This window comes from Cellulosimicrobium composti (assembly GCF_010287905.1).
Lineage (GTDB): Bacteria > Actinomycetota > Actinomycetes > Actinomycetales > Cellulomonadaceae > Cellulosimicrobium > Cellulosimicrobium composti.
On the sequence record NZ_JAAFAN010000035.1, the window covers coordinates 1 to 45398 of the forward strand.

Sequence of the window (45398 nt, forward strand, 5' to 3'; positions counted from 1 at the left end):
GGGGGCGCGCGCCCCGGGCGGGCCGCGGCCCTCCCCCCGGGCCCCCCCCCTCTCGGGCCGGGCCCCCCCCCCGGCCCCCGCCAACCCGGGGGTGGGGCCCTCCATCGAGCGGATGACGGCACCGACCCCGTGTTCGGCGGCGAGGAAGGTCGTGCTCGGCTCAGCAGCAGCGTGAGCCGGGGTTGGCGTCCTGCTCGGCGTGGCGGCGGCGCCAGAACTCGCGCTCGGTGATCACGTCGCAGCCGGGGTGCACCGCGCGCTGGTGCGCGGCGTACGTCGCGTACGCGTCGTCGCCCATGACCTGGCGCACGTACCAGCGGACCGCGGCGGCGCCGTCGCGCATCCGCCGTGCCATGCCCGACGCGCGGGCCGCGAGCCCCGCGGACGACGCGCGGGCCGCGGGCCCCGTCGACGTCGCGGGTCCCGCGGGCCCCGCCACGGCGGTCGCGCGGACCGTCGCGGCGGGAGCCTGCGGGGTGTCCTGCCGCACCGTCACCGGTGCCCCGTCGCGGCAGGACGCTTCTCGGGCGACAGCGCCGCCCACTCCTTCTGGATCTCCTTCTCGGCCGCCGTCGCGACCACGTCGGACGGCGCGAACCGGCGCGACGGGACCGGCGCGTCCTCGTGGTTCTCGCCGCCGCCGGCGCGCAGCGCCTTCGCCGTCACGAGGACCGAGGCGACGATGACGACGATCGCCAGCACGACGAACACGATCGACAGCGTGCCCTGGACGAACGTGTTGCGGACCACGGCCTCCATGGCCTCGACCGAGCCGGCCGTGCCGAACGACGTCTCGCCGGCCGCGAGCGCGTCCTTGAACGCGTTGTGGTTGGCCCAGTACCCGACCGCGGGGACGGGGGAGAAGATCTTCTCGATCGACGCCCAGATCGTGATGACCGCGGTGAACGCGAGCGGCGCCGCGACGATCCACAGCCAGCGCTGGTAGCTGCGCCCGCGCTTCGCGACGATCGCCAGCACGACGGCGAGCGCGATGGCCGCGAGGAGCTGGTTCGCGATGCCGAACAGCGGGAAGAACGTGTTGATCCCGCCGAGGGGGTCGGTGACGCCGAGGTAGAGGATGCTGCCCCACCCGGCGACCATGATCGCGGTGCACAGCCACACGCCCGGCCGCCACGTCACGTCGCGGAACCTCGGCGCCACGTTGCCGATGGTGTCCTGGAGCATGAACCGCGCGACGCGCGTGCCGGCGTCGACGGCCGTGAGGATGAACAGCGCCTCGAACATGATCGCGAAGTGGTACCAGAAGCCCATCATCGCGGTGCCGCCCACGACCTGCTGCATGATGTGCGCGAGGCCGAGCGCGAGCGTCGGTGCGCCGCCCGTGCGGGAGACGATCGACGGCTCGCCGACCGCCGCGGCGGTGGAGGACAGCATGTCGGGGGTGAGGTTGACGCCCATGAGGCCGAGGCCGTTGACGAACGCGACCGCGCCCTCGACCGTGCCGCCCGTGGCTGCCGCGGACGAGTTCATCGCGAAGTAGATGCCGCGGTCGATGGAGATCGCGGCGACGAGCGCCATGATCGCGACGAACGACTCCATGAGCATGCCGCCGTACCCGATGAAGCGCGTCTGGCGCTCCTTCTCGACGAGCTTGGGCGTGGTGCCCGACGCGATGAGCGCGTGGAACCCGGACAGCGCGCCGCACGCGATGGTGACGAAGAGGAACGGGAACAGCGCCCCGGACACGACCGGGCCCGTCTCGCCGCTCGCGAACTCGCTGATCGCGGGGACCGTGATCTCGGGCCGCACGACGACCACCGCGACGGCGAGGACGACGATGACGCCGACCTTCATGAACGTCGACAGGTAGTCGCGCGGCGCGAGGAGGAGCCACACGGGCAGGACGGCGGCGACGAATCCGTAGACGATGACGCCGATCGCGATGGTCGTGCGGTCGAGGTGGAAGAGCTCGGCGCCCCACGCGGTGTCCGCGATCCAGCCGCCGCCGACGATCGCGGCGAGCAGCAGGGCGAAGCCGATGACCGAGACCTCGGTGATCTTGCCCGGGCGGATGTAGCGCAGGTAGACGCCCATGAACAGCGCGATGGGGATGGTCATCGACACGGAGAACACGCCCCACGGGCTCTCGCCGAGCGCGTTGACGACGACGAGCGCGAGGATCGCGACGATGATGATCATGATGAGCAGCGACGCGACGATCGCGGCGGTGCCGCCGACGCGGCCGAGCTCCTGGCGCGCCATCTGGCCGATGGTCCGGCCGCCGCGGCGCATGGAGAAGAACAGCACGAGGTAGTCCTGCACCGCGCCCGCGAGCACGACGCCGACGATGATCCAGATCGTCCCGGGCAGGTAGCCCATCTGCGCGGCGAGCACGGGGCCCACGAGGGGGCCGGCGCCGGCGATGGCGGCGAAGTGGTGGCCGAACAGCACGTGCCGGTCGGTCGGGACGTAGTCCTTGCCGTCCTCGCGCACCTCGGCGGGCGTGGCGCGACGGTCGTCGGGGCGCGTGATGTAGCGCTCGATGACCTTGGAGTAGAAGCGGTACCCGATGAGGTACGTGCACACCGCGGCGAACACGAACCAGATCGCGTTGACGGTCTCGCCGCGCACGACCGCGAGCATGACCCACGCGACGCCGCCGAGCAGCGAGATCGCGGCCCACAGGGCGATCTTCTGCGGGGTCCAGCGCGTGCGCGCCTTCTCCTCGGGCACCGCCGTGGGCGGCAGGGACGGGTCCTGGACGATCGCGGGATCGTCGGGGGCGGCGTTCCGCGCCGCACGGGTGTCTGTCGTCATCGAGCCTCTCCAGGGTCGCGTCGTTGCGGTCCGACGTGGGAAGGCTAGGAACCGGTGCGGACCGTGACCCACGTCACGTCGGTGGGCGGTCGAGGTGTGCGACGAACGGTGGCCGGTGTGCGACGAACGGCGGGCGCGTCGGCGGCCGGCGGGACGCGGCCCTCGCCGCGCGCACCCGCCCCGCGAGGACTACGGTCCTGCCGTGGCCGACGAGGAAGCGGACCGCCGGGACGGCAGGTCGCTGCGGGAGACCGTCACGGTGGTGCTGCTGTCCGTGACGGCCGTCCTCACGGCGTGGAGCGGGTTCGAGGCGAGCAAGTGGGGCGGCGAGATGTCGATCGCGTTCTCGCGCGCCTCCGCCCAGCGCATCGAGGCGTCGACCGAGCGCTCGCACGCGGACGCCGCACGCGAGATCGACCTCCAGGTGTTCGCGCTGTACCTCCAGGGCACGGCGACCGGCAACGACCTGCTCGCCGACTTCGCGCGCGACCGGTTCACGACGCACTTCGAGCCCGCGTTCGAGGAGTGGCTCGCGTCGCGGCCGCTGCAGAACCCCGACGCCGCGCCGAGCCCGTTCGCGCTCGACTCCTACGTCCCGCCGGGCCAGGTCGAGGCCGCCGAGGCGGACGCGCGCGCCGACGCGCTGTTCGCCCGGGCGCTCGTGAGCAACCAGCGGGGCGACGACTACACGCTCGTGACCGTCCTGTTCGCGCTCGTGCTCTTCTTCGGCGCGTTCGCCGGGAGGTTCCGCTCGCACCGCGCCTCGTGGGGCATGGTGGGCGCCGCGTGCGTGCTGCTCGTCGTGGGCGTCGGCTTCCTCGTGAGCTTCCCCAAGATCGTCTGACCGGGGCGTCGGGCGTCGCCCGCCCTCGTAACCTGGGGCGGTGCAGACCTTCACCACCGCCCGGCTCACGCTCCGCCCCTGGCGGACCGAGGACGCCGACGCCGCCCTCGACATCTACTCGCGCTGGGACGTCATGCGGTTCGTCGGCGTGACGCCGCGCGTGCTGGAGCACCGCGACGAGGCGGCGCAGCGGGTCGAGCGGTGGAACGCCGTCGACGACGGGACGCACGGCGTGTGGGCCGTCGTGCCGCGCACGGACGCGGCGGAGGGTGCGCACCTGGGCGAGGGCGTGCCCGTGGGGTCGATCCTGCTCAAGCCGATCCCGGCGTCGGGCACGGGCGAGCCGCCGCAGCCCTCGGGGGACACGGAGATCGGCTGGCACTTCCACCCCGAGGTGTGGGGCCGCGGGTACGCGACGGAGGCCGCGGCCGCCGTCCTCGCGCACGCGTTCGAGCGCGGGCTGGAGCGCGTCGTCGCCGTCACGCACGCCGACAACGCGGCGTCCCAGGCGGTGTGCCGCCGGATCGGCATGACGTACCGGGGCACGACGCAGGCGTACTACGACACGACGTGCGAGCTCTTCGAGGTCACCGCCCCGACGCCGTGAGGCCGTTCGGCGAGAGCAGCCCCGCCGTCTGGACCTAGGCTGGCGGCCATGGACACCGAGGAACGCCTGGCCGTCTTCATCGACTACGAGAACCTCGCGCTCGGTGCGCGGGAGCACCTGGGCGGCATGACGTTCGACTTCGGCCCGATCGCGGACGCCCTCGCGGTGCGCGGACGGGTCGTCGTGCGGCGCGCGTACGCGGACTGGTCGTACTTCGACGAGGACCGCCGCTCGCTCACGCGCCACCAGGTCGAGCTCATCGAGATGCCGCAGCGCATGGGCGCGTCGCGCAAGAACGCGGCCGACATCAAGATGGTCGTCGACGCGATCGAGATGGCGTTCGAGCGCGACTACATCTCGACGTTCGTCATGTGCACGGGGGACAGCGACTTCTCCCCGCTCGTCCACAAGCTGCGCGAGCTCAACAAGCGCGTCATCGGCGTCGGCGTCGAGAAGTCGACGTCGCGCCTCCTGCCGCCCGCGTGCGACGAGTTCCTGTTCTACGACCGCCTGGAGGGCGTGGACGTGCCCGACGAGCCGGAGCCGCGCTCGGTCCGCGGGTCGCGCACGTCCGGCGGGACGACGTCGGGCGCGGCCAAGCCGAAGCGGGGCGGCGGGCGCACGTCCGGGCGCCGCAAGGCGACCGAGATCGCGGAGCCCGAGGCCGAGACGCCCGCTGCGGCGGCGCTCGCGGAGCTCGGGGAGGCGGTGAGCCGGACGACGCGCCGCGGCGAGCCGGTCGTGACGGAGAACGCTCAGGTGGACGGCGAGACGACGTCGGTCGAGGACCCCGTCGAGCAGGCGGCCGCGGCGCCCGCGGCCGACGCCGACGACGACGCCCCGACGGGCGAGGACGTGCCCATGGAGGTGCGGGTCGCGCAGACGCTCGCCGACCTGGAGGCGTCCACGAGCGGCCCGGTGACCGCGTCGGTGCTCAAGCGCACGCTGCTGCGCAAGGACCCCACGTTCAGCGAGGCCGACTACGGGTTCCGCAACTTCGGCGAGTTCCTGCGGTTCCTGGCCGACCGGAGCTTCGTCGAGCTCGCGCCCGGGCCCGCGACCGGGGACCCGGAGGTGTCGCTGCCCGCGCAGGGCGACACCGACCAGGCGTTCGCGCTCGTGCGCGACGTGGTGCGCGAGGAGGGCGGGTCGACCGTGCTCTCCGGGCTGAAGAACGCGATCCGCAAGAAGCGCCCGGACTTCAGCGAGAAGGCCCTCGGGTACCGGGGCTTCCTGCAGTTCTGCAAGGCCGCGCAGGCCGCCGGCGCCGTCGACCTGGCGTGGGACGACGACGCCGACGACTACCGCGTGACGGTCGCCTGACGCGAGGCGAGCCGGGCGCGGGGCCGGGCGCCGGGGGACGGCGCCCGGTCGCGGCCCGGCGGACGGGTCGCGGTCAGCGGCGGACGAACGCGAGGAGGGCCTCGTTGACCTCGGCGGCGTGCGTCACGAGCAGGCCGTGCGGCGCGTCCTCGATCTCGACGTACTCGGCGTCCGGCACGAGCTGGCGGAAGCGGCGGCCGGTCGCGTCGATCGGGAGGATGTTGTCCTTCGTGCCGTGGAGGATGAGCGTCGGCTTGCCGGAGGCGCGCACGGCCTCGACGTCGGCCCGGAAGTCCTCGATCCACGTGGGCACGACGGCGTACGCGGCGACGGGCGCGGAGCCGATGGCGGTGATCCAGCTCGCGCGGACGTTCTCCTCGCTGATGCGCTTCCCGAGGTTCTCGTCGAGGTTGTAGAAGTTCTTGTAGAACTCGGTGTACCAGGCGTAGCGGTCGGCGCGCGCGGCCTTGACGATGCCGTCGAACACGGACTGCGGGACGCCCTCGGGGTTGTCGTCACGCTGCACGAGGAACGGCTCCAGCGACGCGAGGAACGCGAGCTTGGCGACCCGCTCGTGCCCGTAGCGCGAGACGTACCGGGCGAGCTCGCCGGTGCCCATGGAGAACCCGACGAGGATCACGTCGCGCAGGTCGAGGGTCTCGAGGATCGTGTTGAGGTCGGCGGCGAAGGTGTCGTAGTCGTACCCGGTGCCGACCTTGCTCGACGCGCCGAACCCGCGGCGGTCGTACGTGACGACGCGGTACCCGGCGTCGATCAGCTCGCGCTTCTGGAGCTCCCAGCTGTGCCCGTCGAGCGGGTAGCCGTGGATGAGGACGACCGGCTGCCCGGCGCCCTGGTCCTCGTAGTAGAGCTCGATGTCGGTGGAGTTCTCCTGCCCGACGGTGATGTACCCCATGGTCGTGCTCCCTTCGTGGCGGCTGGGAGAACGGTCGTTCTCTCAGTGGTCGCTACACTAGAGAACGATGGTTCTCCGCGCAAGGGGGGCCGAGCGACAGGAGATGACACGCATGCTCGACGACGCGAGCGCACGCGCGGCCGTGGTGGCTGCGGCCGACCGGCTGTTCTACGCCCAGGGGGTGCAGTCCGTCGGGATGGATGCCGTCCGCAACGAGGCGGGCGTCTCCCTCAAGCGCATCTACGCGCTGTTCCCCTCCAAGGACGACCTCGTCGTCGCGGTGCTGCGGCACCGGACCCGGCGGTGGGACGAGGGCATCGCGTCCGCCGCGGCCGACGCGGTGACGCCCCGCGAGCGCCTGCTCGCCGTGTTCGACTTCCTCGACGCGTGGTTCCGCGAGGACGGCTTCCGCGGGTGCGCCTTCATCAACTCGTTCGGCGAGCTCGGTGCCACGTCGCCCGGCGTCGCGGACGCCGTGCGCGAGCACAAGGAGTCGTTCCAGCGCTACGCGTGCGACCTCGCGGCCGAGGCTGGGCTGCCCGACGACGTCGCGCTCCAGGTCGTGCTGCTCGCCGAGGGCGCCCAGACGACGGCGGCCATCACCCAGGACCTCGAGGTGGCCCGGCGCGCGCGACGCGCGGCCGAGCGCATCCTCGACGTGCCGACGCCCGCCGCGGCCTGACCCGCGCCCGTACGGGTCCGTCGCGCACGCCGGGCGGTTCATGTCGGGAGCGACCTCGGGAATAGATATGGACACGCCGTTCATTACATGCTTATATGAACAGCACGTCCACTTCCAGCCAAGGAGGAACCATGGCCACCCAGGACACGCGCGTCGCCCTCGTCACCGGGGGGTCGGGCGGCATCGGCCGCGCCGTCGTGCGCCGTCTCGCGGCCGACGGGTTCGCCGTCGCCGTGCACTACGCGGGGAACGCGGACCGCGCCGAGCAGGTCGCCCAGGAGGTCGTCGCGAGCGGGGGCCGGGCGATCACCGTCACCGGTGACGTCGCGGACGAGCACGCGATGGCTGCCGCGTTCGACGCCGTCGAGGCCGCGTTCGGCGGGATCGACGTCGTGGTCAACACCGCGGGCATCATGGTCCTCGGGCCGGTCGAGACGTTCGACCTCGACGCGTTCGACCGCATGCACCGCACCAACGTGCGCGGCACGTTCGTGGTGTCCCAGCAGGCCGCGCGGCGGCTGCGCCGCGGGGGAGCGCTCGTCAACGTCTCGACGAGCCAGACCCGCGCCCAGCACCCCACCTACGGCGCGTACGTCTCGACCAAGGCCGCGGTGGAGGGGCTGACGCTGATCCTCGCGCGCGAGCTGCGGGGCCGCGACGTCACGGTCAACACCGTCGCCCCGGGTCCCGTCGCGACGCCGCTGTTCTTCGAGGACAAGGACGAGGAGACCGTCGCGCGGCTCGCCGGCCTCGTGCCGCTCGAGCGCCTCGGCGAGCCCGACGACGTGGCCGAGACGGTCGCGTTCCTCGCCGGGCCGGCGCGCTGGGTCAACGGGCAGGTGCTGTTCGCCAACGGCGGGCTCGCCTGAGCCCGCGCCCGGCGACCGCCGGCGCGGGCGCCCGGGACCTAGACTCCGCACGTCGACGGCACGGGAGCGAGGACGAGTGAGCACGGCACAGGACGACAGAACCGCACGTCCGCGCCCGCGGGGGCGCGGCAGGCGACCCGCCGACGAGGTACGCGCCGACGTGCTCGCGGTCGTCGGTCGGATCGTGCTCGCCGAGGGGATCGCCGACCTCACGTTCGAGCGCGTCGCGCGGCTGGCCGGCGTCAGCCGCACGACCCTGCACAAGTGGTGGCCGTCGCGCGGCGCCCTCGCGCTCGACGGCTACTTCCACGCCGTGCAGAACACGCTCGCCTTCGACGACACGCAGGACGTGCGTGCGGACCTGCGCCACCAGCTCCACTCGTTCGCCGGCGTCATGGCGACGCCCGGCGGCCGCGCGCTCCTCGAGATCATCGGGACGTCGCAGACGGACGCCGACCTCGCCGCGGCGTACCGGCGCCTGTACTCCTCCGGGCGCCGCGAGCTCGCGTACGAGCGCCTGACTCGCGCGCGCGAGCGCGGGGAGATCCGCGACGACGTCGACGTCCGCGTGCTCGTCGACCAGCTCTGGGGCGCGGTGTACCACCGGCTCCTCGTCCCGGACGAGCCGGTGACCCCCGCGTTCCTCGACGCGCTCGTCGACAACCTGTTCGACGGCGTCGCGCCACGCTGAGCCTCTCGGCCGCCCTGCTCATGAATGTGGGAGCGATCCCACGACACGCCGAGAGAGCGCTTGCTCAGGCCCGAGGCGCGCCCGTAGGTTCGCGGGCGGAGGGTCGGAACCGGCCCCCGCCCGGTGCACTGGCGCGCCGAGCACGTCGCGCACCGTGGCGAGACGCAAGGCGGCACCGGCCGCCGGACCTGGAGGATCGATGGACCTCGCACGTCAGCGCCCCCTGCCCACCACGCCCACCGGACCCGACGGCCACGCCCGGCGGCGCCGCCTCGCGGGTGCCGCCCTCGCCGCGCTCACCGCGGCCTCCGCGGCGCTCGCGGTGACCGTCCCCGCGTCGTCGGCGGAGGCCGCGCCGGGCGACCTCGTCTGGTCCGACGAGTTCGACGGCGCCGCCGGCTCCGCGCCCGACCCGACGGTGTGGAACCACGAGACCGGCGCGCACGGCTGGGGCAACGCCGAGCTCCAGAACTACACCGCGTCGCGCGCGAACTCGGCGCTCGACGGCCAGGGCAACCTCGTCATCACCGCGCGACGCGAGGCCGACGGGTCGTACACGTCCGCGCGCATGACGACCCAGGGGAAGTACCAGCCGCAGTACGGGCGCGTCGAGGCGCGGATCCAGATCCCGCGCGGCCAGGGCATCTGGCCCGCGTTCTGGATGCTCGGGGGGAGCTTCCCCGGCACCGAGTGGCCCGCGTCGGGCGAGATCGACGTCATGGAGAACGTCGGCTTCGAGCCGCACCGCGTGCACGGGACCGTGCACGGCCCCGGCTACTCGGGCGGCGCGGGGATCACCGGCATGTACCAGCACCCGCAGGGCTGGTCGTTCGCGGACGACTTCCACACGTTCGCCGTCGACTGGAAGCCGGGCGAGATCACCTGGTTCGTCGACGGCCAGCAGTTCCACCGCGTCACGCGCGCGAGCGTCGGCGCGAACGCGTGGGTGTTCGACCAGCCGTTCTTCCTCATCCTCAACGTCGCGGTCGGCGGCCAGTGGCCCGGCTACCCCGACGGCACCACCCAGCTCCCGCAGCAGATGAAGGTCGACTACGTGCGCGTCTACGACAACGGGTCGGGCACGACGAACCCCGGTGACCCGGGCGGCCTGCCGACCGGGACGGGCACGATCCGCATCGCCAACGGGTTCTGCCTCGACGTGCCGTGGGGCCAGACGCACGACGGCAACCGCGTGCAGATCGTGCCGTGCAACGGCAACGCCGCCCAGTCGTGGACGCGGGGGAGCGACGGCACGGTCCGGGCGCTCGGGAAGTGCCTCGACGTGAGCGGCAGCGGCACGGCGAACGGGACGCCGGTGCAGCTGTGGACGTGCAACGGCACGGGCGCGCAGAGGTGGGCGTACGACGCCGGGGCGCGGACGCTGCGCAACCCGCAGTCGGGACGGTGCCTCGACGCCGAGGGCGGCAACCCGCTCCACGAGGGCCAGCGGTTCGTGATCTGGGACTGCCACGGGGCGCCGAACCAGCAGTGGACGTTCTGACCGGACTGGCCCCGTTCCCCGTCCGGCCCGGCTCCCCGCGCGGAGCCGGGCCGGTCAGCCGGTCGCGCGGTCCTCGGCCGTCGGGTCGACGGGCGCCGGCGCGCGCGGGCCGAGGCGGCTCGCGACCATCGGCAGCACGACGACCGACAGCACGCCCGCCCCGACGAGCGCCGCGCCCACGCGCGACGACATCGCGCCCTGCGAGACCGCGATCTCGGTGAGCGCGACGAGCAGCGGGAGCGCGGTCGCGGCGTAGAGGGCCGTCTGGACGCGTTCGACCGGCGGCAGCTCGCGGCGGAACCACAGCAGCACGGGACCGCCGCGCACCACGACCATGAGCGCGAAGAACGTCAGCGGGAGCAGCGGCGCCGCGACGATCGACGCGATGTCGAGGTTCATGCCGGAGCTCACGAAGAACACGGGCACGAACACGCCCCACGCCACGGCGTCGAGCTTCTTCTCGAGCGCCTCCACGTCGCCCGGCGCCCACCGCCGCAGCACCATGCCACCGACGAACGCGCCGAGCACCGCGTCGAACCCGAGCCCGGACGCGAGCGCGAGCAGCGCCACGAGCAGCAGGACGGTGAGCCGCAGCGTGCTCTGGCCCGTGCCGTGCTCGGCCGCGGCGACGAGCCGACCGCCGCCGAGGTCACCCAGCCGCCCGAGCCGGCCCGGGAGCGCCGACAGCCCGATCGCGACGACGGCGAACAGGACGAGGAGGACCGCGGCGACCCCGCTCTCGCGCGTGCCGAGCAGGAGCGCCATCGCGACGATCGGCCCGAGCTCGCCGACCGCCCCGACCACGAGCACGGTGCGGCCGAGCCGCGACCCGAGCTGACCGCCGTCGCGCAGGATCGGCAGCACGACGCCGAGGGCGGTCGTCGTGAGGGCGATGCCTCCCGCCGCGACGGCGTGCGGGGAGTCGCGCCCCACGAGCATGATGACCAGGGCCGCGCCGACGACGAGCGAGGTCAGCCACGCCCCCGCCGCGCGCCGCCCGATGCGCTCGCGCAGCAGGTTCGGCTCGAGCTCGTACCCGGCCAGCAGGAACAGGAACCCCATGCCGAGGTCGGAGAGCAGCGCGACGTCGTCGGGCGACGCGAGGTGCAGCATCGACGGACCGATGACGATCCCGCCGAGCAGGAGCACGACGACCTGCGGCACGCGCGACCGCACCGGCATGAGTCCCGACACCAGCGGTGCGAGCAGGGCGACGACGAACACCGGGACGAGCGGGGCGTACACGTTCACGGCGGGCTCCGGGAGTCGGCGGACGGCGGTCCCAGGATCGCGCAGCGCCGCAGGTCGCGCGCGTCGGGGGACGCGCCGGCGGTGCCCGGCGGGCGCGGCCACCCTTGACGCGCGCCGCACCCCGTCCTACCGTCGGCCCAGCCGCGGGTCCCGCGGCACCTGGATCGGCAGACAGGACCACTGAGCCGGCGCACCGTGGCGCCGGAGCCCGCGCCCCGGTGAGCGACGAGCCACCAGGAGGCACCGATGACCAGCACCTCAGTCAGCACCGGGACCCGGACGTGGATCCGCAACCCGCTCGGCGTGTTCACCGCCGACGACTCGCCGGGCGCGCCGGACGCGCGCGGCGGGATCGTCGTGGAGGGCGGGGTGGTCGCCGAGGTCGTCGCGGCGGGGGCCGAGCCCGCGGCGCCGGTCGACGAGACGTTCGACGCGTCGCAGCACGTGCTCACGCCGGGGCTGATCAACACCCACCACCACTTCTACCAGACGCTCACGCGCGCCTGGGGGCCTGTCGCGGACGCCCCGCTCTTCCCCTGGCTGCAGCGGCTGTACCCGGTGTGGGCGCGCCTCACGCCGCGCGACCACGAGCTCGCGACGACCGTCGCGCTCGCCGAGCTCCTGCTCTCCGGCTGCACGACGGCGGCCGACCACCACTACGTGTTCCCCGCGGGCCTCGACGACGCGATCGACATCCAGGTCGCCGCGGTGCGCCGGCTCGGCATGCGCGCGACGCTCACGCGCGGGTCCATGACCCTCGGCCAGGACGACGGCGGCCTGCCGCCCCAGTCGGTGGTCCAGGACCTCGGGACGATCCTCGCGGACTCGCAGCGCCTCGTGGAGACGTACCACGAGCGGGGTGCGGGGGCGCAGGTGCAGATCGCGCTCGCGCCGTGCTCGCCGTTCTCCGTGACGACGGACGCCATGCGCGAGAGCGCGGCGCTCGCGGAGGCCCTCGACGTGCGCCTGCACACGCACCTCGCCGAGACGATCGACGAGGAGGACTTCTGCCGCGAGCGGTTCGGGATGCGCACGGTCGACTACCTCGAGTCGGTCGGCTGGCTCACGGACCGCGCGTGGCTCGGGCACGGCATCCACTTCGACGACGAGGAGGTGCGCCGGCTCGGGGCGGCGGGGACCGGCGTCGCGCACTGCCCGACGTCGAACATGCGCCTCGCGTCCGGCATCGCGCGCGCCGTCGAGCTGGAGGACGCCGGGGCGCCCGTCGGGCTCGGGGTGGACGGCTCGGCGTCGAACGACGCGTCGACCATGGTGCTGGAGGCGCGCCAGGCGCTCTACCTGCAGCGGCTGAGGTACGGGGCCGACATCCCCGTGACGCGCGCGCTCGGGTGGGGCACGCGCGGCTCGGCGCGCGTGCTCGGCCGGGACGACGTCGGCGTGCTCGCCGTGGGGAAGCAGGCGGACCTCGCGCTGTGGCGCCTCGACGAGCTGCGCTTCTCGGGCTCGCACGACCCGGTCGCGGCGCTCCTGCTGTGCGGCGCCGACCGGGCGGACCGGGTCATGGTGGGCGGCGCGTGGCGCGTCGTCGACGGAGCGGTCCCGGACCTCGACCTGGGGGCCCTCGTCGCGGAGCACTCCGCCGCCGCCCGCCACCTCGTGGCGGGCTGAGCCCGGCACGCGCCGGGGAGGGGCGCCGCGCGCTCCTCCCCGCTGTGCCCGTCGTCGCAGGCCACGCGCGAGTTGGCGGCAGGGACTTGACACAGGTCACACTTGGAGTTCGAATAGCGGAAGTAGTTTTCCGCTAAGCGGAACGATAGCTGACGAGGAGGTCCGCTATGAACGCGCGAGCCACGAAGGCCGCGGACGGCGCCGGACGCCGGCCAGGACGCCCCGAGGACGAGCGGCTGCCCGTCGGGGCCACGTTCGGGTACGGGTTCCAGCACGTGCTCACGATGTACGGCGGCATCATCGCCCCGCCCCTCATCGTGGGCTCCGCGGCAGGGCTCACGCCCGCCGAGATCGGGACGCTCGTCGCCGCGTCGCTCTTCATGGGCGGCCTCGCGACGATCCTGCAGACGGTGGGCATCCCGTTCTTCGGGTCGCAGCTCCCGCTCGTGCAGGGCGTGTCGTTCGCGGGCGTGTCCACCATGGTCGCGATCGTCAACGGCGGGGGAGGGATCCCCGGGGTGCTCGGCGCGGTCCTCGTCGCGTCCGCGATCGGCCTGCTCATCACGCCGTTCTTCGCGCAGATCATCCGGTTCTTCCCACCGGTGGTCACCGGCGTCGTCATCACGACGATCGGTCTCACGCTCATGCCCGTCGCGGCCAACTGGGCGATGGGCGGCAGCGCGGACGCCCCCGACTACGGGTCGGTGAGCAACATCGGCCTCGCCGCGCTGACGTTCGCCATCGTCATCCTGCTGTCGAAGGTCGGCAGCGGCACCGTCTCGCGCCTGTCGATCCTCATCGCCATCGTCGTCGGCACGCTCATCGCGCTCGCCCTCGGCAAGGCCGACTTCTCCGGCGTGGGGGACGGACCGGTCGCGGCGTTCCCGGCGTTCCTGGGCTTCGGCGCCCCGACGTTCGAGATCGCGGCGATCATCTCGATGCTCATCGTCATCCTCGTCACGCTCACCGAGACGACGGCGGACATCATCGCCGTCGGCGAGATCGTCGGCACCAAGGTGGACCGCAAGCGCATCGCGAACGGCCTGCGCGCGGACATGGCGTCGTCCGTCGTCTCGCCGTTCTTCGGCTCGTTCACGCAGTCCGCGTTCGCGCAGAACGTCGGCCTGGTCGCCATCACGGGCGTCAAGTCGCGGTTCGTCGTCGCGGCGGGCGGCGCGATCCTCGTGGTCCTCGGCCTGCTGCCCGTCCTGGGCCGCGTCGTCGCCGCCGTCCCGACGCCCGTCCTCGGCGGCGCGGGCGTGGTGCTGTTCGGGTCGGTCGCGGCGTCCGGCATCCGCACGCTCGCCAAGGCCGACTACTCGCGGCCGATGAACCTCATCATCGTGGCGGCGTCGATCTCGTTCGGCATGATCCCGATCGCCAAGCCCGACTTCTACGACCAGTTCCCCACGTGGTTCGGCATCATCTTCCACTCGGGCATCAGCTCGGCCGCCGTCATGGCGATCCTGCTCAACCTGCTGTTCAACCACCTCAAGTTCGGCACGCCGCCCGACCCGTCGGTGTTCGCCGCGGGAGCCGAGCACGGTGCGGGGGCCGTCGACGACGACGACCTCGAGGACCTCGAGGACGACGGCGTCATCAACGGCTCGACCCGCCGGCCCGTCGCCGGCGCGACCGCCCCCGACACCACGGCCACCGCCCCGACCGACACCGCGCCGACCGACGGCCGGGCGTCCGACGGCGAGCACGCCGGCGGACGGTCGGTGGACGGCACGCCCGAGCCGGGCCGCGACGAGAGCGCCGACCCGCGGCACCGCGCCGCCGCGCCCCTCCCGCGCACCGCGACCCCGTAGGGGCACCGCTCCGAGGCACAGCGTCGTGCCCGACGTCGCCCCGCACCCCAGCGACCCCCTCGCGTCGGGTGCGGGGCGTCGTCGTGCCCGGGCGTGTAGCGTCGTGGGTCGGCGCCGAGCCCGACGCACCCTCCCCGAACGCAGGACCGCACCATGAGCACCCCCACGCCCGAACGCCCGGCAGCCACCGCGAGCCGCGCACCGTCCGGGCCCTCCGCCCCGTCCGACGCCCCGTCCGACGGCACGGCCACGGACCCTTCCGCCGACCACCTCGGGCGGGGGCTGCGCACGCGGCACCTGACGATGATGGGCCTGGGCTCCGCGATCGGGGCCGGCCTGTTCCTCGGCTCCGGCGTCGGGATCGCGACCGCCGGGCCCGCCGTGCTCGTGTCCTACGCGATCGCGGGCGTCGTCGTCATCCTCGTCATGCGGATGCTCGCGGAGATGGCGAGCGCCCGCCCCGCGAGCGGCTCCTTCTCCGTGTACGCCGAGGAGGCGCTCGGGCCGTGGGCCGGGTTCCTGCTCGGCTGGCTCTACTGGTTCATGCTCGTCATGGTGCTCGGCGCCGAGATCACGGGCGCCGCCCAGATCGTCACCGGCTGGTACCCGGACGTGCCCCAGTGGGGCGTCGCGCTCGCCGTGGTCGTCGTGTTCGCCGTGATCAACCTGCGGGGCGTGCGGCAGTTCGGCGAGCTCGAGTTCTGGTTCGCGTTCGTCAAGGTCGCGGCGATCGTCGGGTTCCTCGTCGTCGGCGTCCTGCTCGTCCTCGGCCTGCTGCCCGGCACGGAGCCCGTCGGGACGAGCAACCTCCTCGGCCACGGCGGGTTCGCGCCCGAGGGCTGGAGCGGCATCGCGGCGGGGCTGCTCGTCGTCGTCTTCGCGTTCGGCGGCATCGAGATCGTGACGATCGCGGCCGCGGAGGCGCGCGAGCCGCGCACCGCCGTCGCGCGCGCGACCCGCAGCATCGTGTGGCGGATCCTCGTGTTCTACCTGGGCTCCGTCGCGATCATGGTGCTCGTCCTGCCGTGGGACTCGCCCCTGCTCGCGGAGAGCCCGTTCGTCGCCGTGCTCGACCTCGCCGGGCTCCAGGGGGCCGCGCGGCTCATGGAGGTCGTCGTGGTCGTCGCGCTCCTGTCGGCGTTCAACGCGAACGTCTACGGCACGTCGCGCATGGCGTACTCGCTCGCCGGTCGCGGCGACGGGCCGCGCGCGCTGCGCCGCGTCTCGCGGCGCGACGTCCCGTGGGTGTCGGTGCTCGTCTCGGTGTTCTTCGCGCTCGTCGCCGTCGGGCTGAACTGGCTCCTGCCCGAGGCGCTGCTCGGGATCCTCCTCAACGCGGTCGGCGCGGCGCTGCTCGTCGTGTGGGTCCTCGTCGCCGTCTCGCAGCTGCGCCTGCGCCGCCGGATCGAGGAGCAGGCGCGCGCGTCGGGCGAGCCCATGACGCTGCGCATGTGGGGCTACCCCTGGCTCACGTGGGCCGTGCTCGTGGGGCTCGCGGCCCTGGCGGTCCTCATGCTGACCGACGCCGCCGCCCGCGCCCAGCTCGTGTCGACCGCCGGCCTCGTGCTCGTCATCCTCGCCGTCTACGGGGCCACCCGGGGCGTCCGGTCGCGCCGCAGCGGCGCCGTGGTGCGCGGCCAGGACGGCTGACGCGGCGGTCGCGGGGAGACCCGTCGCACCGCGCGTGCGGGACGCCGCGTGCACGGACGTGCGGCGGTGACGGTGCACAATGAACGAATGACCTACCGCGTCCTGAGGCTCGTCCTGTCGCTGCTCGCCTTCGTGCTGCTGCGACCCCAGGTGACGGGACGCAACAACGTCCCGCGCAACGGCGCGGTCATCCTCGCGAGCAACCACCTGTCGTTCATCGACTCGATCCTCATCCCGATCGTCGCGCCGCGGCACGTCACGTTCCTCGCCAAGGCGGAGTACTTCACGGGGCGCGGGCTCAAGGGCCGCCTGTCGCGCTGGTTCTTCACGACGGTCGGCATGATCCCCGTGCAGCGCGACGACCCGCGCGCGGGGCAGCGCTCGCTCGAGGACGCGCTCGAGGTGCTGCGGCGCGGCGGTGCGTTCGGCATCTACCCCGAGGGCACGCGCTCGCGCGACGGCAAGCTCCACCAGGGGCGCACGGGCGTCGCGTGGCTCGCGCTCGCCGGGCACGCGCCCGTCGTGCCCGTCGCGGTGCGCGGCACGGACAAGGTCCAGCCGATCGGCAAGCGGCTGCCGCGCCTGCACCGCGTCGAGGTGCACTTCGGCAAGCCCATCGACCCGCAGCGGCAGATCACGGCGGGCACCAAGCCCGCGCAGGCGCGCCGCGAGCTCACCGACGAGGTCATGGCGTCGATCCACCGCATGAGCGGCCAGGAGCTCGCCGCCTGACGGCCTGAGCGCGGCGCGCGCGTCACCCGTCCGGGGGATGTGCGACCCCGGCGGCCCGGCCAGACTGGGGGCATGGTGCGCGACGACGTCCGGCGGGTGCGGGCGTCCGGTGCGCGACCGCGCGGCGCGTGGGGGAGCGTGGTCGCGCCGCTGCGCAGCGCCGCGACCGTGCGCGCGGGGGTGTACCTCGTGGTCGGCGGCGTGGTCGCCGGGGCGTACGTGACGCTCGTCGCGGGGTTCGTGCAGATGTTCGCGTCGCTCCAGACCCCGCGTGTCGCCGTCGTCGTGCTCGCGCTCGTCTCCGCGGTGCTCGTGAGCACGCCCCCGTTCCTCGCGCCGGTCCGCACGCTCGAGATCGCGGCGGTGCGGACGTTCCTCGACGTGGACGTGCCCCTGCCGGTGCAGGGCGCGGCACCTCCCGGTGCCGCGACGCGCTGGCGCGCCGCGGCGTGGTACGCGCTGCACCTCGCCCTCGGGGCCGCGGTCGTGCTCGCCCTGCTGGTCGGGATCCCGGTCGCGACGCAGCTCGTCCTGTCCGCGGCGGGCGTCGAGACCGTGCTTCTCGCCGACTGGCGACCGTGGGACGCGCTGCCCGCGTGGGCGTGGCTGGTGACGGCCGCGCTCGTGCTGCTCGCCGTCCCGTACGTCGTCGCCCTCGCGCGCGCGGTGCTGCGGCAGGCCGCACCGCCCCTGCTGGGGCCGGACCAGTCGGAGCGCATCGCCGAGCTGGAGGCTGCCGCCGACCGCGCGGCCGAGCGTGGCCGCCTCGCGCGCGAGCTGCACGACTCGGTGGGGCACGCGCTGACCGTCACGACGCTCCAGGCCGCCGCGGCCGCGCGCCTGCTCGACGCCGACCCGGCCGCCGCGCGCCGGGCGCTCGCCGCGATCGAGGACACCGGGCGGTCCGCGATGGCGGACCTCGACCACGTCCTCGGGCTGCTCCGCGCGGACGCTCCCGCGACGCCCGGCGGTCCGCCCGCCCGCCCGGCCCGGACCCTCGCCGACCTCGACGCCCTGCTCGACGACGCGCGCCGCACCGGCGCCGACGTGCGGCGCGCGCGCGACGGGGCTGCGCCGCCCGACGTCCCGCGCGCCGTGTCGCAGGAGGCGTACCGCGTGGTGCAGGAGGCCGTGACGAACGCGCTGCGGCACGCGCCGGGCGCGCCCGTCACCGTCGACGTCGCGGCGGACGACGGCGCGCTGGCCGTCGAGGTGCGCAACCCCCTGGACGCCGCGCGTGGGCCGGGGCCGGGACCCGGCCCGGCGCGCGAGCGCCGCGGCCTCGCGGGCATGCGCGAGCGCGCGCACCTGCTGCGCGGGGAGGTCACGGCCGGTCCCACGCCCGACGGCGGGGCCTGGGTCGTGCGGGCGCGGTTCCCCGGAGCGGGTGCGGGAGGATGAGGCGTCCCGGGACGGCCGTCGACCGCCGTCGCGCGGGCGCGGCCCGGCGCCGGGCACGACGAGGAGGGGGCGCATGACGACGACGCGCGTGGTGCTCGTGGACGACGAGCCGCTCGTGCGCGCGGGGCTGCGCGTGATCCTCGACGCGGAGCCGGACCTAGAGGTCGTCGGCGAGGCGGGGGACGGCGCGGACGTGCCGGGCGTCGTCGCGCGCGAGCGGCCCGACGTCGTGCTCATGGACGTGCGGATGCCGCGCGTCGACGGCATCGCGGCGACGCGCGCGCTGCTCGCCCGGGAGCCCGCGCCCCGGGTGCTCGTCGTGACGACGTTCGAGAACGACGACCACGTGCTCGACGCGCTGCGGGCGGGCGCGCACGGGTTCCTGCTCAAGCGGGCGCGGCCCGAGGAGGTGGTGCAGGCGGTGCGCGTCGTCGCGCGCGGTGAGTCGCTGCTGTTCCCCGACGCCGTGCGCCGGCTCGCGACGGCGCGCCCGCCCGCGGGGGACGAGCTGCGCGACGCGCGCCTCACCGAGCGCGAGGGCGAGGTGCTGCGCCTCGTCGCGCAGGGGCTGTCGAACGCGGAGATCGCCGCCGAGCTGTACCTGGGCGTCGAGACCGTGCGGACGCACGTCGGGAACGTGCTCGCGAAGCTCGGCGTGCGGGACCGCACGCAGGCCGTCGTGCGCGCGTACGAGTCGGGTTTCGTGCGACCCGTCTGACCGGCGCTCGGCCGCGCTGCGGGCAGGCGGGCCGGGTGCGACGATCGCGCGATGGACCTCTCCGCGATCACCCGCCCCGCCCCGCGCGTCCCGCTCGTCGCGACGCTCGCCCGCGTCGGGCTCGGCCTCGCCCTCGTGGGGGCCGGCGTCAGTCACCTCACCGTCTCGCGCGAGGAGTTCCAGGCGCAGGTCCCGTCCTGGTTCCCCGTGGACGAGGACGTCACGGTGCTGGCCTCGGGGGCGGTCGAGATCGTGCTCGGCGCGTCGCTCGTCGTGCTGACGCGGTGGCGGGTCGCGGTCGGCCTGGTCGCGGCCGCGTTCTTCGTCGTGATCTTCCCCGGCAACGTCGGCCAGTGGCTCGAGCACAAGGACGGGTTCGGCCTCGACACCGACGCCAAGCGCTTCGGCCGCCTGTTCTTCCAGCCCGTGCTCGTGGCGTGGGCGCTGTGGTCCACGGGCGCGCTGCGGGCGCTGCGCGACGCGCGCTCGCGGGACTGATCCCCCGCGCGGGGGAGCCAGGCCGCCGCCACGGGGGATCCCCGTCGCGTCGCCCGGCGCGAGGGTCGAGTCATGAGCACCTCGACACCACGCACCCCCGTCCCCACCCCGACCCGCGGCCCGGGCCGCCGGAACCAGGACGCCGCCGCACCACCCGGGGCCGCCCCGCCCGCCCGCGCGGCGGACGTGCCCCGCGGGCGCTGGGTCGGCCCGGCAGCCGCGGTCCTGTGGGCCGCCGGCGGTCTCGCCGCGCTCGCCGTCACCCTCACCGGCGGCACGCTCGCGGTCGGCGACGCGAACGACCTCTCGTTCGGCGTCCTCACGCCCGTGCCCGGCGCGACGCTCACGCCGTGGGTCGCCGTGCTCGGACTCGTCGGCGCCGCCACGGCGCTGCGGGCGTGGCTCGGCGGCCGGCACGGGCTCGTCGCGCGCGGCGACCGCGCGCTCACCGTCGCGGCGACCGCCGTCGTCGGTCTTGGCGTCCTCGCCCTCACCGACGCCTCGATCCTCGCGCGCCTCGGCTACCTGCCGGTCACGCTCGTCATGGCCCCGTTCGACCCGGTGATGCGTGCGGCGTTCCAGGACTTCGTCGGCGCCGGGCCGCTGCTCCAGGTGGCGCTCCTCGCGGGCGGCGCGCTGCTCGTCGCCTCGACGTGGCGGTTCGTGCGCCGCGCCGCGGGCGCGTGCGAGTCGTGCGGCCGCCGCCACGACGGCCACGACCACGCGTGGACGACGCCGGAGGCCTCCGCGCGCTGGGGACGTCGCGCCGCGCTCGTGGCAGCCGCCGCGCCCGCGTTCTACGCGCTCACCCGGATCGCGTGGGTCCTCGGCATCCCGCTCGGCTTCTCGCCCGACGACGTCGCCGACCTCGCCGGGGACGACGGCTGGATCGCGGCGCTCGGCCTCGGCGGCTTCGCGCTCGTCGGCGCCGTGCTCACGCTCGGGCTCTACCAGCGCTGGGGCGAGCGGTTCCCGCGCTGGATGCTCGGCCTCGCGGGCCGGCGCGTCCCGGTCGGCCTCGCGGTCGTCCCGGCGACGGTCGTCGCGGTCGCCGTCCTGCCCGCCGGGGTCTCGCTCGTCGCGCTCGGGCTCGGCGAGGGCCAGCTCGCGCTCACGGCCGACCGGTGGGGCGCCGTCGGCCCGATGCTCCTGTGGCCGCTGTGGTCCGTCGCCCTCGGCGCCGCGACCTACGCCTACTGGCTGCGCCGCCGCGGCACGTGCCGCACCTGCGGCCGCGGGTGACGCCCGGCCGCCACGACCCGCCCCGCCGGACTCCCGCCTCGTGCGGGGCGGCGGGGTGCGGGTGCGTGGCCCTACTGGGGCTCGACGGGGCCGTCCTGCCCGGCGACGAGGTCGCCGCAGCTCGTCTCCTGCGCGGTCGTGACCACCGGGTCGTCCGCGGGCGCGTCCTGCGCGACGGTCTCCTCCTCGCCGTTCGTCGCCCGCGTCGCGCCCGCGTCGAGGTCCACGAAGGTGCGGGACACGGTGAACGTCGTGCCGTCGTCGGACACGGCGTTCAGCCCCGCGAGGTGCAGCGCGCCGTCGACCTCGGTGCAGCCGACGCCCGTGCCGAAGCCGGCGAAGCCCTTGTCGAACGTGTACTGCGCGTCCTGCGCGTTCTGCGTGGGCGTCACGGCGCAGTCGGCGGCGGAGAAGAGCAGGACCTCACGGCCGGTGTCGACGAGCGCGATCGGCGCGGTCGCGTCGCCCGCGGCCACGACGTTGACGACCGCGCTCGCGGGGACGGGGCTCGCGGACTCGATCGGGGCGGAGAACGTCGCGCCCGAGGCGGTGGTGATGCCGAACGCGCGGTCCGCGCCGCCGGTCAGCCACGCGGTGTCGGGGCGCCCGTCGCCGTCGACGTCGACGATCTCGTGCGTGTCCGCGCCGGCGGGCGGACCGTCGCCCGCCGCCGGGCAGCCCTCCGCGGCAGGGGTCGACGCGTCGTCGCTCGGGGAGCCCGCGTCGGTCGGCGACGCGTCCCCCGTCTCCGTGGCCGTCGGCGCGGGCGTCTCCGCCGCGGGCTCGTCGCCGGACGGGCGGTTCACGAGCCACACGACCAGGGCGATCACGAGCACCGCCACGACCGTGAGCACGATCCACGGCCACGTGCGGCGCGTCCGCTCGGCAGGTTCGGGCTCGGGCACGGGGAACGGGTCCTGCGGCGTCGTCATTCCCTCAGGCAATCACCCGCTCCTGACATCGGCATCCCGGCGCGGCGGCCCGCCGAGCATGGGGTTGTCGCCCGTCACGACCTCAGGACGGGCGGTGACCCCATGTTCGGCGGACGAGGTCGTCCCGTCAGCGGCGCAGGGCGCGCGCGAGGGCGCGGGTGAGCGCGTCGCCGTCGGGGCCGAACGCCGTCGGGACGCCGGTGCCGACCTCGCCCGGGAGGCTGCCCGGGGCCGGCAGCGGCGAGCCGTGGGCGAGGACCTGCTGCGCAGGCGTCAGCTCGCGGATCGCGACGGCCGCGACGTGGTCCGGGAACCGTCGCGCGGCACGCGCGTAGATCTCCGGGTCGTGCTGGCCGTCGTCGCCGATCAGGAGCCAGTCGACGTCGGGCAGCTCGCGGAAGAGGCGTTCGAGCGCGGTGTCCTTGTGCTCGGGGCCGCTGCGGAACCACCCGGTGTTCGTCGGGCCCCAGTCCGTCAGCAGGAGCGGGCCGGGCGGGAAGCCGTGGCGCTGGAGGAACCGGCGCAGGTTCGCGGCCGTGTTCCACGCGCCCGTCGAGACGTAGACGAACGGCGTGCCGGGGCGCTCCGTCGCGATCCCGCGGTACAGGGCCGCCATCCCCGGCACGGGGACGCGTGCGCTCGAGTGCCGCACGAACGTGTTCCACGCGGCGATGAGCGGGCGGGGCACCGCGGTGACCATCGCGGTGTCGTCGATGTCGGACACGACGCCGAGCCGCCGCCCGTCCGCGACGACGAACACGCGGCCCTTCGCGACCGCGCCCGACGACGGCCGGAACGTCACGTCGTGCCAGCCCGGCGTGAGCGCGACGTCGATCGTCGCGTCGAGGTACCCGCCGCGGTCGGACACGAGGTCGACGGTCACGTCACCGACGTGGACGCGCACCTCCTCGCGCGGGGCGGGCGCGGTGAAGAAGTACCGCCAGCCCCGGCGGTCGGCGGACTCGCGCTCGTGCAGCGCGGGGTCGAACGCCGGGCTCGCGAGGAGCACGCGCCCGAGCACGCGCACGCGCCGCGGGCTGCCGTACCCCGCGAACGGCTCGACCCGCGGGCGCCAGCCGCGCGCCTTCTGCAGGCGCGAGACGACGGCGCGCCACCGGTCCTCGATCCGCGCCGCCCGGTGGGGTCGCTGGCTCGGGGTCGCCTGGGTCGTGACGGTCGGTACGGGTGCGGTCTGTGGCATGGCTCGCGACGGTGTCCTCGGTCGGGGGTGGCGGGTCAACCCTGTCACAGGGCGCCGACGCACGCGGTCCGGCGACGGCGTGCGGGCCGGCGGGGCCGTGCCTAGCGTGGCGGCGTGAGCGACGACGACCCCCGTGACCTGCCGAGCCGTGCCGTGCCGGACGGCGTGAGCGACGCGACCGTCGACGCGCTCGGCGCGCTGAGCGAGGCGCTGGAGACGACGGAGCGCGCCCGGGGCCACCTCTACACGTTCCACCAGCTCACGGGCGAGGCCGACCTCGCGCTCGGCGAGGCCGTCGAGAAGCTGCGCGCCGCCGGGCACGCGGACGTCGCGGACCGGATCGCGACCGACCTCGTGGGGCGCAACGTCATCCCCGGGCACTGGACGTTCCAGGTCGTCGAGGCGTACGACGACACCTACTGGTCGGTGTTCCGCGAGCACGAGCGTGCCGCGCGCGAGGCGCTCGCGGGTGGCGCGCGGCACCTGTTCGAGGCGCGGATGAAGCAGGAACGACGCACGGCAGGGCGCGCGGGCCACGAGGCGGCGCCCGAGGACGTCCGGTAGGCCCGGCGTCGGTCCCCGCCCGCACGCCGACCGGGCACGGGTCGCGCCGGTCGCCGCGGCGCCGATGAGTTCCGGCGTGCTCGCCGGTCCGAGGGAGGACCGACGAGAGGATACGCATGAGCACCGCAGCCCAGCCCGCCGCACCCGCCGCCCCCGAGGGGACCCTGATCCCCGGCTTCAGCTCCCCGGGGGCGAGGCCCGTCGCGTGGGAGACCGTGCGCGGCGCGCTCGAACGGGCGGAGATCTCGTGGATCTCGACGGTGCGCCCCGACGGGCGCCCGCACGTCACGCCGCTCATGACGGTCGTCGCGGACGGGTGCCTCCACGTGACCACCGGCCCCGGCGAGCGCAAGGCGCGCAACCTCGCCCAGAACCCGCACGTGGTGGTGACGACGGGCACGAACGTGTTCGAGGACGCGCTCGACGTCGTCGTGGAGGGCACGGCCGTGCGCGTCACGGACGACGCGGCGCTGCGCCGCCTGGCCGAGCGGTGGCGCTGCAAGTACGGCGACGAGTGGACGTTCGACGTCGCGGACGGGGCGTTCGTGCACGACGGCGACCCGGCGCTCGTGTTCGCGGTGCGGCCCGAGGTCGTGTTCGCGTACGAGCGCACGGCCGAGCACGCGGCGATGCGGTGGCGGTTCGGGGACGCCGCGCCGGCCGGTGCCCCGGACGCACCGCAGCCCGCCTCGTGAGGCGGGCTGCGGCGTCGTGCGGGGTGGGTGCGGACGTCAGTTCCGCGTGATCGTGAACGTCGACGTCGTGTTCTCGATGTCCCGGTAGTTGCCCGAGAACGTGAGGTCGGTGAACGTCGCCGTGCCGACGGCCGGGCCCTGGCCCGGCTCCGGCATGGGGTTGACCCAGATGCCGAACCCGGACCGCGCGTCGTACTGGTCGCCGCTCTTCGTCGCGCCCGTGATGGTGACGTTCGTGAAGGTCGGGTTCTGGAACGTGTTCTGCGGCTGGCCGCCCACGTAGTTCGTCTGGAACATGATCCCGGAGTACGTCGGGTCGACGATGTCGAGGTTCCGCACCTCGATGTTCCCGAACGCCTTCGACGCCGAGAACATCCACACGGCCCCGAACACCTGGTCGCCCCAGAAGTGCCCGCCGGAGCGCACGACCGTCAGCCCGTCGAACACCGTCGGCGCGGGCCCGAAGCCCTCCATCGGGTACCCGAAGTCGAGCGAGCTGATCGTCACGCCCGAGTAGACGAGCGTGTCCGCGACGTAGATGTTCCGGAACGTGTTGTCCTGCCCGCCGTAGACCGCGAGCCCTGCGGCGCGCCAGGTGTTCGTCGAGGTGAGGTTCTCGAACACGTTGCCGCGTTGGCCGGAGCCGCCGTTGTCGGTGGCCGCGAAGAGCGCGAACGAGTCGTCGCCCGTGCCGCGCGCCTGGTTGTTGTGGACGTGGTTGTTCGCGCTGCCGTTCGTCATGTTGATCGCGTCGGCGAACGTGTTGCGGATGCGCGAGTTCTTGACCTCCGAGTCGTCCATGTTCGACGCCCAGAACATGCAGATCATGTGCTCGACCCAGATGTTGTCGATCGTCATGTTCTTCACGTCGGCGAAGTCGAACACCTTGCCCGGCCCGTCGATGCGCGACGTGTAGTTGCCGAAGTACGCGAAGTCGCGGAACGTCGAGCCGTTGGCGCTCGCCTCGGCGCGGAAGCCGACATCGGTGTTCTCCTGGCTCTGCGGCGCGAAGAACCGCGTGAACCACGGGCCCGCCCCGACGACGTCGACGGCCTTGCCGTAGACCTGGAACTTGTTCGCGGTCTGGTAGTCGCCCGCGGGGAGGTAGACGCCGTCGAGCGTCCCGGTCGTGTCTATGCGGACCCGGTCGAGCGCGTCCTGGACGTCCTGGTGCGTGAAGCCCGTGGGCTGCGTGTACCGCTCCGGGTCGGGGTTCGACTGCGGCGTCGCGAGCTCGAGGTCGACGAAGTCGATCGCGTACTGCGACGTGTTCTGCGCCGTCTTCTGCAGGCGGATCGTCGAGCCCGCGGGGACGGTCGTGCCGAGCAGCGTGCTGGCCTCGTCGTAGACGTGGCGCGGCGCGCCCTGGCCCGGCTGGTTGCCGGGGTTGGTCTCGTTCCCGTAGAGCCACGCGTAGCGCGACGTGAGGTCGATGTTCTTGAGGAACTGGCCGTCGACGAAGATCGCGAGCGTCGCGTCCGTGCCGCCGCCACCCGCCGCGTCGGGGATGGAGAAGCGGGTCAGGAGCGTGTTCGTCGGCGCCTTGGTGGTCCACTCGACGTACGCGCCGGTCTGGTCGAGCGTGACCGCCCGACGGCCCGACGCCTCGCCCGCGAGGTCGCCCACGACGCGGTTCGGCGCGAGCACCGTCGCGCCGCCGCCCGTGACGCCGTCCTCCGCCTCGTAGGTGTCGAACGGCAGGTTCGCGCCCCGCCCGACGAAGAGCGGGCGGGTCGCGGTGTTGTTCGCCTGCTTGGCCGCGACCTCGGTCGGGTCGGGGGCCGCGACGACCTGGACGTCGTAGGTGCCGTCCGCGGCGGTCCACGTGCCGAGGGACACGCTCGCGCTGCTCGCGCCCGCGGCGATCGCTCCGCTCACGGAGCCGGTGAGGGTGCGCACGACGGCGCCCGTCGCGGTGTTCGTCACGGTCACCGTGAGGCCGTGCGCACCGGACGAGGTCGCGACGTTGCCCTGGTTGGCGAGCGTCGCGGAGAAGCTCACGGTGCTGCCCGCGGCGGGGCTCGTGGGGGACCACGTGACGGTCGGGACGAGGTCGGAGCTGGGGACGGCGGTCACGACGAGCGGCGTCGGGTTCGTGTACGCGTTGTTGCTCTCGTCCTGCTCGGCGACCGTGCCGCCGGCGTCGGCGACCGCGCCGATCGTGTAGCTCGCGGCGGGGCGCGCGCCGACGTCCGCCGTGACGGTGGCCTCGACCCCGGCGGCGAGCGCACCGACCGGCTCCGTCGCGACGGTCTGCCCGTCGAGCGTGAACGCGACGTCCGTCGCGGCGGACCCCTGGGTGCCGATGTTCCGCACGACGGCGGAGAGCGTGACGGCCTGCGACTCCAGCGGTGACGCGGGGGTCGCGGTGACGCCCGTGACGACGAGGTCGGGGTTGGGCGCGGCGGTGCCGAACACCTGGAGCTCGGCGACCTGCCCGTTGCCCGAGCCGGTGTTGCCCGTGAACCGCAGACGCACGTCCTTCGCGGTACCCGTCACGGGGACGGTCACGGTGTTGCCCGTGCCCGGCGAGAACGCGTGGGCGGCGGACGCCGCGAGCGTCTGCCACGCCCCGGCCGCGGACTCGCGGCCCTGGACCTCGAACGTCTGGGTGCGCGGGCCCCACGCCGCCGCGGGCGGGAGCTTCACGACGACGGCGGTGAGCTCGGCCGCGGCGTCGAGCGACACCGTGAGCGTGCTCGGGTACTGGCCGCCCGCGCCCTCCCAGTAGGTCGACGTGTCGTCGTCGGTCGCGTTCGCCGCGACGTACTGCCACTCGGTCGAGGACGCCGCGGCGGGCCGGCCCGACGCGAGGTTCGAGCCCGTCGGCCCGCCCGGGTCGCCGGGGTCGCCGGGGTCGGTGGTTCCGGCGGTCCCGCGCACCCGGAGCTCCGAGAGCTGGGCCGCCGGCCAGCCGGTGTTCGCGGTGACGTGCACGCGGACGTACCGCGCCGACGTGTCCGGCACGTCCACGGTCACGGTGTTGCCCGACGCCGGGTCGAACGTGTACGCCTGGCTCGCGGTGAGCGTCGTGAAGGCCGCGCCGTCCGTGCTCGCCTGCACGCTCAGCGTCTGCTGCCGCGCCTCCCACCCGGCGGGGAGCGTGAGCACGACGTCCTCGACGGCGGCGGGGGAGCCGAGGTCGACCTGCGCCCACTGCGGGAACGTGGAGTTCGTCGACTCCCAGTAGGTGCTCGGGTCGCCGTCCGTGAGGTTCTCGGACAGGTACGGCGCGTTGTTGCTGCTCGCGGCCGTCGGCTTCCCGGCGGACAGCACGGTGGGCGCCGCGGTCGCCGTCGTGGTGAGGCCGAGCGGGACGAGCAGGGCGGTCGCCGTCGCCGTGGCGGCGAGGAGGCGGAGCCCGCGGCGCGGCGCGCGGGTGCGGTTCGACGTGCTGGGTCGATGTCTCATCGATGTCCTCGATCTCCCGTCCTCGTCGACGGGTGTCAGGCCGCGCCGGGGCGGTCCCGCACCGGACCGGGTGCCCGGGTCGGAGGACGGCCCTGCGGCGCACGTCCGGCGTGAGGCCGGATGGCTCGGGTCAGTACCTTCGAGAATTGCGATCCTGCTGTGCCGCACCGCACAACAGAGTGTTGATTTCTTGCATCAACTCGCAAGAACGCTACTGGCGCGGTGCGGGGCCGTCAAGGGACGGCGCGGGCGCGCGGAGGGTCGGCCGCGGTCCGTGCCGCCCGGCGGGCTAGGGTCCGGGCATGGGAATCGGGCCGATCTACCCGCTGCTGATCCTGCTCTACGTCGCGGTGCTCGCGACGATCGCCGTCCTGGTGATCTGGGCGCTGGTCCTCACGATCCGACTGCTGCGCAGCGTGCTCGCGGAGCGCGACGCGCGGGCCCGGGCCGGCTGGGCGCCGCCGCCCGCGTAGCGGCCGTCAGTCCGCGGCCGGCCCGAACCGCTCGGTCCGGATCCGTGCCGGGTCGTGCCCGAGCGAGACGAGCTGCCGGGCGAGGGCCTCGACGAAGCCCGTGGGTCCGCACACGAAGCAGGCCGGCTCGATCTCGGCGGGCCAGCCCCACGCGGCGAGCTCGCGGCGCTCGAGGCGCCCCGGCCCCCGGACGGAGCCGAGCGGCGTCGAGCGCGTGTAGACGACCTGCACGTCGAGACCGTCGTGCGCGGCGACGAGCCGGTCGAGGTCGTCGACGTAGAGGCGGTCCTCGGGCCGGCGCACCGAGTACACGAGCCGGAAGGGCGTGCGGTCGCCCGCCTCGCGCCGCGTGCGGAGCATCGCCATGAGGGGCACGAGCCCGGACCCGCCGGCCGCGAGCAGCACGGGCGTCCCGGCGTCGCGCTCGGGCGACCACACGAACCAGCCCCCGACGGGTCCACGGAGCTCGATCGCGTCGCCCACGGCGAACACGTCGGTGAGGTACGTCGAGACCTCGCCCCCGGCCACGCGCTGGACGGTGAGCTCGACGCGCGCGGGCGCGGCGCCGTCGAGCGCGCTGCCCTCGGGGACCGTCGAGCGCGTCGCGGCGCTCCCGACCGAGTAGCTCCGCTCGGCGCGGTAGCCGTCGGGCGCGGTGAGGCGCAGGTCCACGTGCTGCCCGGCCATGTGGCCCGGCCAGTGCGCCACCTCGAGCACGAGCGTGCGCGCGGACGGGCTCTCCGCCCACGCGTCGACGAGCGTCGCGACCTGCCAGCCCGACGGCCGCGCGTACCGGGCGCCGAGCCGGGCGGGCGCCTCAGTCACCCTGGTACCTCTGCTCGCGCCACGGGTCGCCGAGGTCGTGGTACCCCAGGCGCTCCCAGAAGCCCTGCCGGTCCATGGGCATGAGCGTGATGCTGTTGACCCACTTCGCGGACTTCCAGAAGTACAGGTGCGGCACGAGCAGCCGTGCCGGGCCGCCGTGGACCGGGTGGAGCGGCGCGCCGTCGAACGTGTGCGCGATCCACGCCTTGCCGCCCAGGAGCTCTGAGACCGGGAGGTTGGTCGTGTAGCCGCCGTAGGAGCCGACCATCGCGAAGTCGGCCGTCGACTCGACCTCGGCGAGGAGCGTGTCGAGCGAGACGCCGCGCCACGTCGTGCCGAACTTGGACCAGCGGGTCACGCAGTGGATGTCGACGGTGGGCTCGTCCTGGGGGAGCGCCATGAGCTCCGCCCACGACCACGAGCGCGTCACGCCGGTCTCGGTCGTGACGTCGAGGCGCCACGACGCGGTGTCGAGGCGCGGTGTGGGCCCGGCCGAGAGCACGGGGAACCCCGTCTCGACGTACTGGCCCGGCGGGAGTGCCACGCCCTGCGGACGCGGCCGGCCGTGGAAGCCGGGGGTGAGGGTGCTCATGGCACACGGTAGGCGCCACGAGCCGCGACGCGCCAGGGTCAGGTCGCGACGTCCGCGCCGGGCGGGGCCGCGACGAGGCGCACGACGGCGTCGCGCAGCCAGGCCCGGTAGCGCGCGGCGGACCAGCCCGCGCCCACCACGAAGTGCGTGTACCCCTCGACCCCGAGCAGGTAGGAGAGCGACTCGGCGGCCTCGTCGCGCGGCGCGTACGGGTGGAAGCCGTGGGCCTCGAGCACGTCGACGCTCGCGCGCAGGTCGGCCCGGCGGCGCTCGAGAAGCGCGTCGAGCTCCGCCGCGACCGCCTCGTCGCCGCGCGCGGCCGACGTGAAGGCGGACCAGAGACCGCTCACGCGCGCGTTCGCCGCCGCGACGAGGTCGACGAGGCCGTCGAGGAACGCCTCGGGGTCGCTCGTCGCGGCGACCGCGCGGCCTTCGGGGCGCGCGGCGAGCGACTCCTTGCCCTCCGACCCGGCGAACGTGAGCTCGAACGCGGCGAGCAGCAGCGCGCGCTTGGGGCCGTGCGCCTTGACCGTCTCCAGCGAGACGCCCGCGCGCTCGGCGATGCGCGCGAGGGTCGTGCGCTCGTAGCCGCGGTCGGCGAGCTCCTCGGCCGCGGCGCGCACGACGCGCTCGCGCGTCCGGGCGGCCTGCTCGGCGCGGAGGTCGGACGTGTACGCACGGGGGACCACTATTGACTACCCTTCTAGGGTGATGAATACTCCTGACGGTTGATCGATCCTCTCACACGCCGCCTCCCCCGCGGCATCCCGCGCAGACGGCCCGGTCCTGCGCCCGTCCCGTTCCCTCGGCGCACCCGCGCCGTCCGAGAGAGGCACCACCGATGGCCAGCGTCCTGCTCTGCTCCACCCCCGTGCACGCGCACGTCACGCCCCTGCTCGCGGTCACCCGCGCGCTCGTCGCGCGCGGGCACGACGTCCGCTTCCTCACCGGCGCCCGGTTCGCCGCCGCCGCCCAGGCCGCGGGCGCCGAGCACGTGCCGCTCCCGGCGGAGGCCGACTTCGACGACCTCGACCTCGCCGGAGCGTTCCCCGGCCGCGCCGGGCGCACCGGGCTCGACGCGATCCGGCACGACATGCTCGAGATCTTCGTGCGGCCCGGTGCCGCGCAGCACCGCGCGGTGCTCGACGCGCTCTCGCGCCGGCGTGCGGACGCGGTGCTCGTCGAGCCCCTGTTCCTCGGCGCGATGGCGCTCGTCGCCACCCCGGCCGACCGACGGCCGCCCGTGCTCACGCTCGGCATCGTGCCGCTCGGGCTCAGGAGCGAGCGCACGGCCCCGTTCGGGCTCGGCGTGCTGCCCGCGCGCGGCCGGCTCGGCGTCCTGCGCAACCGCGCGCTGTACCGGTTCGTCGAGCGCGTCGCGTTCGCGGAGCCGCAGCGGGCGGCGCAGGAGATGGTCCGGGCCGCGGGCGTGGAGCCGAACGGCACGTTCTTCCTCGGCTGGCCGGCCGACGCGGACGCCGTCGTGCAGCTCACGGTGGCCGAGCTCGAGTACCCGCGACCGGACGTCACGACGCCGGTCCGGTTCGTCGGCCCGCCGCGCCCGGCGCCCTCGGACGGCACGCTCCCGCCGTGGTGGGGCGACCTCGACACGCGCCGGCCGGTCGTGCACGTCACGCAGGGCACCGTGGCGAACGAGGACCCGACCCAGCTCCTGGTCCCGACCCTGCGCGCGCTCGCCGACGAGGACGTGCTCGTCGTCGCCGCGACGGGCGGCCGCCCCGTCGAGGCGCTCGGCGCGCTGCCCGCGAACGCGCGCGCGGCCGAGTACCTCCCGTACGACGCGCTGCTCCCGCGCACGTCGGTCCTCGTGACGAACGGCGGCTACGGGGGCGTGCACCACGCGCTGCGGCACGGCGTGCCCGTCGTCGTCGCCGGAAAGACGGAGGACAAGGCGGAGGTCGCGGCCCGCGTCGCGTGGACCGGGACGGGCGTGCGGCTGCGGACCAGCACGCCGCGACCCGCCCAGGTGCGACGCGCGGTGCGCCGCCTGCTCGACGACCCGGCCTACGCCCGGGCGAGCGCGGCGCTCGGCGAGCGGATCGCCGCCTCGCCGGGCGAGGACGGCGTGGTCGACGTCGTCGAGGAGGTCGTCGCCGCGCGGGAGGCGGTCGCGCGCTGACGTGCGGCAGGATCGGGGGATGCCCGGCGACCTGCTCCTGAGGATCCAGAGCCCCGAGTTCCGCGCGATGTCCGAGCGCGTGCTGCGCGCGACCGAGCTCACGTCGCGGCTCAACGTCCTGCCGTTCGACGACGAGGACGGCCGGGCGCGCCTGCTCGAGCAGATCCTCGGGCGTCCCCTGCCGCCGCGCGTGACGATCTACCCGCCGTTCTTCACCGACCACGGGCTGAACCTCGACCTCGCCGAGCGGGTCTTCGTCAACCAGAACTGCACGTTCCTCGACTACGCGGGCATCCGGCTCGCGGAGCGCGTCATGGTCGCGCCGCGGGTCACGTTCGTGACCGTCGGGCACCCCGTCGACACCGACGACCGCAAGGTCTGGCTGACCGGCGGGCCCATCGACGTGCACGAGAACGTGTGGATCGGCGCGGGCGCGACGATCCTGCCGGGCGTGACGATCGGGCGGGACGCCGTCGTGGCCGCCGGCGCGGTGGTCGCCGAGGACGTCCCGCCGCGCACCCTGGTGACCGGGACCAAGGCGGCCGTGCGACGCGCCTGGTGAGCCGACGGCCGAGCCGCCCGCCGAGCTGCTCGGAGACCACGACGCCTGCACGCTGACGGGCCCGTCCACCCCGGTGACGGGCGAATCGGTTCGACGATCGGGCGCTCGTGCCGCGGAAACACGCCAAGAACTTGGGCTTGCGCGGATGTTGACGCTCGCGCTACTGTCGAACCGGTTCGACCAGAGGAGGCACAGTGGCCACCATCGGAGACGTCGCCCGGGTCGCGGGGGTCTCGCGCAGCACGGCGTCGTACGCGCTCTCGGGGAAGAGGGCGATCTCGGCGGACGTGCGCCGTCGCGTCGAGGACGCCGTCCGGACGCTCGGGTACACGCCCAACGCCGGGGCGCGCGCGCTCGCCACGACGCGCACGATGGTCATCGGGCTCCTCGCGCAGTTCCTCCCGGACGAGTTCGCGCCCGCGATGCTCCAGTACATGCTCGGCGTCTCCGACACCGCGCGCGAGCACGGCTACGACATCCTGCTCGCCACCGACGCCGACGGGACCCGCGCGCTGCGCCGCATGACGGACTCGCGCATGGTCGACGGCGTCGTCCTGCTCAACGTCGCCGAGCACGACGAGCGCCTGCCGATCCTGCGGGCCGCGCCCCAGCCGGGCGCACTCGTCGGCCTGCCCGCGGACTGCACGGGCGTCGACGTGTTCGACCTCGACTTCGAGGAGGCCGGCCGCCTCATGGTCGACCACCTCCACCGCCTCGGGCACCGCGAGGTCGTGCTCGTCTCGCAGCCCGAGCACGTCGTCGAGCGCGGTGGCGCGTACGTGTGGCGCCTCCAGAACGCCGCGGTCGAGGCCGCGCGGGCGCGCGGCGTCGTCCTGCACGCCACGTACGCGTCGTCGGGCCAGCCCGAGGTCGGCCGTGAGCTCCACGCGCTGCTCGACGCGCACCCGCGGGCCACCGGCCTGGTCATCAACAACGAGGCGGCAGCGGCCGCCCTGCCCACCGTCCTGCACGACCGCGGCCTGTCCGCGCCGCGGGACCTGTCCGTCGTCGGGCGCTACTCGGACGAGTTCGCCCGCACGTTCTCCCTGCCCTTCTCCTCGGTCGAGTCCGCGCCGGACCGCCTGGGCCGCATGGCCGTGCGCCAGCTCGTGCGGCGCATCGAGGGGGAGGTCGGGGCCGACGAGCCGCACGTCGTGCGGTTCGTCTCGCCAGAGCTCGTCGACCGGGGAAGCACGGGGGCGCCCCGGCGCACCGGGGCCTAGGCCCCGACCGCCCCGCCGACCGACGGCGGGCGCGGACGCAAGGAGGTCGTCGGCGTCGTCGACCGACTCGTTCAAGGAGGAACCCGAGATGCACCACACGCGCCGCAAGCCGGTCACCCTGGTGACCGCCGTCCTCGGCACCGCGACCCTCGCCCTCGTCGGGGCGTGCTCGTCCGGTGGGGCCGGGGGCGGGCAGGCGTCCGGCGGGGACAGCACCACCTACACGTGGTGGGACCCGTACCCGCAGCACGACGCGTCGTCCGACTGGGAGGCGCGCGTCCAGCAGTGCGGCGAGGAGGCCGGCGTCACCATCCAGCGCACCGCGTACGACACGACGGCGCTGACGAACCAGGCGCTGCTGTCGGCGCAGGAGGGCACGTCGCCCGACGTCATCCTGCTCGACAACCCGGCCGTCTCGACGCTCGCCGACACCGGCATGCTCACCACGATGGACGAGTTCGGCCTCGACACGGCCGACGTGGACGCGAACCTGCTCGACGCCGGCGTGGTGGACGGCGAGACGTACGGCATCCCCATCGGGGCCAACACGCTCGCGCTCTACTACAACAAGGAGATCCTCGACGCCGCGGGCGTCGACCCCGCGTCGATCACCGACTGGGCGTCGCTCACCGCCGCGCTCGAGGCCGTGACGGGTGCCGGGCACAAGGGCATCACGTTCGCGGGCATCGGCACCGAGGAGGGCTCGTTCCAGTTCCTGCCGTGGTTCTGGGGCGCGGGCGCCGACCTCACCCAGCTCGACTCGCCCGAGGCCGTCGAGGCGCTCGAGCTGTGGAAGGGCTGGCTCGACGCGGGCTACGCGCCGAACTCGGTCATCCAGAACTCGCAGAACACGACGTGGGAGGAGTTCCTCACCGGGGACTTCGCGTTCGTGGAGAACGGCACGTGGCAGGTCAACAGCGCCGCCGAGGCGGACTTCGAGACGGGCGTCGTGCAGCTCCCCGCGAAGGACGGCGGCGTCGCGCCCGCGCCCACGGGCGGCGAGTTCATCGTCGCGCCCGTGCAGTCCGACGAGGGCCGCTACGAGGTGACGCGCCAGATCGTCGAGTGCATGACGACGCCCGAGGGCTTCGTCGAGACGGCGAACACGTTCGCGTACTACGTGCCGCCGACGGAGGAGGGCCAGGAGCAGCTCCTCGCGGAGTCGCCCGAGCTCGAGACGTGGGTCGAGGCCGTGCGCAGCGCGAAGGGCCGCACGAGCGACAACCTCGGGACTGACTACCCGAAGATCTCCGAGGCGCTGTGGACCGCGGTCCAGAACGCGCTGTCCGGCTCCGCGACGCCGCAGGAGGCGCTCTCGGCCGCGCAGGCCGACGCCGAGGCCGCGACGAGCTGACCATGTGCGACGCACGTCGCATGTGAACGATCACAGGACTGACGAAGGATGACCATGACCACCCTCCCGACCGCCGTCGGGACGCGCGAGGACGCCGGGGGAGCGGCGGGCAGCACGCCCGCCGCCCCCTCGGGGCCGCGCCGCCGACGGGGACCGAGCGCGAGCCAGTGGGCCGCCGTGGGCTTCGCCGCCCCGCTGCTCGTGTACCTGGTGCTCTTCTACGCGTACCCGCTGTGGCGCAACGTCGACCTCAGCCTGCACGACTACACGATCCGCGCGTTCGTCCAGGGCGACCCGGAGTTCGTGGGCCTCGACAACTTCGCGGCGGTGTTCGCGTCGTCGACGTTCCCCGCGGCGCTGTGGAACACCGCGTTCTTCACGGTCGTGTCGATCGCGTTCCAGTTCACGATCGGCCTCGCGCTCGCGGTCTTCTTCCGGTCGAGCTTCCGGCTGTCGGGCTTCCTGCGCGCGCTGTTCCTCGTGCCGTGGCTGCTGCCCCTCATCGTGTCGTCGTCCACGTGGGCGTGGATGCTCAACAGCGACAACGGCATCGTCAACTCGGTGCTCGAGTCGTTCGGGATCGGACAGATCAACTGGCTCACGTCGCCCGACACCGCGCTGATCGCCGTGACGATCGCCAACATCTGGCTCGGCATCCCGTTCAACCTCGTGATCCTCTACTCCGGGCTGCAGAACGTCCCGGGCGAGGTCTACGAGGCGGCGTCGCTCGACGGCGCGGGCGCGTGGCGCCAGTTCCGCAGCATCACGCTGCCCCTCCTGCGGCCCGTCTCCGCGATCACGATCCTGCTCGGGCTCATCTACACGCTCAAGGTCGTCGACGTCATCTGGATCATGACGACGGGCGGCCCGGGCAACGCGTCCACGACGTTCGCCGTGTGGTCCTACCGCGAGGCGTTCGGCACCGGGCAGCCCGACTTCTCGCCCGCCGCCGCCGTCGGCAACATCCTCATCCTCGTCGCGCTCGTCTTCGGGTTCCTGCACCTGCAGCTCCAGCGCCGTCAGGAGGCGTCATGACCGCGACCCGCCCGTGGTGGAAGACCGTCCTCGGCGTCGTCTTCACCGCCCTCATGCTGTTCCCCGTCTACTGGATGGTGAACGTCTCCCTCACCCGCACGAGGGACCTGCGCGCCGACCCGCCGCACTGGTTCCCCTGGGCCCCGACGCTCGAGGGCTACGAGGCCGTCCTCGCGCAGCAGCTCCCCGCGCTCGGCACGAGCCTGCTCGTCGGGGCGGGGTGCGTCGTCCTCACCGTCGCGATCGCCGCGCCCGCCGGGTACGCGCTCGCGCTGCTCAACCTCCGCGGCGGCAAGACCCTGAGCTTCCTGCTGCTCGTCGCGCAGATGATCCCGGCCGTCGTCATGGCGATGGGGTTCTACGCCATCTACGTGCGGCTCGGGCTGCTCAACACGGTCGGCGGCCTCATCGTCGCCGACTCGACGATCGCCGTCCCGTTCGGCGTGCTCCTGTACACCGCGTTCATGTCCGGCATCCCGCGCGAGCTCCTCCAGGCCGCGCGCGTCGACGGCGCGGGCCCCTGGCGCACGTTCGTCTCGGTCGTGCTGCCCGTGAGCCGCAACTCCACCGTGACCGTCGCGCTCTTCGCGTTCCTGTGGGCGTGGTCCGACTTCATCTTCGCGTCGACGCTCAACCGGAACGGCAGCCTCGTGCCGATCACGCTCGGCATCTACAGCTACATCGGGAACAACACGACCCAGTGGAACGCCATCATGGCGACCGCCGTCGTCGCGTCCGTGCCCGCCGCCGTGCTCCTCGTGCTCGCGCAGCGCTTCGTCGCCGCGGGCGTCACCGCCGGGGCCGTCAAGGACTGATCCGTCCCGCCCCGCAGCCCCCGCACCTCGTCAGAAGGACCGACCGTGACAGACCGCTCCACCACGACCGCCACCGCCGTCGCCCGCCCGGGCGGGACCGCGCTCCTCGCCGACCCCGCGGCGCGCCCCGTCCAGCCGCCGACGCGCGGACGCCGCGGGCTCGGCGTCGGCGAGGTCCGGCTCGACGGCGGCTTCTGGGGCGACCTGCAGGAGACCAACGCCCGCGCGACCATCGACCACTGCGAGCAGTGGATGGAGCGGCTCGGCTGGATCGCGAGCTTCGACGCCGTCGCGCACGGCACGACGGGCGGCCACCGGCCGGGGTGGCAGTTCTCCGACTCGGAGGTCTACAAGCTGCTCGAGGCGATGGCGTGGGAGCTCGCGCGCTCCGACGAGGCGGCGCTCGCGGCGCGGTACGACCGGCTCGTCGAGCGGGTCGCCGCCGCGCAGGACGACGACGGCTACCTCAACACGTGCTTCGGCCACGCCGGCCAGCCGGGTCGCTGGACGGACCTCGAGCGCGGGCACGAGCTGTACTGCGTGGGCCACCTGCTCCAGGCGGCCGTCGCGCGCGTGCGCACCGCGGGAGAGGACCTGCTGGTGCAGGTCGCGCGGCGCGCGGCGGATCTCGTGTGCCGCGAGTTCGGCCCGGACGGGCGTGCCGGCATCTGCGGGCACCCGGAGATCGAGGTGGGCCTCGCGGAGCTCGGCCGCGCGCTCGGCGAGCCGCGCTACACCGAGCAGGCGCGCGTCTTCGTGGAGCGTCGCGGCCACGGCACGCTCGCCCCGATCCCGCTCCTGAGCCCCGCGTACTTCCAGGACGACGTCCCGGTGCGCGAGGCCGACGTGTGGCGCGGGCACGCCGTGCGCGCCCTCTACCTCGCCGCGGGCGCGGTCGACGTCGCGGTGGACACGGGCGACGACGAGTTGCTCGGCGCGGTCGTGCGGCAGTGGGAGCGCACCGTCGAGCGGCGCACCTACCTCACGGGCGGCATGGGCTCGCGGCACCAGGACGAGGGGTTCGGCGACGACTGGGAGCTGCCCGCGGACCGCGCGTACTGCGAGACGTGCGCGGGGATCGCCTCGGCCATGGTCTCGTGGCGGCTCTACCTCGCGACGGGCGACGTGCGGTACGCGGACCTCATGGAGCGCACCTACCTCAACGTCGTGGCCACGTCCCCGCGGGCCGACGGCCGCGCGTTCTTCTACGCCAACCCGCTGCAGCAGCGCGTCGCGGGGCAGGACGTCGCCGCGGACGCGGAGAACCCGCGGGCCGAGGGCGGGGTCCGCGCGCCCTGGTTCGACGTGTCGTGCTGCCCGACGAACGTCGCGCGCACCCTCGCGTCGTGGCAGGCGTACGTCGCGTCCGTCGACGGTGACGAGCTGTCCCTGCTCCAGCACGCCGCGTGCGACGTGGACGTCGCGCTCGACGCGGGCGGACGGCTCGCCGTGCGCGTGACGACCGAGTACCCGGCCGACGGCGTCGTGCGCGTCGAGGTCCTCGACGCCCCCGGGCGCGAGGTCGCGCTGCGCCTGCGCGTGCCGTCCTGGGCGCACGGCGCGACGCTCACCGGTCCCGACGGCGTCGCGCGGCTCGTCGCCCCGGGCTGGGCCGAGGTGCGGGGTGCGCTGGGCGCGGGGGACGTCGTCGTGCTCGACCTCCCGGTCGCGCCGCGGCTCACGTGGCCCGACCCGCGGATCGACGCCGTCCGGGGCTGCGTCGCCGTCGAGCGCGGGCCGGTCGTGCTGTGCCTCGAGTCCGTCGACCTGCCCGCGGGCGTGACCGTCGACGACGTGCGCGTCGACCCCGGCGTCGCTCCGCGCCCGCACGAGGACGGCGCCGTCGTGCGCGCCACCGTGGTCGCGCACCGCACCGACCGGTCGTCCCTGCCGTACCCGAGCGCCCCGCCCACCCCGGCGCCGCGCGACGAGGTCGACCTCGTGCTCGTGCCCTACCACCGGTGGGCCGAGCGCGGGCCGTCGACCATGCGCGTGTTCCTCCCCACCCTCTGACTCGAACCACCCACCTGTCGAAGGAGACCCGGTGACCACCGATCACCCGACCGAGAGCCCCGTGCGGGCCGACGGCACGCGCCTGGAGTGGCGCGGCGGCGGCGAGACGCTCGTCGTCGAGCCGTGGGGGCCCGACGCCGTGCGCGTCCGCGCGACCCTCATGGGGGACGTCGTGGACAGCGAGCACGCGCTCCTGCCGCGCGAGCAGGTCCCGCCCGCGCCCGACGCGCGCGTCGAGCTGCGCGCCGACGGCGCGACCCTCGTCACGGGCGCGCTGCGCGTCGAGCTCCGCGTCACGACGTGGTTCCACGAGCCCGTGGGGTACGAGCGCTCGCACTGCGAGGTCGCGTTCTACGACCGCGAGGGCCGCCAGCTCCTGCGCGAGCTCGACCGGGGCGGCTCGCTCGACCTCCAGGCGCGCCGGTTCCGCCCGCGCCTCGGCGGCGACCTCGAGCTCACGGCGTCGTTCGAGTCGGACCCCGACGAGAAGCTCTACGGGATGGGGCAGTACCAGCAGCACGTCCTCGACCTCAAGGGGTCGACGTTCGAGCTCGCGCACCGCAACTCCCAGGCGAGCGTGCCGTTCGTGCTGTCGAGCGCCGGGTACGGGTTCCTGTGGAACGACCCGGCGATCGGCCGGGCCACGTTCGCGCGCAACCGCACCGAGTGGCACGCGGAGGCGACGCGCCAGCTCGACTACTGGGTGACGGCCGGCGACACGCCCGCGCAGATCACGCGCGCGTACGCCGACGCGACCGGGCACGCGCCGATGATGCCGGAGCGGGGGCTCGGGTTCTGGCAGTGCAAGCTGCGGTACTGGAACGCGGACCAGCTCCTCGACGTCGCGCGCGAGCACCGCCGGCGCGGTCTGCCGCTCGACGTGATCGTCGCCGACTTCTTCCACTGGCCGCGCATGGGCGACTACCGGTTCGAGGAGGAGTTCTGGCCCGACCCGGCGGGGCTCGTCGCCGAGCTGCGCGAGCTCGGCGTCGAGCTCATGGTCTCCGTCTGGCCCCAGGTCTCGGTCGAGTCGGAGAACTACTCCCACCTGCGGCGCGAGAACCTCCTCGTGCGCGCCGAGCGCGGTCTCGACGTGCAGATGGCGTTCCAGGGGCCGAGCGCGTTCCTCGACGTGACGAACCCCGAGGCCCGGCGCTGGCTGTGGGAGACGTGCCGTCGCAACTACGGCAGCCTCGGGGTGCGCACGTTCTGGCTCGACGAGGCCGAGCCGGAGTACGGGGTCTACGACTTCGACGCCTACCGCTACCACCTCGGGTCGAACCTGCGGGTCGGCAACCTGTACCCGCAGCTCTACGCGCGCGCGTTCTGGGACGGGCAGCGCGCGGACGGCGAGGAGGAGGTGGTCAACCTCGTGCGGTGCGCGTGGGCGGGCAGCCAGCGGTACGGCGCGCTCGTGTGGTCCGGAGACATCAGCTCGACGTGGCAGGACATGGCCCGCCAGGTCACCGCGGGCATCCACATGGGGGTCGCGGGCATCCCGTGGTTCACCACGGACATCGGCGGGTTCCACCGCGGCGACGTCGCCGACCCGGCGTTCCACGAGCTCCTCGTGCGCTGGTTCCAGCTCGGCGCGTTCAGCCCGGTGATGCGCCTGCACGGCGACCGCCTGCCGTACGAGGACGTGACCGCCGCGGACGGCTCGCCCCGCCTGCGCTCGGGCGGGCCCAACGAGCTGTGGAGCTTCGGCGAGGACGTGTACCGCGTGCTGGAGCGCTACGTGCACCTGCGCGAGGCGCTGCGCCCGTACCTGCGCGACGTGATGCGCGCCGCGCACACGGACGGCCAGCCCGTCATGCGCGGGCTCTTCCACGACTTCCCGGACGACCCGCGCGCGTGGGACGTGGACGACCAGTTCCTCCTCGGCCCGGACGTCCTCGTGGCGCCGGTCCTGGAGGCCGGGGCGCGCGAGCGCGACGTCTGGCTGCCCGCGGGCGCGCGGTGGACCGACGCGGCGACCGGCGAGGTGCACGACGGCGGCCGGACGGTCCGCGCGCAGGCGCCGCTCGACGTCGTCCCCGTCTTCCTGCGCGACGGCGCGCTGGACCACGTCGTCGGCCGCACCACGGGCGCGGTCCCGCCGGGCGCACCCGTTCCCTGACGCGGTGGGGCGCGCGGTGCCGCGCGCCCCACCCCGTGCCCGGGACAGGCCGGTCGTCGAACCGGTTCGACCGCACCGGGCGCCCGGTGCCTCACCACCCACGGCACACACGAGACGAGCGGCAACGACGCCGCGAGCACGACCCGCACGACCCGCACGAGAGGAGGGACGCCCGGAAGGGCACGAGCTCGAACGACGACGTCCGAGCGTGCGCCGCGCGGCGCACCAGACGAGAGAGGTACTCGATGAAGAGCACGACATCGTCGCGGCGCACGCCGCGGCGGACGGCGGTCGCGCTGTCCACGACCCTGGCGCTCACGGCCGGGACGGTCGGCGGGGCGCTCGCCCTGCCCGCCGCGGCCGACACGCCCGCACCCGACCTGCACTACACGATGGACGACGTCACGGGGACGACGGTCCCCGACGCGTCCGGCAACGGCCTCGACGGGACCATCGCGGGCAACGCCTCGGTCGTCGACGTCGACGGCGACGCCGCCCTCGACCTCGCGGGCGGCACCGGCGGCGGCTACGTGACCCTGCCGCGCGGCGCGATCGACGGCGCGACCGACCTCACCGTCTCCGCACGCGTGCGCTGGGACGGGACGGGCGGCGCCTGGCAGCGCGTCTTCGACCTCGGCACGAACACCTCGCGCTACCTGTTCACCACGCCGTCGAACGGCGACGGTCGGCTGCGCACCGCGGTCACGACGAACGGCGGCGGCGGGGAGGCGCTGGTCACCGGCCACGGGCCGCTCGAGGCGGGCGACTGGGTCACGCTGACCACCACGCTCGACACCACGGCAGGCCGGGTCACCACGTACCTCGACGGCGTCGCCGTCGGGTCGGCGCCGACGACGATCGTGGCGCGCGACCTGCTCACGTCGGGCGCCACGACCGCCGGGTACATCGGCCGCTCCTTCTACCCCGACCCCCTGTTCGACGGCGCGGTCGACGACTTCCGGGTCTACCGGTCCGCGCTGAGCGCGGAGCAGGTCGCGGAGCTCGTCGGCGACGACGTGCCGACCCTCACGGGACTGGCCGACGACGAGATCGAGGTCCGCACGACGCTCGGCGTCGCGCCCGACCTCCCCGCGGTCGTCCGCGGGTCGTTCTCCGACGGCTACGACCGCGACGTCAGCGTGACGTGGGACGAGGTCGCGCCCGAGCAGTACGCGTCGACCGGGACCTTCACCGTGTCGGGCGACGCCGCGGGCCTCGCCGTCTCCGCCGAGGTCACGGTGCACCGCGGCGAGCTGCGCGTCGACCTCGGCACGGACACGGGCGAGTTCCTCGGCGGTGCGTCCGGGACGCTCTACGGGCTCTACGGTCCCGGCCTCCCGTCGGACAACCTCATCGAGGGGATGAGCCTGCGCACGGTCTCCACCAAGGCGCAGGACGGCCCGCAGCACCCGGGCGCGGACGCGCTGGAGGTCGTCCGGCCGCTCGCCGACGCCACGGACGGCGACGTGTACGTCTACATGACGGACATCCACCGCGGGTTCCCGTACCAGTGGCCGGGCGACACGCCCGAGGAGAGGTTCGGCACCTACCTCGACAAGATCGGCACGCAGGTCGACCAGGTGCTCCAGCTGCCCGAGGAGTACCAGGACAACGTCGTGCTCGTGCCGTTCAACGAGCCCGAGGGCAACATGTTCGGCACCGGGGAGTGGAGCTACGACGGCGTGAGCTGGCTCGACGACCCGACCGACTACTTCGCCGCCTGGGACGAGACGTACGCGCTCATCAAGGGCAAGATGCCGGACGCCCGCATCGCGGGCCCCAACACGAGCATCCTGTACGGCCAGGTCCGCGACTACCTCGAGCACACCGTCGCCGCCGGGACCGTGCCCGACGTCATGACGTGGCACGAGCTCTCCCACCCGCAGGCGATCCGTGAGTCCGTCGCGCGGTACCGCGGCTGGGAGGCGGAGGTCTTCGCGGGCACGGACCTCGAGGGCACGCAGCTGCCGATCAACATCAACGAGTACGCGTTCAACTACCACACCTCCGTCCCCGGGCAGATGGTCCAGTGGGTCTCCGCGATCGAGGACGCCAAGGTCGACGCGGACATCGCCTACTGGAACATCGACGGCAACCTCTCCGACTCGGCCGTCCAGTCCGACCGCGGCAACGGGCAGTGGTGGCTGCTGAACGCCTACGCCGCGATGAGCGGGCACACCGTCGAGGTGACGCCGCCGTTCCCCGGTGAGAACTACACGCTCCAGGGCCTCGCGACCCTCGACGAGGACCGCGCCGTCGCGCGGACGCTCCTCGGCGGTGCCGACGGTCCCGCGCCGGTCGAGCTCGTGAACGTCCCCGACGACGTGTTCGGCGACGAGGTGCGCGCGTTCGTCCGCGAGATCCCGTGGACCGGGCAGATCGGCGACTCCGCGCAGCCGCGCCACCTCGCCGAGCTCACGCTCCCCGTGGTCGACGGGACGGTCGTCGTCGAGTTCGACGGCGAGACGCTCCCCGTGCTCAAGGAGTCGTCGGCGTACGAGATCGTCGTGACGCCGGCCGGTGCCGGTCGCTCCACGACCACCGCGCCCACCGTGTGGGAGGGCAGCTACGAGGCCGAGGACGCCGCGCACTCCGGCACCGGCCACAGCGTCAACGGCCCCGAGGGCTCGCCCGCGGACGTCGGCAAGTTCTACACGTCGGGCGGCTACGACGTCGGCGGCCTGCGCACCGGCTCGGACGTCGTGCTCGACTTCGAGGTCACCGTCCCGCAGGACGGCACCTACGACCTCTCGGTCTTCGCGAACAGCCTCAACACCTACGGGCTCGTGCAGGAGCAGGGTCCGACGAACGTGTTCGTGCGGGTCGACGGCGAGCAGGAGCAGGAGATCCACCTCCCGCTCGGCTACAAGTGGGTCGTGTGGGACCACGCCGACACGACGGTCGAGCTCACGGCCGGGACGCACACCGTCTCGCTCGCCGCGCAGAGCACCGAGGGCGCCGGCGCGACGCAGGGTGACGCGATCGTCGACCGCATCACGCTGTCCCTCGCGGACCCCGGCGCCGCGACGTCCGTCTACGAGGCGGAGCTCGCCCGGTCCGAGGGCGGCGAGCCCGTGTACACCGCGCCCGACGGCGTGGCGAGCGACGAGATCTCCGGCTCCGGCGGCGTCGAGCTCGCGGAGGGCGAGACCGTCACGTTCTGGGTGTACGGCGCGAGCGACGCGGAGGCGACGCTCGACGTCGACCTCCTCGCGGGCGGCGACGGCACGCTCACGGTCAACGGGCACGACGTGCTCGACCTGTCCGACGGCCGCCAGGTCGCCGCGCACCTGTACGGCGGCGTGAACAAGGTGACCGTCACGGGCGGGGCGACCCCGCTCGTGGTCGACCGGCTCACGGTCGGCCCGGGGCAGGGCGTCCTGCCGACGACCGAGTACCAAGCGGAGGACGCCCGGCTCGTCGGCACCGCGGCCCCGGTCGAGCTGTCGCTCGCCGAGGGCGGTGTCGCGGTGCAGGGCGTCGGAGGCGAGCCCGGCAACGGCAACACGCTGACCTTCGACGTCACCGTGGCCGAGGCCGGGACCTACGCGATGGTCGTCCGGTACTCGAACCCCGAGCAGTCGGTCGCCTCGCACTACAACCCCGACCCCGTCGCGCGCCGGGCGGACCTGACGGTCAACGGCACGGCGGCCGGCTCGGTGCTCTTCCCGCACACCTTCCACCAGAACAACTTCTGGGAGCGGACGGTGCCCGTCGTGCTCGAGGCGGGGGAGAACACCGTCGAGCTGTCCTCGTCCGAGGCCCCGAACTTCGACGGCGAGACCTACGCGTCCGACGTGTGGTCCGGGATCCTCCTGCGCTCCGAGCAGGCGCCGATCGTCGACCGCATCATCGTGTCGCCGCTCGCGGCGCCGGCCGGTGACCCGGCCGGCCCGGTCGAGGTCACCGTCCAGGCGCGGTGCCTCGCGGGCACGGCCTACGTCGCGGTCCGGGCGACCAACACGTCCGACGCGGCGGTGCCCGTGGAGCTCGCAACCCCGTACGGGACGCGCGCGGCCGACGCCGTCCGGCCCGGCGCGAGCCTCTACCAGGCGTTCGCCGTCCGTGCCGCGACGGTCGACGCCGGCGAGGCGACCGTGACCGCGGGCGGCGTCACCACGACGCACGCGTTCGACGGGACCGACTGCTCCTGACGCGTCCCGGCGGCGGGGGCGGTGCTGCCCCCGCCGCCGGGCCCGGGGGGCCCCCCCCCCGGGGGGGGCCGGGCCCCGGGCGCCCCGGGGCCGGGCCCCCCCGGCCGGCCGGGGGGGGGGGGGCCCGCCCCCCCGGCCCCCCGG

37 protein-coding genes are annotated in these 45398 nt (G+C 74.3%); 27 read left to right on the forward strand and 10 right to left on the reverse strand.

Annotation, left to right across the window (positions count from 1 at the left end):
- Window positions 1–160: 160 nt before the first annotated feature.
- Window positions 161–496: a YbdD/YjiX family protein gene (locus tag GYH36_RS20335; protein WP_312028600.1), complete on the reverse strand. Its 336-nt coding sequence runs from the start codon at window positions 494–496 to the stop codon at window positions 161–163.
- Window positions 493–2778, reverse strand: coding sequence for a carbon starvation CstA family protein (locus GYH36_RS11355; RefSeq protein ID WP_024840984.1), 2286 nt, complete (start codon window positions 2776–2778; stop codon window positions 493–495). Before GYH36_RS11355 ends, GYH36_RS20335 begins: the two co-directional genes overlap by 4 nt.
- A gap of 202 nt (window positions 2779–2980) precedes the next feature.
- On the opposite strand from GYH36_RS11355, the gene GYH36_RS11360 reads away from it, so the two are divergent.
- The 3 genes from GYH36_RS11360 to GYH36_RS11370 are packed head-to-tail and all read left to right on the forward strand — an operon-like array spanning window position 2981 to window position 5552.
- Window positions 2981–3622, forward strand: a complete 642-nt coding sequence (locus tag GYH36_RS11360; RefSeq protein WP_162289894.1) for a hypothetical protein — start codon at window positions 2981–2983, stop codon at window positions 3620–3622.
- A gap of 40 nt (window positions 3623–3662) precedes the next feature.
- Window positions 3663–4229, forward strand: a complete 567-nt coding sequence (locus tag GYH36_RS11365) for a GNAT family N-acetyltransferase (protein ID WP_162289895.1) — start codon at window positions 3663–3665, stop codon at window positions 4227–4229.
- A 48-nt stretch (window positions 4230–4277) separates the two neighbouring features.
- Complete coding sequence (locus GYH36_RS11370) at window positions 4278–5552, forward strand: NYN domain-containing protein (RefSeq protein ID WP_024840987.1); 1275 nt, start codon at window positions 4278–4280, stop codon at window positions 5550–5552.
- Window positions 5553–5625: 73 nt separating this feature from the next.
- On the opposite strand, the gene GYH36_RS11375 is transcribed toward GYH36_RS11370, so the two are convergent.
- On the reverse strand, window positions 5626–6468 hold the full coding sequence (locus tag GYH36_RS11375; protein ID WP_162289896.1) for an alpha/beta fold hydrolase: 843 nt from the start codon (window positions 6466–6468) through the stop codon (window positions 5626–5628).
- A 112-nt stretch (window positions 6469–6580) separates the two neighbouring features.
- Between GYH36_RS11375 and GYH36_RS11380 the strand changes: the two genes are divergently transcribed.
- The 4 genes from GYH36_RS11380 to GYH36_RS11395 all read left to right on the forward strand — a co-directional run bounded on the left by GYH36_RS11380 (window position 6581) and on the right by GYH36_RS11395 (window position 10211).
- Entirely contained in the window at window positions 6581–7150 is a 570-nt protein-coding gene (locus GYH36_RS11380; protein WP_024840989.1) for a TetR/AcrR family transcriptional regulator, read from the forward strand.
- A gap of 131 nt (window positions 7151–7281) precedes the next feature.
- The gene (locus GYH36_RS11385; protein ID WP_162289897.1) at window positions 7282–8019 is read left to right on the forward strand and encodes an SDR family oxidoreductase; all 738 of its coding nucleotides are present in this window, start codon (window positions 7282–7284) and stop codon (window positions 8017–8019) included.
- Between the two features lie 160 nt (window positions 8020–8179).
- On the forward strand, window positions 8180–8710 hold the full coding sequence (locus GYH36_RS19710) for a TetR-like C-terminal domain-containing protein (protein ID WP_312028601.1): 531 nt from the start codon (window positions 8180–8182) through the stop codon (window positions 8708–8710).
- 199 nt (window positions 8711–8909) lie between these two features.
- A complete protein-coding gene (locus GYH36_RS11395) occupies window positions 8910–10211 on the forward strand; it encodes a glycoside hydrolase family 16 protein (RefSeq protein ID WP_162289898.1) in 1302 nt (433 codons plus the stop codon).
- A gap of 54 nt (window positions 10212–10265) precedes the next feature.
- On the opposite strand, the gene GYH36_RS11400 is transcribed toward GYH36_RS11395, so the two are convergent.
- A complete protein-coding gene (locus GYH36_RS11400) occupies window positions 10266–11462 on the reverse strand; it encodes a cation:proton antiporter (RefSeq protein ID WP_203231783.1) in 1197 nt (398 codons plus the stop codon).
- A gap of 246 nt (window positions 11463–11708) precedes the next feature.
- On the opposite strand from GYH36_RS11400, the gene GYH36_RS11405 reads away from it, so the two are divergent.
- The 8 genes from GYH36_RS11405 to GYH36_RS11440 all read left to right on the forward strand — a co-directional run bounded on the left by GYH36_RS11405 (window position 11709) and on the right by GYH36_RS11440 (window position 21146).
- Complete coding sequence (locus GYH36_RS11405; RefSeq protein WP_162289899.1) at window positions 11709–13091, forward strand: 8-oxoguanine deaminase; 1383 nt, start codon at window positions 11709–11711, stop codon at window positions 13089–13091.
- A 167-nt stretch (window positions 13092–13258) separates the two neighbouring features.
- Window positions 13259–14905: a nucleobase:cation symporter-2 family protein gene (locus GYH36_RS11410; RefSeq protein WP_162289900.1), complete on the forward strand. Its 1647-nt coding sequence runs from the start codon at window positions 13259–13261 to the stop codon at window positions 14903–14905.
- A 153-nt stretch (window positions 14906–15058) separates the two neighbouring features.
- Window positions 15059–16555, forward strand: a complete 1497-nt coding sequence (locus GYH36_RS11415) for an amino acid permease (protein ID WP_162289901.1) — start codon at window positions 15059–15061, stop codon at window positions 16553–16555.
- 87 nt (window positions 16556–16642) lie between these two features.
- Entirely contained in the window at window positions 16643–17287 is a 645-nt protein-coding gene (locus GYH36_RS11420; RefSeq protein WP_024840997.1) for a lysophospholipid acyltransferase family protein, read from the forward strand.
- 72 nt (window positions 17288–17359) lie between these two features.
- Window positions 17360–18688, forward strand: coding sequence for a sensor histidine kinase (locus GYH36_RS11425; RefSeq protein WP_162289902.1), 1329 nt, complete (start codon window positions 17360–17362; stop codon window positions 18686–18688).
- A 73-nt stretch (window positions 18689–18761) separates the two neighbouring features.
- Window positions 18762–19406: a response regulator transcription factor gene (locus GYH36_RS11430; RefSeq protein ID WP_155098192.1), complete on the forward strand. Its 645-nt coding sequence runs from the start codon at window positions 18762–18764 to the stop codon at window positions 19404–19406.
- 51 nt (window positions 19407–19457) lie between these two features.
- Window positions 19458–19904, forward strand: coding sequence for a DoxX family protein (locus GYH36_RS11435; RefSeq protein ID WP_024841001.1), 447 nt, complete (start codon window positions 19458–19460; stop codon window positions 19902–19904).
- A 72-nt stretch (window positions 19905–19976) separates the two neighbouring features.
- Window positions 19977–21146, forward strand: coding sequence for a hypothetical protein (locus tag GYH36_RS11440; protein WP_162289903.1), 1170 nt, complete (start codon window positions 19977–19979; stop codon window positions 21144–21146).
- 71 nt (window positions 21147–21217) lie between these two features.
- Here the strand turns inward: GYH36_RS11440 and GYH36_RS11445 are convergent, their stop codons facing one another.
- Both GYH36_RS11445 and GYH36_RS11450 read right to left on the reverse strand, forming a co-directional pair.
- Window positions 21218–22078 carry a hypothetical protein gene (locus tag GYH36_RS11445; RefSeq protein WP_024841003.1) on the reverse strand — a complete coding sequence of 287 codons (861 nt, stop codon included), beginning with the start codon at window positions 22076–22078 and terminating at the stop codon, window positions 21218–21220.
- Window positions 22079–22205: 127 nt separating this feature from the next.
- Window positions 22206–23279 carry an App1 family protein phosphatidate phosphatase gene (locus tag GYH36_RS11450; protein WP_115941441.1) on the reverse strand — a complete coding sequence of 358 codons (1074 nt, stop codon included), beginning with the start codon at window positions 23277–23279 and terminating at the stop codon, window positions 22206–22208.
- Between the two features lie 114 nt (window positions 23280–23393).
- Here GYH36_RS11450 and GYH36_RS11455 point away from each other — a divergent pair, with 114 nt between their 5' ends.
- A complete protein-coding gene (locus tag GYH36_RS11455) occupies window positions 23394–23843 on the forward strand; it encodes a hypothetical protein (protein WP_024841005.1) in 450 nt (149 codons plus the stop codon).
- Window positions 23844–23959: 116 nt separating this feature from the next.
- Entirely contained in the window at window positions 23960–24538 is a 579-nt protein-coding gene (locus GYH36_RS11460; protein ID WP_024841006.1) for a pyridoxamine 5'-phosphate oxidase family protein, read from the forward strand.
- A 36-nt stretch (window positions 24539–24574) separates the two neighbouring features.
- On the opposite strand, the gene GYH36_RS11465 is transcribed toward GYH36_RS11460, so the two are convergent.
- On the reverse strand, window positions 24575–27949 hold the full coding sequence (locus tag GYH36_RS11465; RefSeq protein WP_162289904.1) for a discoidin domain-containing protein: 3375 nt from the start codon (window positions 27947–27949) through the stop codon (window positions 24575–24577).
- A 302-nt stretch (window positions 27950–28251) separates the two neighbouring features.
- Here GYH36_RS11465 and GYH36_RS11470 point away from each other — a divergent pair, with 302 nt between their 5' ends.
- Entirely contained in the window at window positions 28252–28422 is a 171-nt protein-coding gene (locus tag GYH36_RS11470) for a hypothetical protein (protein WP_155098198.1), read from the forward strand.
- Between the two features lie 6 nt (window positions 28423–28428).
- Here GYH36_RS11470 and GYH36_RS11475 read toward each other — a convergent pair whose 3' ends face one another.
- Genes GYH36_RS11475 through GYH36_RS11485 form a run of 3 tightly spaced genes read right to left on the reverse strand, consistent with a single transcriptional unit; the run spans window position 28429 to window position 30528 of the window.
- The gene (locus GYH36_RS11475) at window positions 28429–29247 is read right to left on the reverse strand and encodes a ferredoxin reductase (RefSeq protein WP_024841008.1); all 819 of its coding nucleotides are present in this window, start codon (window positions 29245–29247) and stop codon (window positions 28429–28431) included.
- Window positions 29240–29839: a sulfite oxidase-like oxidoreductase gene (locus GYH36_RS11480; protein WP_024841009.1), complete on the reverse strand. Its 600-nt coding sequence runs from the start codon at window positions 29837–29839 to the stop codon at window positions 29240–29242. The genes GYH36_RS11475 and GYH36_RS11480 overlap by 8 nt, the downstream gene beginning before the upstream one ends.
- Before the next feature lie 38 nt (window positions 29840–29877).
- Window positions 29878–30528: a TetR/AcrR family transcriptional regulator gene (locus tag GYH36_RS11485; RefSeq protein ID WP_312028602.1), complete on the reverse strand. Its 651-nt coding sequence runs from the start codon at window positions 30526–30528 to the stop codon at window positions 29878–29880.
- A gap of 152 nt (window positions 30529–30680) precedes the next feature.
- Here GYH36_RS11485 and GYH36_RS11490 point away from each other — a divergent pair, with 152 nt between their 5' ends.
- From GYH36_RS11490 to GYH36_RS11530, 9 genes are all read left to right on the forward strand, one after another.
- Entirely contained in the window at window positions 30681–31979 is a 1299-nt protein-coding gene (locus GYH36_RS11490; protein WP_162289905.1) for a glycosyltransferase, read from the forward strand.
- A gap of 19 nt (window positions 31980–31998) precedes the next feature.
- A complete protein-coding gene (locus tag GYH36_RS11495; protein ID WP_024841012.1) occupies window positions 31999–32541 on the forward strand; it encodes a DapH/DapD/GlmU-related protein in 543 nt (180 codons plus the stop codon).
- Window positions 32542–32735: 194 nt separating this feature from the next.
- Complete coding sequence (locus tag GYH36_RS11500) at window positions 32736–33764, forward strand: LacI family DNA-binding transcriptional regulator (protein ID WP_162289906.1); 1029 nt, start codon at window positions 32736–32738, stop codon at window positions 33762–33764.
- Between the two features lie 88 nt (window positions 33765–33852).
- The gene (locus GYH36_RS11505) at window positions 33853–35118 is read left to right on the forward strand and encodes a sugar ABC transporter substrate-binding protein (RefSeq protein WP_162289907.1); all 1266 of its coding nucleotides are present in this window, start codon (window positions 33853–33855) and stop codon (window positions 35116–35118) included.
- A 54-nt stretch (window positions 35119–35172) separates the two neighbouring features.
- On the forward strand, window positions 35173–36153 hold the full coding sequence (locus tag GYH36_RS11510; protein WP_024841015.1) for a carbohydrate ABC transporter permease: 981 nt from the start codon (window positions 35173–35175) through the stop codon (window positions 36151–36153).
- Entirely contained in the window at window positions 36150–36968 is an 819-nt protein-coding gene (locus GYH36_RS11515; protein ID WP_024841016.1) for a carbohydrate ABC transporter permease, read from the forward strand. The genes GYH36_RS11510 and GYH36_RS11515 overlap by 4 nt, the downstream gene beginning before the upstream one ends.
- Before the next feature lie 45 nt (window positions 36969–37013).
- Window positions 37014–38981, forward strand: coding sequence for a glycoside hydrolase family 127 protein (locus tag GYH36_RS11520; protein ID WP_024841017.1), 1968 nt, complete (start codon window positions 37014–37016; stop codon window positions 38979–38981).
- Between the two features lie 31 nt (window positions 38982–39012).
- Window positions 39013–41100 carry a glycoside hydrolase family 31 protein gene (locus GYH36_RS11525; RefSeq protein ID WP_312028603.1) on the forward strand — a complete coding sequence of 696 codons (2088 nt, stop codon included), beginning with the start codon at window positions 39013–39015 and terminating at the stop codon, window positions 41098–41100.
- 245 nt (window positions 41101–41345) lie between these two features.
- A complete protein-coding gene (locus tag GYH36_RS11530) occupies window positions 41346–45254 on the forward strand; it encodes a LamG-like jellyroll fold domain-containing protein (protein ID WP_162289908.1) in 3909 nt (1302 codons plus the stop codon).
- Window positions 45255–45398: the final 144 nt, after the last annotated feature.

What these genes read in the sequence shown, in the direction of transcription:
- GYH36_RS11380 (WP_024840989.1), top strand. Translation starts at nt 6,581, where the DNA reads ATGCTCGACGACGCGAGCGCACGCGCGGCCGTGGTGGCTGCGGCCGAC.
- GYH36_RS11355 (WP_024840984.1), bottom strand. Translation starts at nt 2,778, where the DNA reads ATGACGACAGACACCCGTGCGGCGCGGAACGCCGCCCCCGACGATCCC.
- GYH36_RS11370 (WP_024840987.1), top strand. Translation starts at nt 4,278, where the DNA reads ATGGACACCGAGGAACGCCTGGCCGTCTTCATCGACTACGAGAACCTC.
- GYH36_RS11430 (WP_155098192.1), top strand. Translation starts at nt 18,762, where the DNA reads ATGACGACGACGCGCGTGGTGCTCGTGGACGACGAGCCGCTCGTGCGC.
- GYH36_RS11460 (WP_024841006.1), top strand. Translation starts at nt 23,960, where the DNA reads ATGAGCACCGCAGCCCAGCCCGCCGCACCCGCCGCCCCCGAGGGGACC.
- GYH36_RS11395 (WP_162289898.1), top strand. Translation starts at nt 8,910, where the DNA reads ATGGACCTCGCACGTCAGCGCCCCCTGCCCACCACGCCCACCGGACCC.
- GYH36_RS11515 (WP_024841016.1), top strand. Translation starts at nt 36,150, where the DNA reads ATGACCGCGACCCGCCCGTGGTGGAAGACCGTCCTCGGCGTCGTCTTC.
- GYH36_RS11405 (WP_162289899.1), top strand. Translation starts at nt 11,709, where the DNA reads ATGACCAGCACCTCAGTCAGCACCGGGACCCGGACGTGGATCCGCAAC.
- GYH36_RS11410 (WP_162289900.1), top strand. Translation starts at nt 13,259, where the DNA reads ATGAACGCGCGAGCCACGAAGGCCGCGGACGGCGCCGGACGCCGGCCA.
- GYH36_RS11510 (WP_024841015.1), top strand. Translation starts at nt 35,173, where the DNA reads ATGACCACCCTCCCGACCGCCGTCGGGACGCGCGAGGACGCCGGGGGA.
- GYH36_RS11530 (WP_162289908.1), top strand. Translation starts at nt 41,346, where the DNA reads ATGAAGAGCACGACATCGTCGCGGCGCACGCCGCGGCGGACGGCGGTC.
- GYH36_RS11470 (WP_155098198.1), top strand. Translation starts at nt 28,252, where the DNA reads ATGGGAATCGGGCCGATCTACCCGCTGCTGATCCTGCTCTACGTCGCG.
- GYH36_RS11490 (WP_162289905.1), top strand. Translation starts at nt 30,681, where the DNA reads ATGGCCAGCGTCCTGCTCTGCTCCACCCCCGTGCACGCGCACGTCACG.
- GYH36_RS11480 (WP_024841009.1), bottom strand. Translation starts at nt 29,839, where the DNA reads ATGAGCACCCTCACCCCCGGCTTCCACGGCCGGCCGCGTCCGCAGGGC.
- GYH36_RS11425 (WP_162289902.1), top strand. Translation starts at nt 17,360, where the DNA reads ATGGTGCGCGACGACGTCCGGCGGGTGCGGGCGTCCGGTGCGCGACCG.
- GYH36_RS11450 (WP_115941441.1), bottom strand. Translation starts at nt 23,279, where the DNA reads ATGCCACAGACCGCACCCGTACCGACCGTCACGACCCAGGCGACCCCG.
- GYH36_RS11505 (WP_162289907.1), top strand. Translation starts at nt 33,853, where the DNA reads ATGCACCACACGCGCCGCAAGCCGGTCACCCTGGTGACCGCCGTCCTC.
- GYH36_RS11440 (WP_162289903.1), top strand. Translation starts at nt 19,977, where the DNA reads ATGAGCACCTCGACACCACGCACCCCCGTCCCCACCCCGACCCGCGGC.
- GYH36_RS11375 (WP_162289896.1), bottom strand. Translation starts at nt 6,468, where the DNA reads ATGGGGTACATCACCGTCGGGCAGGAGAACTCCACCGACATCGAGCTC.
- GYH36_RS11445 (WP_024841003.1), bottom strand. Translation starts at nt 22,078, where the DNA reads ATGACGACGCCGCAGGACCCGTTCCCCGTGCCCGAGCCCGAACCTGCC.
- GYH36_RS11385 (WP_162289897.1), top strand. Translation starts at nt 7,282, where the DNA reads ATGGCCACCCAGGACACGCGCGTCGCCCTCGTCACCGGGGGGTCGGGC.
- GYH36_RS11420 (WP_024840997.1), top strand. Translation starts at nt 16,643, where the DNA reads ATGACCTACCGCGTCCTGAGGCTCGTCCTGTCGCTGCTCGCCTTCGTG.
- GYH36_RS11465 (WP_162289904.1), bottom strand. Translation starts at nt 27,949, where the DNA reads ATGAGACATCGACCCAGCACGTCGAACCGCACCCGCGCGCCGCGCCGC.
- GYH36_RS11495 (WP_024841012.1), top strand. Translation starts at nt 31,999, where the DNA reads ATGCCCGGCGACCTGCTCCTGAGGATCCAGAGCCCCGAGTTCCGCGCG.
- GYH36_RS11435 (WP_024841001.1), top strand. Translation starts at nt 19,458, where the DNA reads ATGGACCTCTCCGCGATCACCCGCCCCGCCCCGCGCGTCCCGCTCGTC.
- GYH36_RS11415 (WP_162289901.1), top strand. Translation starts at nt 15,059, where the DNA reads ATGAGCACCCCCACGCCCGAACGCCCGGCAGCCACCGCGAGCCGCGCA.